We start from the raw sequence: 55,996 nt of genomic DNA on the forward strand, positions 1-55,996 counted from the left end.
GGACGGTACGGTACGGTACGGTACGTACGTACGACGCNCCCCAGGCCCCCACCCCCCGAAAAATTTTAAAGGGGGGTGACCAACACTTCAAAAGGCTCTGGAAAGCTCTTCCTCCACCCCTTTCGCCCCGCAGGGGCGACGGCGTGGTGGCGGCGGAATTTGCCGGGACGAGCCTGCCGCGCAAGCGGCGGCAGCGTCCCGGCAAATTCCGCCGCCATCTTCCACTCTCCGGCCTCCGGCCGGCCAGCCCACCTCCGCCCGCCAGAGCATACCGGACGGGGGGTCCGGGGGGCGCGCTCGCCTCCCGGCGGGTCCGGGCAGAGCCCGGTCCTCTCCCCTGCCGCCTTCCCTGCCGTCTCCCTTGCCGCGCGCTACCGCACGGCAGCCGGCCGGGCCGGCACCATGCCGTGCTCGAAATCGTCCAGTTCGCGGCGCAGTTCCGGGCAGCGCCGGACGCCATAGCCCGGCCCCAGGCGCAGCCGGCAGACGGCTTTGGGCAGGCTCAGCACGAGATGCACGGAGCACTGGCCGGGGTAGCGGCGCAGGATGTCGCCGAGAGGGTCCAGGGGCACGGGCTTTTCCTCGGGACAGGCCACAAAAATTTCCACGGGCTCGTCGCTGCCGCCGATGATCTTGGACAGGGGATCGATGCGCACGGCCTGCAACTTGATGAGCGGCTTGGCTTCGCCTTCGGTCTGTTCGGTCTGACCGATCTTGGCCGTGATGAAAAGCGGCGCGTCGGCGGCCAGGTTTTCGCGGCAAAGGGCGTAGCAATCGGAGAAGACGACGACCTCGGCCTCGCCGCCGAGATGATCCTCAAGCTTGCAGAAGGCCATTTTCTGGCCTTTCTTGGTGATGATTTCCTTGGTGGTCACGCAGATGCAGGGGACCTTGACCTCGACGCCGGGTTCGAGGCCGGCGCACTGGGACAGGGTGGTGACGCGCATGGAGCGCAGGTCGCGCTCGTAGGCCAGGAGCGGATGGCTGGTGAGGTAGAAGCCGAGGGCTTCCTTCTCGTAGGCCATCATCTCCTCGTGGAGCCATTCGGGCAGCTCGGCCTCGGGGCAGGAAAGGCCCAGGCCCACAGTGGGCTTGGGCTTGTCGGGCACGAGCTCCATGAGCGACAGCCGGCCTTCGCTCTTTTCGGCCGCCCGCCGCTGGCCCACGGCCGCCGCCTGGTCGAGGCCGGCGAAAAGCCCGGCCCGGGTGCAGCCGAAGCCGTCGCAGGCCCCGCATTTGATGAGGTACTCGATGACGCGCTTGGTGACCTTGCGCATGTTCACGCGGCTGGTGAGGTCGAGCAGCGAGCTGAAGGGGCCGTCCTTTTCGCGCTCGGCCGCGATTTCGAGCACCGCGTCGCGGCCGATGTTTTTGACGGCGGCCAGGCCGTAGAGGATCTTGTTGTCCTTGACGGAAAAGTGCGGCAGGCCGGCGTTGACGTCCGGGGGACACAGCTCGATGTCGCCCGCGCGGCAGGCGGCGATATATTGCAGGAGCTTGTCCTGATTTTCCATGTCCGAGGTCATCAGGGCCGCCATGAAGGCCACGGGGTAATGGGCCTTCAAGTAGGCGGTCTGGTAGGAAATCTGGGCGTAGGCGGCGCTGTGGGACTTGTTGAAGCCGTACTCCGCGAACTTCTCCATCAAGTCGAAGATTTCGTTGGCTTTCTTGGCGTCGATCTTGTTTTGGGCGCAGCCCTCCACGAAGATGCCGCGCTGCCGGGACATTTCCTCGGCGTTTTTCTTGCCCATGGCGCGCCGCAGCAGGTCGCCGCCGCCAAGCGAATAGTTGGCCAGCACCTGGGCGATCTTCATGACCTGTTCCTGGTAGACGATGACGCCGTAGGTGGACCTCAGCGTCTCCTCCAGGAGCGGATGCGGATACTCGACCGGGTCGAGGCCGTGCTTGCGGCGGATGAACAGCTCGACCATGCCGGACCCGAGCGGTCCCGGGCGGTACAGGGCGAGCATGGCGATCAGGTCTTCAAAGCAGTTGGGTTTGAGCATGCGCAGGTATTTGCGCATGCCCTGGCTTTCCACCTGGAAGATGCCGTCGGTGTCGCCCCGGGCGAAGAGTTCGTAGGTGGCCGGGTCGGTCATGGGCAGGGTTTCGAAGTCGGGCGGCTCCTCCCCCATCTCGCGGATGATTTTCAGCGCGTCGTCGATGACCGTGATGGTTTTGAGCCCCAGGAAGTCGAACTTGACCAGTCCGGACTTCTCCACGCGCTTCATGTCCCACTGGGTCACGGTTTCATTGTTTTTTCCCTTATAGAGCGGCACGTACTCGGTCATGGCCTTGTCGGACACGACCACGCCGGCGGCATGGGTGGAGGCGTGGCGGGCCAGGCCTTCCAGGCGGCGGGAAATATCGATGAGGTGGGCAATGCGCGGATCGGTGCGGACAAGGGTCTTGAGTTCCGGCTCGAGTTCCAGCGCCTTGTCGATGGTCATCTTGAGGTCTTCGGGAATGAGCTTGGCGATGCGGTCGGTCTCGCCGAAGGTCATGCCGAGGGCCCGGCCCACGTCGCGCACCACGCCCTTGGCCTTCATGGTGCCGAAGGTGGTGATCTGGGCCACGGCGTCCGCGCCGTAATGCTCGGTGACGTAGCGGATCACCTCGTGGCGGCGGCGTTCGCAGAAGTCCACGTCGATATCGGGCATGCTCACGCGCTCGATATTGAGGAAGCGCTCGAAGAAGAGGTCGTAGGGCATTGGATCGAGGTTGGTGATCCGCAGCGAATAGGCGACCAGGGACCCGGCCGCCGAGCCGCGCCCCGGCCCGACGGGGATGTCGTGGTCCTTGGCCCAGTTGATGAAGTCCTGGACGATGAGGAAGTAGCCCGGGAAGCCCATTTTCGTGATGACGCCGAGTTCAAGCTCCAGGCGCTCCCAGTACTGCTTCGGGTCCGCCTCCGGCATCTTGGCCAGGCGCTTTTTGAGGCCCTCCCGGGCCATGTCGCTCATGACGTCGTCAAGGGACTTGCCGGGCGGAGCCTTGTAGACCGGAAAATGGTAGCCGTCGAAATCGAGCTTCACGTCGATGCGGTCGGCGATCTCGCAGGTGTTGGCCAGGGCCTGGGGCACATCCTTGAAGGCCTCGGCCATCTCCTCGGGGGAACGATAGTAGAGGTCGTTGGAGGTGAACCGCATGCGCTTGACGTCGTCCACGCAGGCGGCGGTCTGGATGCACAGCAGGATGTCGTGGGCCTCGGCGTCGTCGGCGTGGAGGTAGTGGCAGTCGTTGGTGGCGACAAGCGGCAGCTTGAGGTCGTCGGAAAGCTCGATGAGGAAATTGTTGACCGTGGTCTGTTCGGGAATGCCGTTGTCCTGGATCTCCAGGTAGAATCGGTCCGGAAACAGGGCCGCGTACTCCCTGGCCGTGGCCACGGCCGCGTCCCGGCTCTCCCGCAAAAGCTTCTGGTTGATCTCGCCCTTGAGGCAGGCGGACAGGGCGATAAGCCCCTCGCCGTACTGGCCGAGCAGTTCCTTGTCCACGCGGGGCTTGTAGTGAAAGCCCTCGAGGTGGCCTTTTGAAACGAGCTTGAGCAGGTTGTGGTAGCCGGTCATGTCCTTGGCCAAAAGCACAAGGTGGTAACCGGCGTCGCGGGGGGAGCGGGCGTCCTTTTTGCGCCGGTCCTCCTTGGCCACGTAGACCTCGCAGCCGATGATGGGCTTGAGGTCCGCCTTCTTGGCGTAGTCGTAGAACATCAACGCGCCGTGAAGGTTGCCGTGGTCGGTGATGGCCGCGGCCGGGCAGCCGAAGCCCTTGGCGGTCTTAACGAGGTCGCCGATGCGGATGGCCCCGTCGAGGAGGCTGTATTCGGTATGGCAGTGCAGATGGACGAAATCGGACATGGTCGCTTTTGGGGGTAAGAATCTTCGGGCGCGGGACACCCCGCCCCAAGGCGGTATAGCGCACCCGCGCGCGTCTGGAAACGGCCTGGAAATGACTCCTGAAACCGGGCCGGCTAGCCCCAGCTTTGGATCTCGATCATGTTACCCTCGGGATCGCGCATGTAGCGGAAGGTGAGCTTGCCCACGCCCGGCACCTCGCGCGAAGCCAGTTCCCCGACGGCAGAACCGCCGGCGTCGAGCATCTCGCGGGCCTTGGCCGCCACATCGTCCACGAGGAAGGCGATATGGGCGAATCCCGGCGTATTGGCGTTCACCTCGAGGCGATCGCCCAGGGCGTCGTAGGAAAATATCTCGAGCGTGGGACCGGTGTCGCCATGCCCGGGCAGGCGCAGATGGAGACCGGTGATATGCGCCCCGGCGAGCGCGGTGGCGGCGTCGAGCCAGTCGCCGGACAGGTCGCGCTCGGGCGGCACCGGCCGACAGTCGAACAGGCGGATGTAGAAGGAAGCGAGTCCCCGCCAGTCGCGGGCAACGATGTTGGTGTGGACGTAACGGGTGGACATAACGGGTACTCCTTGTAAAACGGCCGCGCGGACAAGCCCCGCGCAGCCGGTCAGGGATAGCCCCCGGGGCGTTCCGAGGCAAGCCGTGTCGCCCGGTCGGACCGGAACACGGCGGCCGCGACCGCGAAAAGCCGTTCCCCTTTTCCCTTTTCCCTTTACACGTTGAAAAGTTGTCCGCTACGATATTAGAAATAGCCGGTTTCGTTGCAGCAGCACACACCGTCCGCCGTTCCGGGACCACGGACCGTCTCGACGCCGCAGGCTCGGCATGCAAAAAAAAACGTCCTGGATAAAAATACTAGCCGGCCCCTTGCTTCTCATCAGTATCGAGGCCGTACTGGCTTTTTTGGCGGCAAGCGGCTTCGTCGTGCCCACCCCGGTCCTTTTCCTGTCCCTGGCCATCGTCCTGTCCGCCTATCTCGGCGGCTTTGCCGCGGGCGCGCTCAGCGTGGGCATCACCTTTCTCTTTCTCCTTTATTACTGGTCGAAGCCCGGACAGTTTCTCGCCTACACGCCTCGCGACATCTCCCGAATCACCATTTTTCTCATGACCATGCCGGCCATGGTCTTCCTGGTCGGCATGCTGGAGAAAAAAAACAGGATAAAACTGTTCGAACTCAAAGAAAAAACCAAGGAATTGGAAGAGAGCAAAGAACGGCTGCAACGCGCCGAACTCGTGGCCGAGACGGGAAACTGGGAAGTCGCCCTCTCGGACGGCACCCTCTCCACCTCGGAAGGGGCGCGACGCATCTACGGCATGGACCCGAACCGCCACTATACGCTTCGGGAGGTGCAGCACATTCCGCTGCCCCAATACCGGCCCATGCTCGACGCGGCCCTGACGGACCTCGTGGGCCGACGCATCCCCTACAACGTCACGTTCAAGATCCGCCGTCCGCAAGACGGCGCCGTCATCGACATCAACTCGCGCGCCAGCTACGATTCCACAGACAACAAGATTTTCGGCACCATCCAGGACGTGACCGCGCAAAAGCAGATCGAAGCCGACCTGATCGAATCCCGGCAGCGGGCGGAGCTGGCCAACAGCGCCAAGACCGAGTTCCTGGCCAACATGAGCCACGAGATCCGCACCCCCCTAAACGGCATCCTGGGTATGCTCCAGGCGCTCGAGGATACCGCGCCCTCGGCCGAACAGCAGCGGTTTATCGGGGCCGCCATACGCGCCTCCCGGCGGCTGGCCCAGCTTTTAAACGATATCCTGGACCTCTCGCGCATCGAGGCGGGAAAGATCCGGATCACGCCGGGCCCCTTCAAGTTGAGCGAACTCGTCGCCTCCATCGAGGAGCTCTTCAGCTACTCGGCCCGGAAAAAAGGGCTGTCCCTGTCCTTTTCCGTAGCCTCCGGCATTCCCAACGACCTCCTGGGCGATGCGGTCCGCATCCGGCAGATTCTCTTCAACCTCATCGGCAACGCCATCAAATTCACCAACCAAGGCTCGGTCTCCCTGACCATCGAACCCATACGGGTCGAGGAACAACGCATCCGCCTGCTGTTCACCGTGGCCGACACCGGCATCGGCATCCCGGAAACGCTCATGGCCCATATCTGCGAACCCTTCACCCAGGCCCGTCCGGACACGCTCCCTCCCACCCAGGGCGTGGGACTGGGGCTTTCCATCGTAAAAAAGCTCACCCGCCTCATGAACGGCGAAGTCACGCTCGAAAGCCGGGAAGGCCATGGCACGACCGTTTCCCTGTCCCTGCCGCTGGAACTCCCGCAGCAGCCGGAAACGGCCGTGACCCGGGACGCGCCCCGCCCCGTCGAAATCCCCGCGCCCGGACTGCGGATCCTCCTGGCCGAGGACGACCAAATAAGCGCCATCGCCTGCCGGCATCTCCTGGAACACATGGGGCATGTGGTGGTGACTGCCGCGGACGGGCGGCAGGCCCTGGACCTGTTCGCCAAGGAGAACTTCGACCTCGTCTTCATGGACATCCAGATGCCGACCCTTGACGGCGTGGAGGCAACGCGGGAAATGCGTAACCGAGACGCATACGCCGACAAGGCGGACACGCCCATCATCGCCATGACGGCCTACGCCATGGACGGCGACGCGCAACGCTTCCTGGACGCCGGCATGAACGGCTACATCGCCAAGCCCGTGGAAAAGGCAACACTCAGGGAAACCATCGCCCGCGTGATGCGGGAAGCGGGTTCCGGCCACCGCCGGCCCTCCCCCGCCACCGAGGAGCCGCAGCCGTGAAAACCATTTTCACCACCCTCGCCCGCTACAACCGTTGGGCCAACGCCCGGCTTTACGCCGAGCTGGGGAAACTCACCCCCGAACAGCTCACCGCGCCAAGCGAGGTCAATTTCGGGTCCATTCTCGCCATAGCCAACCACCTCGTGCTGGCCGACCGGCTGTGGCTCAACCGCTTCACAGGCGGGGGCGCGCCCGTGCCGACCATCGACGCCGTGCCCTATCCGGACCTGGCCGATCTGGCCGCCGCAAGGAGCATCGAGGAAGAGCGCGCCGAGGCCTTCGCGCGCGGCCTCGACCCGGCCCGCCTGGAAAGCACGCTGCGCTACACCACCACCGAGGGCACGGCCATGGCCACGCCCCTGGCCCTGTGCCTGACCCACTTCTTCAACCACCAGACACACCACCGGGGACAAATCCACGGCCTGCTCGGCGCCTGCGGCATCAAGGCGGCGGACATCGACCTGATCGGCTATATGCGGGAGCTTACGGAGTGATGCCACACGGTTGGCAACGCCTTGTGACGGTCGCGCCTTGCTCCAGAGGGAGAAAGCAGGTATCTCCCTGACATGTTTAATTTCTTCCTCAAAGGAATGGCCATCGGGGCAATTATCGCCATGCCCTTCGGCCCGGTCGGCATGCTGTGCCTGGGCCGGGCCATCACCAACGGGCTGCGGGTGGGGCTGCTCTCGGGCATGGGCGCGGCGGCGGCGGACGCCTTTTACGGCGCGGTGGCCGCCTTCGGCCTGACCTTCGTGTCGGATTTCCTGGCCACGCATGCCCGGGTGCTCCAGGCCGGGGGCGGGCTGTTCCTCGTGGGCATGGGCCTGCGCCTGGCCCTGTCCAAGACCACGCCCCAGGCGGCGGAGACGCCCCCCAAAAAACGCTACGCCGGGGCGTTCGCCTCCATCTTCCTGCTGACGCTGACCAACCCCATGACCGTGGTCGGCTTTCTGGCCATTTTCGCCGGATTCGGCCTGGGCCAGGTGGACGCCCGCGCCAGCGAAGCCGGGGCCGTGGTGGCCGGCGTCTTCTGCGGCTCCATGATCTGGTGGGCGGCCATCGCCTTCGGCGGCAAACTGCTGCGGCTGCGGCTCCTGGCCCATATGCGCTCGATCAAACGCGTCTCGGGCTGGCTGATCGCCGTCTTCGGCCTCTGGGCGGTCTTTTTCGCGCATTAGGACGGGAGAGAGGGAGAGAAGATGTGCGAGAGGGGAACCCTTTTTTCAAAAAGGGTTCCCCTCTCGCGCTCTCCCCTCCCAAAAACTCTTACCGGTTACAACTGGACAGGCGGCGATGCCTTGTAACCGTCAAGCGTCTTTGGAAAGGGGGTCCGGGGGGAGAACCTTTCTGCAAGAAAGGTTTCCCCCCGGCTCTGCGCCCGCGCGGCGCAGGCCTTGGCGAAAACAGGCCAGGCGTTCGGAAATGACGGTCAGGCCGGTAAAAGGGAAAACCGCCATGGCCGCCTTGTAGGGCTCCGGCGCGCCCAGAAGCCGGGTGAGCTTCTCGCGCAGGGTCTCGGGCGAGAGGCTGTCCCAGGGCAGGTATTCGAGCAGTCCGCGGGCGCTTAGGGCCTCGGCCCGGATGCGCTGCTCCAGGCGCGGCACCTCCCGGGGCACGACCAGGGACGGCTTGCCCTGGCACAATATCTCGCAGGTGGTGTTGTAGCCGCCCATGGTCACGACCACTTCGGCCAGGCCGATCAGCGTCTCCATGCGGCGGTAGAAATGGTAGAACCGGGCTCCCAGCCGCCCGGCCCGCTTGGCCACGTTTTCGCGCTCCGGGCGCGGCATGAAGGGGCCGGTCACGAAGATCACCCGGTGGGCCGGGGCGTTGCCGGCTTCGAGCATCGCCAGATAGGCGTCCATGAGGGGGAAGCCGTCCCCGCCGCCGCCCGTCGTGACCACCACCAGCCGGTCGCGGCTGGAAAGCCGCTCCTCGCGCCGGGTGCGGGCCATGGCCTGGCTGGTCGGCACATGGCGCGGGATGTAGCCGGTAAAGACCATCTTGCGGCTGATGCTTTCCGGGATGGCGTACTCGGCGATGGGGTCGTAGAGTTCCTGGTCCCCGTAGACCCAGATTTCCGAATAATACTGGTCGAGCACCTCGTAGACGCCCTTCTCGCGCCACTCCCGGGTGGTGGAGACGGCGTCGTCCATGATGTCGCGAAGCCCGAGGATGGTGCGCGTGCGGGGCATGCAGCGCTTGAGCCACTTGAGCGTCGGCATCACCTCGCGCCGCAGCCCCATGGGGGCCTTGTCCACGATGAAAAGATGGGGCTGAAAGGCCTTGGCCGTGGCCACGATGATGTTGCGCCGGATGTTTAAGGCATGGCGGGCGTTGATCTTGATCGAAAGAGGCAGGTATTCCTCGTTGGTCTTTTTGATCATGCCCGGGATGCGCACGAAGTCCACGCCTTCGGGCGTCTCGTAGCGGCCGGCCAGGGGCGAACCGGTGAGGATCAGGATGTTGACCCCGCGCTGGCGCAGGTGCTCGGCGATGGCCATGGTTCGCCGCAGATGCCCCAGACCGTAGGTGTCGTGGGAATACATCAGGATGTTGTAGGTGGTGGGGGAAGCCATCGGGACGTCAGGGGACTTCGATGCCGAGCTTGCGGTATTCGTTCAACTTGTTGCGCAAAGTGCGCACGGAGATGCCGAGCAGTTGGGCGGCCTGGGTACGGTTGCCCTCGGTGCGGTCCAGGCTTTTGATGATCATGTGGCGTTCCATGACATCGAGGGGCATTACCTCGCCCGCGCCGGCGGCCGGGGTCTGTTCGAAAAGGCGGGCCGCTTCGACGAATCCGTCGGCCCCGGCGGCCGCTTCCTCGCCTTCCGGCGCGGCGGGGGCGCTTTCGGCGGCGCTTGCGGGCGCTTCCTCGAAGTCGTCGCCGGCCTCTTCCTGCCAGCCTTCGCCGTCGATCAGGAAATGGGACTTGCGGATGGGGCCCGCACCGGCCAACAGCACGGCCCGCTCCATGAGATTTTGCAGCTCGCGCACGTTGCCCGGCCAGTCATAGGCGAGCAGCCATTCCTTGGCGTCGGCGGAGAAGGCCAAGGGCGGCAGGTCGTAGGACTTGCGGAACTTGTCCACGAAATAGGCGGCCAGCCTGGGCACGTCCTGGCCGCGTTCGCGCAGGGGCGGAAGCTTCAGCGGAATGACGTTCAGGCGATAATAGAGGTCCTGGCGAAACTTCCCTTCGGCCACGGCGTCTTCCATGCGCCGGTTGGTGGTGGCCAGAACACGCACGTCCACATGCACCGTCTCGGTGCCGCCGACGCGGTCGAACTCGCTTTCCTGGAGCACGCGCAGGAGCTTGGCTTGCAGCCCCAGGTCCATTTCGGAAATTTCGTCGAGGAGCAGCGAGCCGCCCGAGGCCAGCTCGAATTTGCCGAGCTTGCGGGCGATGGCACCGGTAAAGGCGCCTTTTTCGTGGCCGAACAGCTCGGATTCGAGCAGATGCTCGGGCAGCGCGGCGCAGTTGATGGCGATGAAAGGCCCCTCGGCCCGGTCGGAGGAGGCGTGCAGGTAGCGGGCGAACATCTCCTTGCCGGTGCCGGATTCGCCGGAGATGAGCACCGTGGCCTTGGACCGGGCCACCTGCCGGGCCAGGGCCAGGACGCGGCGGATGGCCGGGTGTTCGCCGATGATGGCAAAGCCCTTGCCGGACGGCTGGGACGCGGAGGCATGGCGGGTCGCCGCCGGTTCGACGGGGGCGGGTTCCGGCGCGCTTCGGCCCGGCATGACGGCCTGGATTTTTTCCCAGGTCAGCGGCTCGAGCCAGTAATCCCTGGCCCCGAGCTCCAGGCAGCGCGCGGCTTCGGCGGCGGTCCCCCGGTCGGTGAAGACGATGACCGGCGGAAAGGCGTCCTCCTTCTGGCCCGCGGCAAGCAGGGCCTCGGCGGTGTAGACGCCTATCTTGGCTTGGGAAAAAATCAGGCCGGGCGGTTGCTTGCGAATGGAAGCCAGAGCGGCGGCCAGGGAATCGGCGATGCCTGCGGCAATGCCCGCTTCCTTGAAAAACGGGAAAAATTGGGTCACCGCCTGGGCCGGGGCGACAAAAAGTATCGTCTTTTCCGCCATCGGCGACCTATTAGCCCGAAGTCAAACGGTTTTCAATCAATTCGGGAACAATTCCCCCCAATCGTCGCAAAGCCGGGCTCAGGCCAGCCCGCATTCCTGCAAAAGCCCGGTGAGGACCTTGTCGCTGTCGAAATAGTCGCCGGCGATTTCCCGGGCCGCCCTGCCCGCCCGGACCGGGTCGGCCTCGACCGTCCGAAGCGCCTCGGCGGCGGCATCCGGCCCTTCGAACGGGAAAAGCCCCTCCCCGACCGGCAGATAGTCGCCAAAGCCCGTGTCCTCCACCACCGCCGGCCGCCCTGCCGCCAGATACGTGGCCGTGCGGTCGGAAAACCAGCCGCTTTTGAGCACCACGTTCTGGTCCTTGGCGATGGTGAATTCGCCTCGCGAGTTCCGGATGTAGTCGCGGTAGATATCGGGATCGCGCGAGACGTCCAGGGCGTCGCGCACGATCCAGCCGGCGTTGGCATAGCGCCAGGCGTCGTCGCACATACCGCCCATGGCCATGCCGAGCGGAATGTCGCGCAGCGTGGTCGGCAAATCGAGGATGGCCTCGTATTTCACGTTCTTGCGCCAGGAGAGCTTGCGCCCGGCGATCTCCACGTCCCGGTCCTTGGCCTCCCAGGTGCCGATGGTGGTGTAGCTGTCGCCAGCCCCCTCCCCCACCGGCCAGTCGTCGAGGATCACCGGCGGCAGGAGCGGCTTCCAGTCCACGCCCGAAAGCGGCACTTCCGTCCGGCCGGTGGGCAGGTTGTAGCCGTAGGTGAAGCAGACGTCGTGGGCGGCATAGTAGTCGCGGGTCCAAGGGTCACGCTCCACCTTGACCTGGGTGAAGACCGGGTCGGTGTCGATGACGGCCTTGACCGGGGCCTGGAAGTACTCTTCCTTGAAGGGTGCGATGCCCGAGATGTTGAGGAAAAAGTCGGCTTCGCGCAAATGCCGGTCCAGGGTGGCCCGGTCCATGCCGTAGAGCTTGTCCTCGATCTCGCTGACATAGGCCCAGCAGCCGGCCAGACCAGCCCGGCCGAACATCCGCTCCACGGTGGCCCGGCCGCGCACGGACTCGCACACCGGATAGCCGAGCACCGGATCGAAGGGGTAGGCCCAGTTGGACGTGTCTTCGAGGAAAACCACCTCGTGGCCGAGGCGGCGCAGACCGGAAAGGAAATGCAGCATCATCCACAACTGGCCGCCAAGGGGGAATCCGACGGCGAAACCGGCGACCAGAATGCGCAGGGGGCGTTTCAACGGCGCGTCCTTTTTTATATGCGGGGGGTACCCTTGCCCGCGAACCAAAGCTTGACGCCTTGATCGATGGTGACCACGGGCACGGCCTGTTTTTTGAGAAATTCCGCCAACTCGGCCAGCTTGGCCGCGTCCCAGGGCTCCCAGCCCAGATTCGAACCGATGCCGTGCATGCAGAAGACGACCCAGGCATCCTCGCGGATGGCGTGTTCCTTGACGATCCTGATGATGTCCTGGGCCGTGTCGTCGGAATGCACGGTATAGCGCTTGAGCCAGTAGCGGTCGGTCGAACCCTTGCGGTTGCAGTCGTCCCCACCCCCGGCCGTCTGGGAATAGAACTTCTTGGAGAGGGCGCTCATCTCCGGGGTCCAGTAATTGTGCGGCGTGATGTAGGTCGTAACGGCAAAGCCCATGCCGGCAAGCACGGCCTTGGACTGGTCCATCTCCCTTTCGTAGGAGATGGCCCGAATCCGCTGCTTCACAGCGTCTTCCGGCTCGAAGGGGTGGACGATGACCTCGCCGATGAGCTCGTCGAAGTAATAGCTGCCCGGCTCATAGCGCACGAGCGCATCGCTCGAGCGCTCCCGCAGCAGCCGCCCGTTTTCGATAAGGCCAGCCAGTTCCTCGTACCTGTACTTGGCCTCGTACACGGCGCGCTGGCCACGAACGGGCTTTAACAGCAGGCAGTTCTCCTGGGCGTAAAACTTGGGGATGTCGATGGGCCGCTTGTGGGTCAGGCTGTGGGAAGCCACTTCCCAGCCGGCCTTGGCCAGATCGCGAATCTGGGCCACGGTCATGAAATCGGGATCGCCCCGGTCCACCCGGCTGGCGATGATGCCGACGGTGGCCGGCAGGCCGAGCTTTTCGAGGATCGGAAAGGCGTACTGATAGACGCTTTCAAGACCGTCGTCGAAGACGATCGAAACCATGCCCGCCCGGGCCTGGGCAGGCGGTAGCGATAGCAACAAAGCTAGGAAGAACAGACAGATAACGCGTGGCAAGGCACTATGTTTCATGGCAGGTCCAAGCGGTGGGAAAGCCGCAAAACGGTGAAGTCGGGCATACCTAACCCAAAAAGCCCAAAAGTCAATGCGCCCGCCGGCCGCGCCCGCGCCCCCCAGCCTCCCGGCGCTTTGACGCCCGGGCAAAAACTGGTATGTGGCGCTTGCCGCCTGGAGCACGTCCGCCGGCGGTCCCTTTGTCAACGGAGTCCGCATGCGTACACAATTGTCATCTTCCTGCGCCCTATGTTGCCTGGCCATGCTCCTGGCCGCCGCGCCCCCGGTCCTCGGCGCGTCCAAACACTTTCGCGCCTCCTACGAGCACTTCAACGAATACGCCACCAAGGCCGCCGACCTCTACTTCAAGGCTTCCAAAGCCGGCGAGAAGAATATCCTGTCCCACCTGACCGCCGTTTCCGCCATCTACGCCGAAAAGGCCTACGTGATCCTGAATCTGGCCGACGTGCTCGAGCATATGGCGGCCAAGCGCGACCGGGCCTACGTCACGGCCCGCCTCGACGACGTGCGCAAGGTGATCCTGGCCGGCATTCCCCAGGACATCAAGCTCCTGGCCGATCTGGTGGAAAATCAGGAAAACGAGCAGGTGCGATCCCTCGGCACCCAGGTGGTCAACGAGATGCGGGTGTTCGAGCGCAATACCGAAAATCAGTGACGGCCGACAACGCCGACCGCCACGCCGAGACGCCTGGGATCGGCCGCGCCCGTGGCGGCCTGGGGCACAAAAGCCCGGGTGGTGAGAAGATAAAGCGGCACGGCGCGGCCGTCGCCCGTTTCCGGCACGGGCAAGGTCACCGTCACGGGCCCGCCGTCGAGGCCGACCCTGGCCCACAGTCCGGCCGGCGAAAAAAACGTCGCCTCGGTCGGTGACGCGGCGGCAAGCGACAGCGTGAGGCTGCCGGTCCCCGGCGGCACGAGCAGCGCCGCATCCCCGGCGCTCCAGCGAAACGTCCGCCCCTGGCCCTGCTCGGGCGGATAAAATCCCTCGAAAACGACCTTTTCTCCTGGCGGCATCCAGTCGTAAAGCCCCAGACGCGCCGCCGTGCCGCCAAGCCCGATATCGAGGCCGTAGGCCAGGATGCCGCACAGGGCCACGCCACCCGCCGCCGCCCGGACCCAGCCCGTTCCCCTCGCCCTTCCCTCGCGCGCCGCCCCGGCCTCAAGCGCCATGGCCCGGGCCAGGGGGATGAAAAGCAGGAACAGGACCGCGGGCACGTAAAACATCTCCTGGAAAAAAGCGTAGACGTGGAAGGCGGCCAGGGAAAGGAGCAACGCCGCGTCCGGCAGGCTGGCATAGTCGCGGGCCCGTCGCCAAAGCACCCAGCCCGCCCGGCCGACCATGGCCAGCCAGACGAGAAGTCCGGCCGCGCCGAGCCCGGCCGCAAGCTGCACGTACATGCTGTGCGGCGTCTCGAACACCTCGGCCCTGGGGTCGCCGTAGCGGTTGAGCCAGGCCCCGGGCGTGGCCAAAAGCACCGGATAATGCCGGGCGTAGCTCGTAAAGCCCATGCCGAAAACCGGCCGCTCGGCCGCGATCAAAAGCCCGGAGCGAAAGAGCGTCGGGCGCGGCGAATCGGTGAAATTGTCCACCCGCTTGGCCAACAGCGCGTTTATGGGCCGGCTTATGGCCGAAAGCTCCCTTCCCGCGCCCCAAAAGGCAATCCCCACCACCAGCGCCCCGGCCACGGCCAAGGTCGGCAGATGACCGTAGGGCCGGCGGAAACGGACAAAGCGGTTTTCGCGAAAATAGAGCCAGCCGGCCGCGAAAAAGGTCAGGCTGCCGGCGATCCAACCGGCCCGGGCGAGTGTCAGGACCATTGCCGCGCCGCAAAGGGCCAGCCCCAGGGCGGCGAGCGCGCGCCGCCGAAGGTTTGCGCCGGCAAGGAGGGTCAGCAGATAGGGCGCGGCCACGGCGGCGTACTCGGCAAACCAGCCCGGGTTGGCGAAAAGCGACGTAAACCGGTAGTGCAGCAGATAATGGTCGCCCTGGAAATGCTCGTAGAGGCCGAAGACGATGGCGGTAAGAAGCCCGCCCACCAGCCCCCGGATCAGGCAGCCGAAACGGTCCGGAAAATCGAGACGGGCCAGCCCGAAAGCCAGCACGGCGAAAATGGCCAGCCGCCAGGCCCCGGCCAGGGCGTAGCCCGGCGCGTCGGCCGGGGAAAAGGCCATGGCCGCGAAAAAGCCGCCCGGCCCGAAAAGGGATAGCTCCTGCCAAAACCTGGCCCAGGGCAACAGCAGCGTGGAGCCGAGGGCCAGGGCGGCCAAGGCGGCCAACAGCGCGCCCGTGGGGCCTGTACTCTCGCCGGAAGCGGCTTTCCCGCCGGCGTTTCGCCAGCAAAAGGCCAACGCGGCCACGTCCGCCAGCAGGCCGAAAGCCACGCCCGGATAGACGTAGGACTGGGCGCCGAAAAGAAACGGGGAAAAACCGAGCAAGGTCAGCCCCAAGGACAAGCCGCGCCGGGAGACGGCCATGGCCAGGCCCCACAGCCAGAAAAAGGCGACCAGCTCCGCCGCCGGCCAGCCGGCCCGGGCGAGCGCCATCGAGGTCAGCAGGGCGTGCGGGGCCACGAGCAGCAGGCCGGCGAAAAATCCGGCCCCGGTAACGGCCCGGGAAAAGGGGGATGCGCCCTGGGCGGCGGCAACGGGGGAAGAAGCGTCCATGCGCCGGCCCCCCTACTTCGGGCAGAAGGCGTTGGGGACGGCCGCCTCGATGTCGTCGCCATCGCCGGCAAACCCCTTTTGCCCGGCCGTGGCGAAGGTATCGGGCAGGCAGGGGAAATCCGGGCTTTCGCCTTCGTTTTCGTTGAGCAGATAGGGCGCGCCCCAGGGATCGCGCGCATACCGCGCCAGTTCCTTGTCCGAGGCCCCGGCGGCATGGCCGATGCGGGCAAGCGCCTCGCGCCACTGGCGCACGCACTTGTCGCCGTCCGGGACAATGCGCAGGTCGCGGCCCTGGCAGCCGCAGCGGGAACAGTTGCGTCCCGTGATCTCCCAAAGCGGCTTGCCCGCGGCGGCCTTGGCCCGGGCGGCCATATCCGCCAGTCCGGCCAGGGCGGCGGTCGCCTCGGCGCGCTGGCGCTCCAGGGTGACGGCGGCGACAAAGGCGCGGCGTTTTTTGGCCACGGCGTCGCCGAATACAATCGCCCCGGCCACGACGAGGACCAGGACGACCAGGGCCAGCCTGACCCGGCGCGCGGCCCGGGCGGTAAAACGGTCGGCGTCCGTGCGCCAGGGACCGGCGATGCGGTTGGCCAACGCCTTTTCCAGGGCCGCAAGCCGCGCCCGGGCCTTGGCGGCGAAGGCGGCCAGATCGGCGGCGGGCGGCAGCGGCCCGAGCATGGCCCGGACTTCGGCAAGGCGCATCACGGCGTCCTGGGCCAGGACATCCCCGGCCGCGTCCAGGTCCTCGGCCAAAAGCGCGGCCACGAGGGCGGCGTCGCGCCGGTCGTCGGTTTCAAGGAGCGCGGCGAGGCCGTCCAGGCGCGCCCGGGCCCGGGACAGGTACTCCCCGGCCAGGGACCTTGCGGCCAGAATTCCGGCATCGCGGGCGGCCGGGGCCGGACGGCGTTCGCCGGGCATGAAAAAGGCGAAGAAATCCCAGTCCATCTATTCGGCTCCGGCCTCAGGCCGGGGGGCGTCGGGACAGGGAGCGGGATGTTCCGGGAAAAGGACGGTCATGGCGTCGATGCGGTCGCCGCGCGCCTTGACGGCCGTGGCCCGGGCCGCCAGCACATGGCCGCCGTGCCGCCGGTCGGCGGTCAGGAAATGAAAATGCCAGCCCGTGGGCGAAAGCGCCCGCATGCCCGGCGGCGTGTAGACGCCGACAAGGGTGCCCTGGACGTTTTCCATGGGAAAGCTGGCCTGCGCCTTGATGGCCGTGGCCAGGGGCGGCCAGGGCTTGGCCTGGGCCGGCACGCTTCTGGTGGTGACCGCTTCGAAAAGCCCGTCCGCCCGGACGACGTACAGGCGGGCCGGGTCGGGCAGCCGCTTGGTCAGGGCGGCGGTTATCGCCTTGAGATCCAGGCCGTCCAGCCGGCCGCAATCGAGCGCGCCCCGGAAAAAGGCCACCTGGGCAAAGGGCGTCTTGCGGCCGGGGGCGACGGGCCGGACCGCGCCGTCGCTTCGCACCTGGTAAAACCCGCCGTCCACGGCCACCATCTCGCCGTCGAGGTTCTCGAAGGTGCCGAGTCCGAAGTCGCCGTGGCGGGCCAGGCCGGCAAAGGTTTCCCGGCCCTCGTAGTCCCCGGCGGCCAGGGAGGCGATGGCGCCGACCTGATAAAGGGTGGCGGCCAGGGCCGGGATCGAAAGGACAAGCCAGAGGGCGGCGGCAAAAAACGCCACGCGCCGACAGTGCGCACGGTTTCGCATAAAGCCCCCGTCAGTCGGCCTGGGCGATCCGCTCCGCCGCGACCGGTTCCGGCTCGCCGGCCAGAAACCGCCGCACCACCGGGTCCTCGCAGGCGGTGATGGCCTGGGGAGCCCCTTCCCAGACGATGCGGCCCTCGTCGAGCATGGCCACGTGGCCGGACACGTCGAACACGTCGGGAATGTCGTGGCTGACCAGGATGGCCGTAAAGCCGAACTGCCGCCGGGACTGGTCGATGAGCGCCAGGACCGAGGCCTTGCGGATGGGATCGAGGCCGGTGGTCGGTTCGTCGAAGAGGATCAGCCGGGGCTCGGTAACCAGCGCCCGGGCCAGGGCGACGCGTTTTTGCATGCCGCCGGAAATCTGGGACGGATACTTGCCGAGGATGCCGCCGAGTTCCAACCGCTCGGCCATGGCCCGCACCCGGTTTCCGGTTTCCGTTTCGGACAGCCGGGCGGTTTCCCGTAGCGGCAGGGCGATGTTGTCATAGACGGTCATGGAATCGAACAGCGCCATGTTCTGGAACATGTAGCTGCACTTGCGGCGAAATTCCCGCTGCTCGGCATGGCTGGCCGCGGCCAGGGGCGCGCCGTCAAAAAGGATGTCGCCGCTGTCCGGAGCAAGCAGGCCGATAATGTGCTTGAGAAGCACGCTCTTGCCTTCGCCCGACTTGCCGATGACGGCCGTGACCTCCCCTTCGGGCACGGTCATGTCCACGCCGCGCAGCACGGGTTGTCCGGAGAAGGCCTTTTTGAGACCGCGTATTTCGATGAAAGGTTTCGTCATGACGTTTTGGGCGTCCGTTTCGTGAAATCGAAGCATCTTGAACGCAAACGCGGCCAAAGGCAAGGACCTCCGGCGCGGCACGGGGATTGCAAAATTCATTGCCGGCCGGCAATTTCCGCCGTTTCACAGCCCCGGCTTGTGCTGGCCCCGTTTCGAGGCTAGCATGACAAAGCGCGGCGCGTTCGCCGCCGCTTGGGAGACAAACGCTTCATGCCCACCGCCGCTCCACTCATCCGCCTCCGTTCCGGCCACCTGATCGGCTCGGGCTGTCCCGCCTTCCTGGTGGCCGAAATCGGCAACAACCACCAGGGCAGCCTGGAAACGGCCCGGGAGATGGTCCGCGCCGCGGCCGTAAGCGGCGCCAGCGCCGTCAAATTCCAGAAACGCGACATGGCGGCCCTTTTCACCAAGACCGGCCTGGACGCGCCCTATGGCGGCAAGAACAGCTTCGGCCCGACCTACGGCCGCCACCGGGCCGCGCTGGAGCTTTCCGGCGAGGCGCTCGCCGAACTCAAGGCCCTGGCCGAATCGCTGGGACTCACCTTTTTCGCCTCGGCCTGGGATGCCCCGAGCCTGGCCCTCTTGCTGGATCTCGGCGTGGAACTGCTGAAGATCCCCTCGGCCGACCTCGTCAACCTGCCGCTTTTGCGCCAGGCCGGGGAAACGGGCCTGCCCGTGATCCTCTCCACCGGCATGAGCGGCCTGCCCGAGGTGGACGCGGCCGTGGCCGAACTGCGCCGCTACCATGACCGCATCGTGATCCTGCACTGCAACAGCTCCTACCCCTGCCCCGACGAGCAGGTGGGGCTGCCGCTGATCGACGCCCTGCGCCGCCGCTACGGCCTGCCGGTGGGCTATTCCGGCCACGAGCGCGGCCTCGGCCCGACGGTCGCGGCAACGGCCTTCGCCCCGGCCGTCATCGAACGCCACTTCACCCTGGACAAGACGCTCCCCGGCACCGACCACCAGGCGTCGCTGTCGCCCACGGAATTCGCGACCATGGCCGCCATGGTGCGCGAGGCCGAGGCGGCCCTTCGCGTCACGCGAAAGCGCGTCTTTCCCGGCGAGGTCAGCGCGGCGGCCAAGCTGCGCAAGTCCGTGGTCTTTTCCCGCGACCTGCCGGCCGGGCACGTGGTCTCCCCCGAGGACCTGACCGTCAAATGCCCGGGCACCGGGCTGTCGCCGCTTTTGCTCGACGCCATCGCCGGCTGCCTGCTTACCTGTCCGGTACGCCAGGACGACATGGTGTCCTGGGACATGCTGGCCGCCCGGGAATCCGCCGGGGAGTCCCTCTCCTTCAAGGCCGCCCAGCCCGGATTCTAAGCGCCCTCCGGGTCGCAGGCCCCGTGCCCCACGCGATGGGGACAGGCGCGGCCCAGGGACACCCGCTTTTTCGCGCCGGCCTGACCGGCATTTCTTGTTGGAATCCCCTTGCCGCGCGGCCGCACGCCCCGCGCCCCCGAAGCGATCGCCCGGGGGCACGCGGTCCTCTGGCGACGCGGGCCAGGCGGATACGAACTCAAATCGCGTCGAGCGGGCCCGGACAAGCGGCCCGGTCGGCTTCCTGTCCGGGCGCATCGGGCAGGCCAAGCGGGGCGCGGCGGTCGCGCACGAAGGAATTGCCGGGCTGGGCCTTGGCGTATTTTTTCACCGCCGCCGCCCGCAGCCCCAGCTCGTCCATGGTCACGGGCACGGCAAAGGCGCAGTCGATGACGCCCATGGAGATGGTGAGCAGGTCGAACCGGCCCACCCGGCCGTCGCGGCCCTGGCCCTCGATGTAGCCGCGTTCGCGGTCCTCGGCGGTGTAGAGGGCCGAGGAGGCGGCGGCGAAGGATTGGGCCACGGCCCGGCAGATCGGCTCCGCCGCGGGGCCGTCGCACAGGATGACGAAATCGTCCCCGCCGACATGGCCCAGGAAATCGTCCTGGCCGCCATGGGCGCAAAGGGCCTCGCCCAGGATGCGGGCCGTCAGCAGGATGGCCTTGTCCCCGTCCTTGAAGCCGTAGACGTCGTTGAAGACCTTGAAGTTGTCGAGGTCGGCGTAGATGAAGCAGGTCGCCCGGCCGGCGGCGGCGCGCCGGGCGATCTCGCGCTCGATGGCCACGTTGCCGGGAAGGCCGGTCAGCGGGTTGGCCCCCTTGGCCATCTCCACCTGGACGCTGGCCAGGGCGTCGAGGATTTTCTGCACCGACACCAGCCCGGAAAGCCGGCCCCGGCAGGTGACCAGGATCGGATCGTAGAGCTTGTCCCGGTCCCGGGCCATGGCCGCCTGGGCCGCCACCTCCACCGGCGTGTCCCACTCCACGGCCAGGGGCGAGGGGTCCATGATGCGGCCCACGTCGCGGCGCAGGAACAGGGACAGGCCGTACTGGGAGCTGAGCAACTTGTCCAGGTGCTGGCTCATGATGAGCCCTTCTGGCCGGCCGGCCTGGGTCACCACCACGGTGTGCACGGATTCGTTTTCGTCGAAGAACTGTTTGACCTCGCCGATGGTGGCGCTTCGCCCCACTTGTTGGGGGCGCTCGGCCAGATCGTTTATGGGCGAGGAGCACTTGAGCCCGTCGGCGGCCATGTTCGCGCCGCGCACGATGGCCAGACGCGGCCCCTCGTCCAAAAGCGCGGGCGTTTCCGCCGGCCGGCCCAGGAAAAAGCCCTGGCCGAAATGCGCGCCGAGGCGGATCAGGCAGGCCAGCTCCGCCTCGGTCTCGATGCCCTCGGCCACGATGCGGCAGCCGACCTTTTCCGAAAAAGTGAGCAGCGTCTCCATAAGCGCCCGCTTGACCGGATTGGCGTCGATGCCGCGCACGAGCGACATGTCGATCTTCATGAAATCCGGCTGGATCTCGGCGATGGAGACGAGCCCGGAATAGCCCGTGCCCACGTCGTCCACGGCCACGCCGTAGCCGGCGTCGCGGTAATGGGCCAGGGTCCGGTGGAACAGGTTGAAGTCCTTGACACTGTGGCGCTCGGTGATCTCCAGCACCACGTCGTGGGGCTCCATGCCGTACTTGTCCAAAAGCCGGCGCGTCTCGCCGGGGGTGAACTGGGGATCGAGCAGCGTACGGGGATGGACGTTGCAAAAAAGCTTGGCCCCGGGCTCGCGCTTGGCGAATCCCCGGATGGCCGCTTCCCGGCAGATTTTTTCCAGGGCGAAGATGGCCCCGGCCTCCTCGGCCACGTCAAAGAGCATGGCCGGGGATTCCAGCGTGCTGTCCCGGGGGCCACGGGCCAGCGCCTCCCAGGCGAAGACCGAACCAGCCCGCAAATTGACGATGGGCTGGAACACGGCCCGCACCCGGCGCAGTTCGAGAATCTCGCGGAATTCGCGCAGCGCCGGGGCCAGCGCCCCGCCCTCGCCCCCGCCGGCCCGCCGGGACGCCTCGGCCACGGCCGAGGCCAAGGCCATGTCGAGTCCGGCCGCCCCACGGCTTATGACCCTGGCCGCGCCGCACCGCAGTTCCACGCCCTGGCCGGTCAGGCGCACCGACTCCTGGCGCAGCCGACCGCGCACATCCAGCCGCAGCATCGCGGCCAGGCGATCGAGGGCCTCGGCGTCGTCATCCTTGTGGCCGACGATCACCAGCACGCGGGACGGCTCGAGCACCTCGATCAAAGCCAGGGGATACTCCCGGGTGCGCTGCCCGGCCACGCGCCGCACCTCCCGGGCCATGGTCCCGGCCAGGGTTTCGGCCACCTCGGGACGAAACAGCCGGCGGAGCAAGGAAAAATCCTGGATTTCCAGCAGGACGAGACCGAGAAAACCGCCTTTGGCGATATGCCCGGCCACGCGCTCCCGGTGCTCCCGCTCCAAAAAGCCCAGGAGCTGACAGCCATCGAGGGGGCCACCCTCCGGGATACGAACGCTCTCAACACACGACGAGAACTGCATAAACTTCCTTCGCATGCGCCACAGTCAAGGCGCATGGCGCAGTCATGAGCGAAATCATCTTTCGCTACCGTGGAGCCCGTCGCGCTTGGCCGCGTCTCTTCGACATTGCCATGACGTTTTCATGACGCCAGGCCACAGCCGCCGCGCCCGCCCCGGCAAGGCGGCCGTCACGGGACCGTGACCGGCCCGTCGCCCATGCGGCACGCCCATCCCGGCGATCTTCCTCCCTTTCCGGCCATGGCGGCTTGCAAAAAAAAGCGTTGCGGGTATTATCGCCTGCAATCGGCCCTGTAAGCTTCATTCGGGAGCACGACCCGGGCCGCGCGAGGATCCATGCAGTCGCAGACACCGTTCACTCCCCTGGCCACGCCGTTTTCCCCCTGGGAACCGGGCGCCCTGGCCTTTCTGGTCTATTTCGTCCTGGTGCTGGCGATCCTAGGGCTCATCCTTTTCCTCTCGGGCTTTCTGGTGCGCCGCCGGCCCACCCCGGACAAGCAGCGCCCCTACGAATGCGGCATCCTGCCCACGGGCGACGCCCGGTTCCGCTATCCGGTGCCGTTTTTCCTCATGGCCGTCTTTTTCCTCATCTTCGACGTGGAAACCGCCTATATCGTGTCCTGGGCCGTGGCCTGGCCGGAACTCGGCCTTCCCGGCTACCTGCGCATGGCCGTGTTCATCGTGATCCTGGGCCTTGGCCTGGCCTACGCCTGGGTAAAGGGCGGCCTCGACTGGAACGAGGAGGAAGGCTTGTGACCGGCCCCCTCGACGCCGTTTTCTCGCCCACGGATCACATCATCAACTGGGCGCGCAAGAACAGCCTCTGGCCCTTTTTCTTCGGGCTGTCCTGCTGCTTCGTGGAGGAGGCCACGGCCTGGGGGCCGCGCTACGACATCGCCCGCTACGGTTCGGAGGTCTTCCGGGGTTCGCCCCGGCAGGCCGACGTGCTCATCGTCTCGGGCACGATGTTCAAAAAGATCGCCCCGGTGGCCCTTCGGCTCTACGAACAGATGAGCGACCCCAAGTGGGTCATCTCCATGGGCTCGTGCAGCAACTCCGGCGGCATGTACGACGTCTATTCCGTGGTCCAGGGCTCGGACCAGATCCTGCCCGTGGACGTCTATATCCCGGGCTGTCCGCCCCGGCCCGAGGCGCTTTTCGACGGGCTGTTGCTGCTCCAGAAAAAAATCGCCGCCGGCGAAAAGCCTACCCGCCCCGTGCTGCACCTGCCGGGCGGCAGCGAAGGCGGCCGGCGCGACCACCTCCTCGACGGGGTGAGCAAATGCCGCGATACGCGCGGCCCCGGCTACGCCGGCATCCCCATCCGGGGCACGGCCGCGACCGAACCGCGCTTTTACGGCTCCCGGGCGGACGGCATGTGGACGCCGCCCGCGCCGCGCCTGACGCTGCGCGACGACCAGCAAGCCGTGGCCGCGGACCTTGCCGCCGCCTTCGGCGAGGCGGTGACGCCTACGCCGGACGCCATCGACATGCCGACCTATGCCGTGGCCCCGGAGCGCATCACCGAGGTGCTGGCCCATCTTAAAAGGAATGCGCCCACCCGCTTCGAGCGTCTGGAGGACCTGACCGCCGTCGACGAGACCATGCGCCGCACGCCGCAAGGCCACGAGGCCAGCGTGGTCTACACGCTTACCTCGCTGTCCAGCCCGGGCATGGTGCGCCTGACCTGCGCGCTCCCCACACGCGACAGCGCCATCGCCACGGCGACGGGCGTGTGGCCGAGCGCCTCCTGGTACGAACGCGAGGCGGCCGAGATGTTCGGCCTGCGTTTTACCGGGCACCCCGACCCCAGACGGCTGCTCACCCACCGCGACTGGGTCGGCCATCCCCTGCGCAAGGACTACGAGGGCCGGGCCACCAACATGCCGCCCTTCACCGAGGACGACTGCCGCCGCCTGGAACCGGTGGACGCCAGGGAAATCCTCGGCCCGCGCGCCGACGCCGGGGACTACCTGCTCAATTTCGGGCCGCACCACTACGCCACCCACGGCATCTTCCGCTACGTGCTGGCCATGCGCGGCGAGCGGATCAAGGCCCTCGGCATGGACATCGGCTACCACCACCGGGGCGTGGAGAAAATCGGCGAGCGCCAGACCTGGCACCAGTTCATCCCTTACACCGACCGGGTGGACTACCTTTCGGGCGTGGCCAACAACCTGTCCTACGTCACGGCCGTGGAGACGCTTACCGGCATCGAGGTGCCGCCGCGCGCCGCCTATGCCCGGGTCATGCTGTCGGAGCTTTTCCGCATCTCCAACCACCTCATGTACTTCGGCACGTTTCTCCAGGATCTCGGCATGATGAGCCCGATATTCTACGCCCTGCGGGAACGCGAGCTGGTCCTCGACATCATCGAGACCATCACCGGCGGCCGGCTCCATCCGTCGTGGCTGCGCATCGGGGGCATGGCGGCCGATCTGCCCGAGGGCTGGAAGGAGCAGGTCGACGCCTTCATCAAAATCTTCCCGGGCCGGGTGAAGGAATACCACGCCGGTGTGACCAAAAACCCCATCGTCAAGGCCCGCTGCCGGGGCGTGGGGACCATCAGCGCCGCCGAGGCCATCGATTGGGGCGTCACCGGCCCCAACCTGCGGGCCACGGGGGTCGCCTGGGACCGACGCAAAAAGATGCCCTACGGGGCCTACGCCGATTTCGATTTCGACGTGCCGACCCGCGACGCCGGCGACTGTTTTTCGCGCTACCTCGTGCGCATGGACGAGATGCTCGAAAGCCTGCGCATCATCAAGCAGGCGGCGGATAACATGCCGGGCGGCCGCTGGCTGGCCGCGGACGCCCGCTACAGCCTGCCCCAGAAACGCGAAGCCCTCACCGACATCGAAAGCCTGATCCACCATTTCGTCAACGTCACGCGCGGCCCAAGGCTCCCGGTCGGCCAGGCCTATGCCGCGACCGAAGCCCCGCGCGGCGAGCAGGGCTATTACGTCGTCTCCGACGGCGACTGCCACGCTTACCGCATGCGGGTGCGCACCCCGGGCTTCGCCAACATCCAGGCCATGCCGCTGCTGGCCGAGGGACTGCGGGTGGCTGATTTCGTGGCCGTGCTCGCTTCCTACGATTACATTCTGCCGGATATCGATCGATGAGATATAGTGCTATGGAAATATTGCGGAAATATGGGCTGGTTGGCCGGCGAGGGACTGTGACGGCCGCGCGCGGCGCATATTTGAAGAATACGCCTTCGCGTCCGCCACAGCCCCTCGCCGGCCCTGGCCACATGCAGCATATCCGGAAGCCATTCCCGCCTCAGAGCACCAGGGAATCCGCCGCAACATTATTTTTGCAACATCCTCACATTTCATCCATATTTCTCCATTCGGGGGGTCCGGGGGGCCCGTGGCCTCCCGGCGGGGTAGTCCAGAAGGGGCAGCGCCCCTTCTGGCGGAGAGGTCCAGGAGAGGCGGAGCCTCTCCTGGCCGCCGGAGGCGCACAGCATGGCATTGCCTGACGCACTGGTCGCGGACCTCAAACGCATGATCGCCCAGGCGGAGCATCCCCGCGAGGCGGCGGTGGATGTGATGTACGCCTTGCAGCACCACTACGGGTATCTGTGCGACGAGGCCGTGCACTACGCCTCGAAGCTGCTCGGCATGACCACGCTGGAGCTGGAGTCCCTGGCCACCTTTTACGACTACCTCTACCGACGGCCGGTGGGGCACTACGTCATCCACGTGTGCGACTCTGTGGTGTGCTGGATGTTCCACCAGGATTCCATCTTCGATTATCTGTGCCGCACGCTCGGCGTGCCGCCCGGCGGCACGACCGAGGACGGCATGTTCACGGTGCTGCCTTCGGCCTGCATCGGCAACTGTCATAATGCGCCGACGATGCTCATAAACGGCCGCTTCTACAACAAGCTCACCCCCGAGCGCATTGATGCGGTTCTTAGGGAACTGCGCGAGACCACCGAGGAGCCGGTTCGATGCAAGTAGACGCGCCGCAGGTGCTTTTCAAAAACCGCCACCTCGGCCGGCCGGCCACCTTCGACGAATACCGGGCCGGCGGGGGCTACGAAGCGCTTTACGCCACCATCGGCAAGCGCACGCCGCAGGAAGTGCTGGACATCGTCCTGGCCTCGGATTTGCGCGGCCGGGGCGGGGCGGGATTTCCGGCCGGGCGCAAATGGCAGGGCATCCCGGCCGGCTACGTCGGCCCGCGCTACGTGGTGGTCAACACCGACGAGATGGAGCCCGGCACCTTCAAGGACCGCGTGCTGGTCAACGTGGACCCGCATCTGGTCATCGAGGGCATCCTCCTGTGCGCCTACGCCGTTTCGGCGACGCTCGGCGTCTGCTTCATCCGGCCCTCCTACGAAGCCGACGCGGTGCTGCTCGAGCGCGAAACCCAGGTCGCCCGCGACAAGGGGCTTCTCGGCAAAAACATCCTGGGCACAGACTTTTCCTTCGACATCCACGTGCACCGAAGCGCCGGCCGCTACATCTGCGGCGAGGCCTCGGCCCAGATCAAGGCCATTTCGGGCCTGCGCCCCAATCCGAGAAAAGGCGGCCCCCGCACCAGCGTCAAGGGACTCTGGGACTGCCCGACCATCGTCAACAACCTGGAAACCCTGGCCAACCTGCCGGGAATCGTCAAAAACGGCCCGGACTGGTTCAAGTCCCTGGCCCGCACGCCGACCGGCGCCGGCACCAAGCTTTTCAGCGTGTCCGGTCGCATCGCCAAGCCGGATTGCTACGAGCTGCCCATGGGCATTCCGCTGCGGGAAATCCTCTTCGAGCACGCCGGCGGCATGCCGCCAGGGCGCGCCATCAAGGCCGTCATTCCGGGCGGGGCCTCGACCCCCTTCATGCCCGAAAGGCTGCTCGACCTGCCCATGGACTTCGACGCCATGAAAAAGGCCGGCCAGCGGCTGGGCACGGCCTCCATCATGGTCTTCGACCAGAACACCTGCCTGGTCGGGGCTACGCTCAACCTGATCGAATTTTTCACCCGCGAGTCCTGCGGTTGGTGCACGCCGTGCCGCGAAGGCCTGCCCTACGTGCGCCATCTGCTGCGGCTCATCGAGTCCGGCGAGGGTAAGGAAGAGCACATCGGCATGATCCGCGACATGGCCAAGGTCATGCAGTCGGCCTACTGCGCCTTCGCGCCCGGGGCCGCCGAACCGATCCTGAGCCTTTTGACCCATTTCGAGGCGGAAGTGCGCGAGCACCTGCACCAGCGCAAATGCCCCTTCGGCAACCCGCCGCCAGCCATGCACGGCAAGGCCTGCGGCACGCGCCCCGTGGCCTTCGGCCCGACCCCCTGCCCGGAGGACCAATGCCCGATCTGATTATCGACGGACGTCCCGTAACGGTCGCCAAGGGGACAACGGTCATCGAGGCGGCCGAGGCGCTCGGCATCGTCATCCCGCGCTTTTGCTGGCATCCGGCCCTGGGCGCGGCCGGGGCCTGCCGCATGTGCGCGGTGATGTTCACGGACGGCCCGGTCAAGGGGCTGGAGATGAGCTGCATGACCCCGGCCGCCGACGGCATGGTGGTGGAGACGTCCCACCCCGAGGCCGTGGCCTTTCGCCGGCATGTCATCGAACTGCTGATGGCCAACCATCCCCACGACTGCCCGGTGTGCGACGAGGGCGGCCATTGCCTGCTCCAGGACGAGACGATCTCGGGCGGCCACAGCCTGCGCCGCTGGCCGGGGACCAAGCGCACCTACCTGGACCAGGACCTGGGGCCGTTCATCCAGCACGAGATGAACCGCTGCATCCACTGCTACCGTTGCGTGCGGCTCTACCAGGAGTATTGCGGCTATCGCGATTTCGGGCCCATGCAAAACGCCAACCGGGTCTATTTCGGCCGGTTCGAAAACGGGCCGCTCGAAAGCCCCTTTGCCGGCAATCTGGCCGACATCTGCCCGACCGGCACGCTCACCGACAAGACCGCGCGCTTCACGTCGCGGCGTTGGGACTGCGAACGCGCCCCGTCGGTGTGCCCGCATTGTTCGCTTGGCTGCAACACCGTGGCCCTGTCGCGCTACCGGGCCGTGGCCCGGATCGAGGCCCGGGAAAACGCGGCGGTGAACGGCTTTTTCATCTGCGACCGGGGACGGTTTTCCCACGGCTTCGAGTCGAGCCCCGAGCGGCCGCGCGAGGCCAAAATCGACGGCACGGCCGCGTCCGTGGACGACGCCCTTGCCGCCGTGGCCGCGCGGCTTGCGGAAACGGCCAAGACCCACGGCCCGGAAAGCGTGGCCGTGGTTGGCTCGGCCCGCTCCACCCTCGAGACGCAGGCCGCGCTGAAGGCCCTGGCCAAGGCCGCCGGCTGGACCGGACCGGCTTTTTTCGAAAGCCGCTCCTGGCAGGAGGCGATAACCGCGTCGCTGGCCGCCCTGACGCCGACGCGCGCCCTGTCCCTGGCCGATATCGGCCGCTGCGACGCGGTGCTTACGCTCGGCGTTTCGCCACTTTTCGACGCGCCCATGCTGGCGCTCGCCCTGCGTCAGGCCACACGAAACGGCGGGGCGGTCATCGTGGCCGACCCCAGGCCCGTGTCCCTGCCCCTGCCTTTCACGCACCTGCCGGTCGCGCCGCGACAGCTTGCCGCCGTGGCCGCCGTCGTCACCGCCGCCCCGGGCGAGGTCGCCGCGCAGGCCCAAAAACGCCTGCCGCTCGCGCCTCAGCTGTGGCCGGCCCTGGAACAGGCGGCCAAGGCCCTGGCCTCGGCCAAGCGCCCGGCCGTGGTCTTCGTCCCGTCCCTGGCCGGAGCCTTGCCGACCGACGACCGTTTTGGCCTTTTCCCGGTTCTTGCCGGCCCGGGCACCGCCGGCGCGGCCCTGTGCGCCGCCCCGGACGCGCCGGGACTTGCCGATCTGGCCGAGGCCGTCACCGCCGGGCGCGTGAAAAGCCTTGTCGTTGTCGAGGCCGACCTTGCCGCGCTTTCGTCCCGGCTCTTCGCCGCCCGCGCCGGGTTGGACACCCTTGCCGTGTGCGACTGTCTGCCCACGCCGAGCGTGGCCAAGGCCACAATTTTTCTGCCCACGACCACGCTGTTCGAGTCCGGCGGGCTTTTCCTCAACAATGAAGGCCGGCTCCAGCGCGCCGCCCCGGTGCAGCCCGCCGGCGATCCCGTTTCCCGCGACGGCGGCGGCAACCATCCGCCCCGGGCCTTCGACCGCAGGCTTCCCGGCACGGACCCGCGCCCGGCGGACCGGCTTTGCCGCGACCTCGCCGCCGCGCTGGCCCTGGACCTGCCCGAAAGGCCCTGGCAAAACCTCGCCGGCCTCGGCCCGGAAGGCGAACGCGCGGATTTCGCCGCCCTGGCCGGCAGGGCAAAAGAAACCGCCCAGCCCTTCCCCGCATCCGAAGGGCTGACAGTGGTCTTTGCCGAGGCCCTGTTCGGCACCGAGGAGCTTGGCCGCTACGCCCCGCTCACGGCAAAGCTGGCCGCGACCGAGCCGACGCTGACGCTCCATCCCGAGGACGCCGCCTCCCTGGGCTTTGCCGACGGCGAGGCCGTTGCCGTGGCCGTGCTCGACCGCTTCGTCCACGCCGTGGCCCGCGTCACCCCGGACGTGGCCCGGGGCGTGGCCGTCCTGCCCCGGCTGCCGCAATTCGCCGGTCTGACCGCAACCCTGGGTCCCTGCGACCTGCGCCGGAGATAGGCCATGGTTCATATCCTCGTCGGCGTCCTGGTCATGCTGGTCAAAATGGGCATCGTTTTGGCCGTGGTCTTTGGACTCGCCGCCTACATGATCCTGCTCGAACGCAAGCTGCTCGGCCGCATGCAGGTGCGCTACGGCCCCAACCGGGTCGGCCTCTTCGGCCTGCTCCAGCCCATCGCCGACGGCCTCAAGATGCTCCTTAAGGAAGACATCATCCCCGACGGCGTGGACAGGCGCATTTTTCTCGTCGCCCCGGCCATCGTCGCCGGCACCGCCCTTTTCGCCTTTGCCGTGGTGCCGTTCGGCCCGGATTTCACTGTCTTCGGCGTGACCATCCGGCAGGTGATCGCCGACGCCAATGTGGGGGTGCTCGTCGTCTTCGGCCTGTCGTCCCTGGCCGTTTACGGCGTGGCCCTTGGCGGCTGGACCTCGGACAACAAGTACAGCCTGCTCGGCGGCCTTCGCGGCGCGGCCCAGATGATCAGCTACGAGCTGGCCCTGGCCCTTTCCCTGGTCCCGGTGGTCATGCTCTCCCGGTCCTTGAGCCTCTCCGACATCGTGGCCGCCCAGGCGACGCTCCCCTTCGCCCTCGTCCAGCCCGTGGCCTTTGCCATCTTCGTGGTCGCCGCCCTGGCCGAGACCAACCGCATCCCCTTCGACCTGCCCGAGGCCGAAAACGAATTGCAAGCCGGCTACCACACCGAATATTCCGGCATGCGCTTCGCGCTTTTCTTTGTCGGCGAATACGTCAACATGATCCTTTTAGGGTCCGTCACCGCCGTTTTTTTCCTCGGCGGCTGGCACGGACCCTTTTTGCCGCCGATCGTCTGGTTCCTCATCAAGGTTCTGGCCGTGCCGGTCTTTCTCATCTGGACCCGGGCCTCGCTGCCGCGCCTGCGCTACGACCAGCTCATGGCCGTGGGCTGGAAGTTCCTGGTGCCGCTCGGGCTGGTCAACATCCTCGTCACCGGCGCGATTCTCGCCGCCGGGATGTAAGGAGCCGTGTCGATGGAAGATAAAAACGACAAATCGGGCCTTTTGCGCGAGGTCGTCGACGGCGCGACCGGGATCATCGGGTCCTACGCCGCGACGCTGACCCATCTCTTTCGCAAGCCCGTCACCGAACAGTACCCGGAATACAAACGGCCCATGCCGGCCCGCACGCGCGGCCGCATCATCCTCACCCGCTCCCCGGACGGCAAGGAACGCTGCGTGGCCTGCTACCTCTGCTCCGGCGCCTGCCCGGTCAACTGCATCTCCATGCAGTCCGAGGAAGGCCCGGACGGCCGGCGGCGCGCGGCCTGGTTCCGCATCAACTTCGCCCGCTGCATCTACTGCGGCCTGTGCGAGGAGGCCTGCCCGACCCTGGCCATCCAGCTCACGCCCGAATTCGCCTTTTCCAAGGATTCCATCGAGGCCTTTGTCTACGAAAAAGAGGACCTGCTCGTGAACCACGGCGGCAAGGACCCGGATTACGATTTCTACGCCCATGCCGGCGTGGCCGCCGGCAGGCCCAAGGGCGAACACATCGGCGAGGACGAACCCGTGGATGTCAAAAGCATTCTGCCGTAGGATGAAATCATGACCGCTCTTGGCGCGCTTTTCTACCTTCTCTCCGCCGTGCTGCTCATCGCGGCGGGACTTGCCGCCACGCGGCGCAATCCCGTCCATGCCGTGTGCTGCGCCGTGGTGACGTTTATCGCCACGGCCGGCCTGTTCGTGGTCCTCGGCGCGCCGCTGCCCGGCGTGCTGGAGGTGGTGGTCTACGCCGGGGCCATCATGGTGCTGTTCCTTTTCATCATCATGCTGCTCGGGCTGCCGGTCGGCGTTGGCGCGGTGCCGGCGGCGCGGCTGGTCGTTCCGGGCGTCATCGCCGCCGCCACCCTTGTGGCGCTTTTCGCCCTGATCGGCGTCGATCCCGTGGGCCGGGTCATGCTGCCGGCGGCCTTGGCCACGCCGGCGGCCGTGGGCACGGTGCTTTTCGGCACCTACTGGCTGGCGGTGGAGGCCGTTTCCATCATCCTTTTCGCCGCGCTGGCCGCCGTGCTCCTTTTGGGCCGGGCCAAACGCGAGGCGCGTCAACAGGGAGGCGGCGCCGCATGAACGTGCCCCTGTCCCACGTCCTGGCCGTGGCCAGCCTGCTTTTCGCCATCGGCGCGCTGTGCGCCGTGGCCCGGCGTTCGATCCTCATGATCCTCGTCGGCGTGGAATTCATGCTCACCGCCGCGTCCGTCGCCTTTGTCGGCGCGTCGCTGGCCTGGGGAAACCTGGACGGCCAGGCGGCGGTGCTGATCGTCATGGGGCTGGCCGCGGCCGAGGCCGGCCTCGGGCTGGCCCTGCTCGTCCACGGCCGGCGCTCGGGCGGGACCGCCTCCATTGACGACTACAACCGCCTTGCGGGGGAATGATGGCCGAACTTCTTGCGCTCATGCTCCTCTTTCCCCTGGCCGGGGCGCTGTTCCAGGCCGGCTGGGGCGCGAAATGCGGCCGGCGGGCAAGCAACGTGGCCGCCGCCGTGGCCATCGCCGGAGCCCTGGCCATGGCCGTCGTCGCCATCTGGGGCCTCGGCGTCGCGCCGCACCGCATACGCTACGGCTCGTGGTTCGCCTTCGACGGCTTTTCCTCGGACTTTTCGCTCCTCTACGACCGCGTGGCCGGGGTCATGACCGTCACCGTCACCTTCGTGGCCCTGCTCATCCACCTCTACTCCGCCACCTACATGCGCGAGGACAAATCCTTTGCGCGCTATTTCTGCTACTTGAACCTCTTCGTCTTCTTCATGCTGGTCATCGCCCTGGCCGACGACCTGATTTTCCTCTTCATGGGCTGGGAAGGCGTGGGATTCTGCTCGTTCGCGCTCATCGGCTTCTGGCACGAGGAGCTGCCCAACGTGGACGCCGGGCGCAAGGCCTTCATCATGACCCGCATCGGCGACCTGGGCTACGTGGCGGCGCTTGGCATCGTCATCGCGCTTTTCGGCCACGCCTCGCTCTCCGATCTCGCCGCCAGGGCCGAAACCCTTTCGCCGGGCATGGCCGAGGTCATCGGCTTTTGTTTCCTCTTTGCGGCGCTCGGAAAATCGGCCCAGCTGCCGCTTTCGGCCTGGCTGCCCGACGCCATGGCCGGCCCGACCCCGGTTTCGGCACTGATCCACGCCGCGACAATGGTCACGGCCGGCGTGTACCTGCTCATGCGCCTGGACCCGATGCTCGCCTTCGCCCCGGACGTCGGCGCGGCGGCGGCCTTCATCGGCGCGGCCACGGCCCTTTACGGCGCGATCTGCGCCCTCGGCCAGCGCGACGTCAAACGCATCCTGGCCTATTCGACCATAAGCCAGGTCGGATACATGTTCCTGGCCGCCGGCTGCGGCGACGTGACAGGCGCGCTTTTCCACCTGCAAAGCCACGCCTTTTTCAAATCCCTGCTTTTCATGTGCTCCGGCGTCATGATCCAGGCCTTTCACGAGGAACACGACATCTTCCGCATGGGCGCGCGGCTGCGCAAGAAAATGCCCGGACTGTTCCTCCTGTTCACCTGTGGCGCGGCCGCCCTGGCCGCCTTGCCGCTCACCTCCGGCTACTTCAGCAAGGGCCGGACCCTGGCCGACGCCCTGGCCCACCCAAACGACATCTTTCTGCTGTCCTTCGTGCTCGGGACCGTGGCCGCCCTTCTCACCGCCATTTACGTCTTCCGCATGTACTTCGTGGCCTTTTTCGCCGATCCGGCCGATCCGGCGCCCATGAGCGACGATCCGGCCCTTTTCCGCATGGAACGCCCGCTTTGGCCCCTGGGCGTCCTGGCCCTGGTGTACGGGTTCATCAACCTGCCGGAATTTTTCCACCTAAAACCGCTTCTCGACAGCTACCTGGCCGGGACCGTCGCCCCCAATCCGCCCGAAGTGGAAAACGCCGAGGTGGTGGTCATGATCCTGGACGCGGTCATCGCCATCGGCGGCCTGCTCATCGCCTGGGCCATCTACCGGCCCGCGCGCCGTCACAAGGCCGCGCCGGACGGACGCCTCACGGCCGGACTCGGCCTGGACGGCTTTTACCGGAAATGGCTGGCCGCGCCGTATGCGCGGGCGGCGGCCTTCCTGTGGCGCGGGGTGGATGAGGATATGTTAAACGGCACGGTCCTGGCCGCGACATCCGGCATCTCCGGCCTGTCCGACGGCATCCGCCGGCTGGGAGGCGGGCGCATCGCCGTCTCGCTGGTCACCGTTTTCGCCCTGGCCGCCATCATCTTGACCTGGCTCGCGGTGGGCTGGACACAAGGATAAGGAAACGCAGCCATGATGCCCATGACGCCCATGCTGTCCACGCTGCGGGACCTCCCCTGGCTGACCCTGCTCATTTTCTGGCCCCTGGCCGCGGCCGTGGCCATGCCGCTTTTCCGGCGCTCCCGGGAGGCCTGCCGGTCCTTCGCCCTGACCGCCGCCCTGATCGAAGGAGCGATGGCCCTGCTGGTGATCCTTCTTTTCGCCGTGGGCCGCTCCTCCCTGCCGGTCAGCGAAGACGTCGCCTGGATACCCCAGCTCGGCATCCGCTATACCCTGACCTGCGATGGCCTCAGCCTCGTCTTCGTGGCGCTCACCGCCTTTATCGGCGTGTGCTGCATGCTGGCCTCGCGCCATGACGACGCGAAACGTCCGGCCCTCTATCACGCCCTGATCCTCGCTTCGCTCGCCACCGTCCAGGGCGTGTTTCTGGCCACGGACGTCTTTCTTTTCGCGCTCTTCTGGGAAGCCCAGCTCATCCCGGTCTTTTTCCTCATCGGCATCTTCGGCCACGGCGACCGCATGCGGGTGGCCATCAAATTCTTCCTGTTCTCGGCCGTGGGTGGCCTGCTCATGTTCCTGGCCGTCATCGCCCTCGGCATATACGCCGCCGACGGCCCCACCGGCCCCACCTTTGCCCTGTACGACCTGACACGGCTCCATCTGCCGCTTGCCACGGCGCGCTGGCTTTTCGCCGCCTTCGTGCTGTCCTTCGCCATCAAGATCCCGCTGGTGCCGGTGCACATGTGGCTGCCCGACGCCCATACCGAAGCCCCCACGGCCGGCAGCCTCATCCTGGCCGGATTGCTCCTCAAGACCGGCGGCTACGCGCTGATCCGCTTCGCCCTGCCCCTTTTCCCGGAAGCGGCCGTGGCCTATGCCCCGGTCCTGACCGTGCTCGGCCTGATCGGACTCTTCTACGCCTCCTGGGTGGCCCTGGCCCAGGAAGACGTCAAACGCCTCGTCGCCTATTCGAGCATCGGGCATATGGGCCTGGCCGTGGCCGCCATCGTCTCCGGCAGCCGGCTGGCCCTCGGCGGCGCGGTGGTCATGATGGTCAGCCATGGCCTGACCTCGGGCGGACTTTTCGCCCAGGCCGGCATGATCGGCGAGCGCATGGGCTCCCGCCGCTTCGCGGTGCTGGGCGGCCTCTGGAACAAGGCCCCCCGGTTCGGCGCGGCCTTTCTGGTGTGCGTGCTGGCCTCGGCCGCTTTGCCCGGGCTCTCCGGGTTCGTGGGCGAGGCCATGATCGTCTTCGGGCTGTTCCGGGTCGATGTCGTCACGGGCGCTTTCGCCGTGCTCGGCATGGCCGCGACGCTTGTCTACCTGCTGCGTCTGGCCCGGGACACGCTCTTCGGCCCGCCCCGCTCGGACGCCCCCTTTGCCGACCTTTCGCCCCGGGAAACCGCGCTCATGGCGTCCCTGATCCTGGCCATGCTGTGGATCGGACTTTTTCCCGGCCCCGTCCTGTCGGTCATAAGCGCCCCCCTCGACATCATCGCCGGACAGGTCTGGCCAGCGGTGGCGACAGTGACAACCGGGCTTGGCCTGTAAGACAGAAAAGGACTCCCCATGCCCGCCCAAATCACCGGACTTTTTCCCGAGCTCATCCCCCACTTGGCCCTGGCCGCCGGGGGACTGGCCGCCCTTGGCGCGGCAATTTTCCGCCGGGGCGCGCCAAGGGGACTGCTCCCCACCCTCACCGCGCTCTTCGCCCTGGTGCCGGGCATCTGGGCCTTCCTGCCCGGCCCGGAGGCCAGCGGCATGACCCGTTTCTATGCCGGACTTTTAAGCGCCATCACCCTGGGCACGGTGGGGCTGCTGGCCCGCTACGCCGATAAGCGCGAATTTTCCGGCGACGCCCTTTACGGCCTGACCTTGTGGTCGGCCCTCGGCATGCTGCTGCTGGCCGAAGCGACCGACTGGCTGATGCTCCTTTTGGGGCTCGAGCTGGCTTCCCTTTGCCTCTACGCCCTGGTGGCCGCGCGCTTAAACGACAGGCTCGGGGCCGAGGCCGCGCTCAAGTATTTCCTGCCCGGGGCCGTGGCCCTGGCCACCCTCACTTTCGGCATCAGCCTGATCTACGCCGGCAGCGGAACCCTCGACATCGCCGACTCCCTGGCCGCCGGCGGCCCCATCGTCACCGCCGGGCTGGCCCTGGCCCTGGTCGGCATCGGCTTCAAGCTTTCCCTCGCCCCGGTCCATCTCTGGACGCCGGACACCTATCAAGGCGCGCCGGCTCCCGTTGCCGCCTTTCTCTCCACCGGCTCCAAGGCCGCCACGGCCGCCGCCCTGCTCCACCTGTGCGCCGACGCCTCCCCGGACGCCATGGCGCTCCTCTCGCCGGCCCTGGTCGCCGTCTCGGGACTTTCCATGGCTGTGGGCAACATCGGCGCGTTGCGGCAAAAAAGCGTCAAACGCCTGCTGGCCTACTCCTCCATCGCCCAGATGGGCTACATCGCCATGGCCGCGCTGGCCGTCGGGGCCGGCGGCGGCGAGGCCGCGCTTTTCTACCTGGCCGCCTATGCGCTCATGGACCTCGGCGCCTTCGGCGCGGTGGGAGCGCTTTCCGGCGACGCCGCCGACCGCGACGCCATTGCATCCTACCGGGGCCTCGGCTACGACCATCCCTGGCTGGCCGGTTCACTTGCCTTTTGTCTGCTGTCCCTGGCCGGGCTGCCGCCCACGGCCGGGTTCATCGGCAAATTTCTGGTCTTCGGCGCGGCCCTGCGCGCCGGCTACACGGGACTGGCCGTCTTCGGCATCCTCATGGCCGTCATCGGCATCTTTTACGCCCTGCGCCTGGTGGCCACGCTCTACATGCGCGAGAGCGTCGAAGCCTACCCGGCCGTTCCCGCCCCGGCCGGCCCGGCCGGAGGCCTCACCCTGTGGGCCGTGGCCGCCGGCCTGCTCTGGCTCGGCGTCTGGCCCGGGCCGCTCATGGCCGCCATCGCAAAACTGGTCGGGGGGTAGCGGAGAAGCGCGCCCGGGGCGGCAGGACGCCACCCCGGTCCCCCTTAACGGGAAAAGGAAGCATACATGCACGCCCGCCTGCTCGATCTGCTCGTCTGTCCGGTCTGCCTGCCCGAGGAACATCCGCTGCAACTCCAAGACCACCGTCACTCCGGCGATGATATCACCTCCGGGACCCTCGTCTGCCCCGACTGCGGCGCGGCCTATGCCATCACCGACGGGCTGGCCGACCTGGTTCCGCCCGAAAAGGCCGTGCCCACCGCCCAGGCGCGTTACGACACGGGCAGGCTGTCCGCCTCCTACCTGTGGAGCCACTACGCCGACCTGTGGGAGGACCGCGAAGCCACGGACGCCTACACGCGCTGGCTGGAAATGGCCGGAGACTGGGAGGGGCCGGGCCTGGACGCCGGCTGCGCCGTGGGACGCTTCACCTTCGAGATGGCCGCGAAAAGCGGCTTCGCCGTGGGCGTCGACCTGTCGCGGCCCTTCGTTACCCTGGCCCGGCGGATCGCCCGGAAAAAGGAAATGGCCTTCACCGCCCCGAGACAGGGGCATCTGACCACGCGGTTCGAGTTCTCCCTGCCCGCGCGGCTGCAACAGGGCATTGCGGAATTCGTGCGGGCCGACGTCGCGCGCCTGCCGTTTCGCGCCGAGAGTTTCGGTTTTGTCGCGTCGCTCAATGTCGTGGACAAGCTGCCGCGCCCGATGCTCCACCTTGTCGAGGCCAGACGCGTGTGCGCGCGAAAGGCTACCGTGCTCCTGGCCGACCCCTTCTCCTGGTCCGAAAACGTGGCTAGGCCGGAGGATTGGCTCGGCGGCACGGCGGAATCCGGCGACAGCGCGGCCGTCGTCGCCACCATGCTCGGCGCCGGCCCGGGCTGGGAGGCAGACATCGCGGGTTCGGCCTGGTGGACCATCCGCGACCACGTCAACCGCTACGAACGCATCCGCAGCGAAGTCATCGTCGCCCACCGCAGTGCGGAGTAGGGAAAATTTTCCGAAACGAGCCGGGGGGAAACTTTTCTGAAGAAAAGTTTCCCCCCCGGACCCCCTTTCAAAAGACTTTTAACGGTTACAACGTGTTGTCGTCACCAAAGTTCTAACTGTTAAAAGTTTTGGGGAGGGGAGAGCGCGAGAGGGGAACCCTTTTTTCAAAAAGGGTTCCCCTCTCGCACTTTCTTCATCTTCACGCCTCCTCCCCAAGCGCTTCGTCGATGCAGGGGGGGATGGGCATGCCGGCCCGGTGGAGGTTATCCCGGGCCTGTCGCACCTTTTCGAGCGGGATTTCGCGTTGGCGCCAGTAGGCGGCGGGATCGTCCAGGAAGGCGGCGATGACGTCATAGCCCTGTTCGTAGCTCGTCACCTCGTGGCAACAGTTGACGATCCAGCGCGGCCCGAGCGGCCCGAGATCGTGGCCGCCGCCGGAGAGATCGCTCGAAAGGGTGCGGAACTGGTTGAGGGTCTGCCGCCAGAACGGCTCGCCCCCGGGCCCGAGTCCCACCGGGTCGACGAAGATGTACGGCGCGGGCAGGCACTGCCCGATCTTCATGAAGGTGAGCGCCATGTTGACCTCGTAGCTTGTGCCGTAGCCGCCGAGGTTGAAGACCTTGAACACCGAACGCCGGTCCAGGATATCCTGGCGCGTATTCATGGCCAGGTTGGTGAACTGGGCCACGGCTTCGGGCTCGAAATTGGTTTTCTGCCCGATCTCCTCGGCGTTGATCCCGACGCCCATGCGGTAGATGCCGAGGGCGGCGGCGGCGTTGTCCACGGTCTGCATGACCCCGGGCCCGGAGCCGTGGGCCACGGCGAACCCTTCGCCCAGGCGCGGATGGTCCCGCAGCTTGCGCAGGAATTCCGTGATCGGCGCTTCGAGCACCGGCCCCAGCACGTCGCACGACGAGCCGAACATGGCCATGGTGGTGTGCACGCGCGGCAGGCGTTCCTTGCCTTGGCGCGTCACCCACAGTCCCCGGAAAAATTCCCGCACCTGGGCGTGGCCGTTGTACTCGAGCAGCAGGTAAAAGCGCATGCCCTCGTTTTCCAGACGCACCAGCTCCTCGTAGAGCGTCTGGTCCATGCGGAAATGCGGCAGCCGGCAATGCTCGCCGACCGCGCAGCCCATGCCCCGGGCCGCCACCACGCCGATGCCGTTTCGCTTGAGCACCCGCAACGTGTCCACCGGCGGCAGGGCCTCGGCCACGAACACCTTGGACAGGTCCTGCTCGCCGCCGACGTAGCGCAGCCCCTCCAAAAACGGCCGCAGCCGCTTGGGGATCTCCTCGCCCACGAGCACCCCTTCCGGAATGTTGCCCCGGGCGTACTCGTAGACCAGCCGCCACTGGAATTCCTGGAGCCAGACGCCCTCCTCCTGTTCCCAGGGAATGGCGAGCATCCTGCCGGGCATGAATATCCGGCCGTAGCTGCCGCCTTCGTCCGGCCCGGCCGTGATCTCGTCCAAAAGTCCCCGGGCCACTGCCGGGTCGAAAACGCCGGTCAGGTCCGCGAAATCCACCCCGGCCGCCAGCACGTTTCTGGCCCGGCCGGGCGGCAGCACGCGCTCGACCAGCCCGGCCAGCCGCACGTCCGCCGGATAGAGCCGCAGTCGCACGGCCAGCCCTTCGGTGGGAACGGCCTCCTCGCCGCCGTTGTAGAGTTCCACCTGGCGCGGCGTGGTGATCCCCGTGGTGCGCACGCCGTCGAGCAGCCGCGAGGCCAGATGGAACACGTCCGGCGACGACGTCTGGCGCTCGATCAGGGCCACGAAGGGGCCGAGGGCTATGTGCATGGCCCCGACCAGAAACTCCTTGGCGGCCAGGGTCGGCGGCAGCCCGGCTGGGGACAGGCTTTGGAAGATGGTCAGGCCGTGCTTGCCCTTGACCAGCATCTCGGCGAAATTGCGCCCCACGCCGAGCAGGCGCGAGGACAGCACGTAGCGCATGTTGAGCAGCGGGATTTCCATCACGCCGTCCGCGTCGATACGGTGGCGCTCGGGCAGCAGCAACCAGCCTCGATCGAGCGCCTCTTCGATCTCGTCCCGCCCGAGCGCCGGCCCGCGCGGGATGAACAGGCGGCCGAAATCCACGCCCCCGGCGTCGCACAGGCAGCGCAGGTCGGCCAGGGATTCGGCCAGAACGGCGTTGAGCGCCGTCAGCGCCACCCGCGCGTCCACGGTCCGTTGGCTGTCCGAAACTTCCGGCGGTTCGCCGGTCAGGCGCACATCGAGGCCGATACGTGAATGGCCGCTACGGCCGCTTATTTCCATGAACCGCTGCAACGGCAGGGAATCGCGGGCGGCCCGATCGCGCAAATCGCGCACCAGCCCGCGCAAGGCGTCGCTGGTATGGGAAAAGCGCATGACGCCAAGCGCCTGGGGCGCGGCCAGTTCCTCGTTGAAATGAACCTCGCCGACGTTGACGAGTTGACCGTCTCCGGTAACGAGCGGGGATGCGAGCATGATGCCTCCGAAATATGGCGTGGTTGCGGCGGAGGGAATACGGACCACCCTTATAGGCCAAGCGCCTTCGTGGGGGAACCCCCGGGCCTCCGCTTGCCCATCCGGCGCGACGTTGGTAATGAAAGACAAAGAACATCGGCCGGTTCGGCCACAAACGTTCACGACCCAGGCCGGCGACGCGCCCGGCCAGGTGACGGCCCATGCCAGTATTTTCCCTTGCCGATCTGCAGCCGGGCATGGTCCTGGCGGCGGACGCCGAAAGCCCCAACGGAAATCATCGCCTTGCCGGCGGCACCTCGCTGACGGAAACGCATCTCCGCCTGCTGCGCGGCTGGCATCTGCGTGAAATCGAGGTGGAGGACTCGCAACAGGCCATGGACGCCGGGACGGATGCCGTCGCGGACACCGCGCAAACCGTCCTGGCCCGATTCGCCCATCTGCCCGGAGACAATCCGTTCGTGGCCGAGTTGCGCCGCCAGGCCATGGCCCGGGCGGACACCTTCGTTTCGCCCAAGGCCTGCCTACCGACGCGCCGCAAACTCGACGCACCGGCCGGCGTGCCCGCACCGGAAAAAATCCTCACCGGCGATCCGGTCCTCGTCTCCCTGCCCGAAGTCTTCATGCGCATCCGGGAGGTCTTAAGCGACCCCGCCTCAACCATCGAAGAGGCGGCGGCGGTCATCGGCAAGGACCCGAGCCTGACGGCCAAACTCTTAAAGCTCGTCAACAGCGCTTTTTACGCCCGCACCCTGCGCGTCTCCGGCTCCCTGCCGCCGGCCTCCGTGGACACGCTGACCAGGGCGGTCATGCTGCTCGGGCTCAACCAGCTCTCCACCCTGGCCATGGGCGTTTCCGTGCTGCCCCTTTTTCGAGACATCCCGCCGGACTGCGTGGACCTGCGCCAGTTCTGGCAACACAGCGTCGGCGTGGGGCTCCTGGCCAAGATCCTGTCCGCCCGCCTGGGCGACCCGAGCCCGGAACGCTATTTCGTGGCCGGGCTGCTCCACGACATCGGCCGGCTGGTGCTCTACAAGCGCATTCCCGACGTCTCGGGCGAGGCCTTGGCCCGGGCCGCCGAATCGGGCCGGCATCTGGTCGCGGTGGAACGCGAAACCTTCGGCTTCGACCACGCGGAACTCGGCGGCATGCTGTTGCGCAAATGGCGCTTCCCCGAAAGCCTGGAGCAGACGGTCTGGCGGCACCATGACCCCATGGTCGCGGACCTGCCCCTGGAGCCGGCCATCATCAACGTGGCCGACATGGTCGCCGTGGCCACCCTGCCCGGCGGCAGCGGCGAACGCCTCGTTCCCGAGTTCATTCCCGAGGCCTGGCGGCTGGCCGCCCTCACGCCGTCCGACCTGCCAGAGATCGTGGCCACGGCCGAAAGCCACCTCGAGGTCGTATGCGCCATGTTCGCCTGAGCGCCGCCTGCCGCCGAAAACGACGAGAAAGTCCTGGACATGTGCCAAGTTCCGACATATTTGCAAAGCATCTTTCCGTCCCACCGTATTCCTCCCTGCCTCTCCACCATAGCACCAGCGAGAACCGTATGAACAATCACGCGCAGAATCTCCTCGTGCATTTCCGGCATGCCGAAGAAATCAAGGCGGAATCCCTCTCCTACAAATCCGTTAACCTCTCCCCGCGCCAACTGTTCGATCTGGAGCTTCTGCTCTCGCGAGCCTACTACCCGCTGACGGGATACCTCGGCCGGGACGATTTCGAGGCCGTGCTAGGCTCCATGCGCCTCGCCGACGGAACGCCCTGGCCCATGCCGGTGAGCCTCGACGTGCCCGCCCCCCTCGGTGAAAGCCTCACTCCCGGGGACAAGCTGGCCCTGCGCGACCAGGAAGGCTTCATGCTGGCCGCCATGACCGTCGCCGAAGTCTGGCCGGCCGATCCCGTGCGCGAGGCCCGGGCCATCTTCGATGTCCAGGACATCGCCTCCCATCCGGGCGCCCGCGCCCATGTCCGACAGACAGCCCCCTTCCGCGTGAGCGGCGCGGTCGTCGGCCTGTCGCTGCCGCCCCATGTCGATTTTCCCGAGATGCGCCGCGGCCCGGCCGAAGTCCAGGCCGTTCTGCAGCAACGCGGCTGGCGCAAGGTGCTCGGCTGCCAGAGCGACGCGCTGCTCCACTGTCGGCACAAGGCAATGCTGCGCCAGGCCGCCACGGACGCCGGAGCAAGCGTCCTGCTGCTGCGAGCGGTGGGCGACGCCATGGCCGAGGGCGCGGGCCACTTCGCCGGCATCCGCTGCGCCCGCATCTTCGCCGACGCCTTTCCCAAAAATCTGCTGCTGTTAAACCTCCTGCCCCTGCCCCTGCGCACGGCCGGCCCCCGGCAGGCCCTGTTCGAGGCGCTGGTCCAGAAAAACCACGGCTGCACCCACTCCCTCGTCGGAGGCCGGCACGCCGACCCCATGCCGCCCGACGCCCCGCCGCTCTATCCCGTCGGACAGGCCCAACGCTTGGTGGCCGACTTCGCCGACGAAACCGGCATCGCCATGGTCCCCGAAACGCCCATGGACTACGTCGAGGAGAAAGCCCAATACATGCCGCGCGCCCAGGTCGGGCCGGGCATGACCGTCAAACACATCGACGCCGCGGAATTCCGCCGCCGCCTGGAATTCGACCTGGATATCCCGGACTGGTTCACCCTGCCCGAGGTGGTCGCCGAACTGCGCGCCGTCTTTCCCCCACGGTCCAGACAAGGCTTCACGCTCTTCATGACCGGCCTCTCCGGAGCCGGCAAATCCACCCTGGCCAAAATCCTCTACGTCAAGTTCATGGAACTGCGCACCCGGCCCGTCACCCTCCTTGACGGCGACATCGTGCGCCGCCACCTCTCCAGCGAACTGACCTTCACCAAGGAACACCGCAACCTCAACATCGCCCGCATCGGCTTCGTGGCCAGCGAAATCACCAAAAACGGCGGCATCGCCATCTGCGCCCCCATCGCCCCCTACGCAAGCTCGCGCAACGAAGCCCGCAGCCTCGTCGCGCCCCACGGCGGATTTGTCGAAATCCACATGGCCACCCCGCTTGCCACCTGCGAACAGCGCGACCGCAAAGGCCTCTACGCCAAGGCCCGGGCCGGCATCGTCAAAGGCGTCACCGGCATCGACGACCCCTACGAAATCCCCGAACACCCGGAAATCACCCTCGACACCACAAACCTCGCCCCCGGCGAAGCCGCCCAGGAAGTGCTGCTCTACCTCGAACGCGAAGGCTACCTCGCGTAAGAGGGCTGGGGCTCTGCCCCAGACCCCGCCGGGAGGCCATGGGCCCCCCGGGCCCCCCTTCCGGTGGGCTTTGGTTGGGCGGGGGAGGCGTTGGCTGGCGGAAGGACGGAGAGTAAGGAGAAGATGGCGGCGGAATTTGCCGGGACGCTGCCGCCGCTTCGCGGCAGGCTCGTCCCGGGCAAATTCCGTCGCCACCGCGCCGGTCGCCCCTTTGGGGCGACATTCGGAAAAAAGCTCTTTTTCTTGAAATGCGGCGCTTCGCCGCTGGCGTGGTTGTTGCCGCTATCGCGTCCGGCGTCGAGGCGCGAAAGCGCCGCGTGCCGCCGGGCCGATTGCGGCAACAAATACCCGTTCGTCCGCCAACCCGCGAAGTCCCGCGCAATCAAAGCGTAAAGGGGGGTCCGGGGGGCATCAAGCCCCCCGGCGGAGGGGTGCAGGGGAGGCAGAGCCTCCCCTGCCAGCCGGCAGCTAGTTCAACTTATTCGTACGCCCGTGCGCGCGCTGGTATTCCGCGGCCTTGCGGCGTCCTTCCTGGCGTCGTTTTTCCTCGGCCTGGGTCAAACGGCGGCAGACTTCGGCGGCCAGGTCGCTACCGTCCTTGCCGGGCGGCAGGTCGCAGGCGGCCAGATCTTCGGCCATTTGTTTCTCCATGCGTTCGGATTCGAGAAACATCACGTAGGCCAGGGCCAGGGCGGCCTCGTTTTCCTCGCTGCCGTCGCAAAGGATTTCGAGCTGGGGCAGGGGCACGGTTTCGAAAAGCCGGTCCACGAACATGCCGATCCATTTCTCCGTCAATTCGGGCAGCAGGCGCGGCGTTTTTTCGGCCAGGACCCGGGCCGCCTCGGCTCCGAGATCGGGCCGGGCCAGATTGACGAAGGCGGACAGGGCTTCGGCGCGGCCGGCGTCATCGGTCCTGGCCACGCGGCGAAGGAGCGCCACGCGGGCTTTTTCCCGCAGGCCTGCGGCGGCATTGTCGGATGTTGTCATGGGGCCTCCTTGTCCGCGTCGGATTCCCCGGGCGGCAGCACGTCGATGACGCGGCCGGGCAGAGCCTTTTGGTCGCACACGGTCCGGCCGTCGGCGGTGATATGTTTCTGGCCGTCGACGATGACGATGCCCGTGCGTTCGAGGACCTCGCGGCGGAAGGCGTATTCCTCCTGCATGCGCCGGGTCTTGTAAAGAAACCACATGCGCACGAGGTAGCTTAAGCACCAGGCCGCCACGAGTCCGAGCATGACCCACGGCGCGATGACCTCCACGTGGTCGCCGATGCGCAGGAGCATCTGAATGACCGCGTCGAGGTAATAGAGCGCCACGCCGAGGAGCATCAGGCCGCCGAGGAGGATGACGGTGGGCAGGCCGCGCGACAGGCTGATGATTTTTCGCAGCCGTTCGGGCATATAGCGCAGGTGTTCCTCGTCCATGGCCGGATCGCCCTTGAAGAAGCGGTTGAAGCCCTGACCGATGATATTGACCACGAGCATGATGGCGGCCGGGGCGAGGATCAGGGCCACACCGTAGGGAATCCAGGGGAAGCGGAACTGGGTCGTGCCGTCCGGGAGTTTGTGGGAGTTGATGATGCCGTAGCACACGGCCGCGATGGTGACGGCGAATTCCACCAGGATGACCCCGATGGAAAGGAAGGTCAGCAGGTTCTTTTTTTCCCTGTCGGACAGGGTCATGCCGAAACCGCCCGGGCTGGCTGCGCCGCCCTTGGCTTCGGTCGCGTCGTTGTCTTGCGGGTTATCCATAGAAGGTCTCTTCCACCTTGCCGAGTGAGCGGTCCGCCGGCCCAAAACCGGACCATCCCATTGCGCAGCGATTGCGGGGACGGCGGCACGGCGGGGACGGGGTTACGGGAAAAACCGGGGTGGGAACGGTTCCGGGCCGGCCGCGTCATCGAAGCCGCACGGCTTGCGCCGTTTCGCGCCCGACGCCGCAACGCGTAAGCGCCCCGGAACATCACGCCGGCCAGGACACCAAGCGGGGCATCTCCAGGCGAGGTTCCCCCACCACGCGGTGTTCGTAGTATACAGCATCCCAGCCACGCCATCAGGTAAGGGTTAACCGTCGAGAAGGCAAGTCCCCCGGGGGCCGCCGGGACTTCTCCCAGCCTGCTTCGAGCCGGACGACAGGGAGGAAAACGGCTCATCGCGGAGGGGCATGGGCGGGGTGTTGGGCATTGTCAGCCACCGGGCTTTTTTATTATGAAATTCTCTTCACGTTGACCGGCGGTTCTTTCCCGACGTCCCTCCGCGTTCGAAACCGTTTCCATGCCGGCTCGGCCCCGATGGTTCCACCGTCGCCGCCTTCGGGATTGCCCGCACGCCAGCCTTGGGCTAACGTGCGACCATGTCCCGACCATCCGCTCCGGCTGGCGAGCACACCCCCGGTCCCTGGCGTTTTATCCCCCTGGCCGACTACGCCCGTCCCCACGGACCGACCACGGCCACGGTACGGCGGGAGCTCCGGTCCATCTTTCGCGGATTTTTCGGCCGCCCCGAACAGCCCGAGCCCTTTTCCGGGCCGGAAAAACTCTATCCCCCGCCGGCCCGCCTCACCGAAGCGGTCTCGCCGGCATTGCGGCCGGATCTGGCCGCCGAAGACCTGCTTCCCACCTGCGCCGTGGTCATGGAGCACCCTTCCGACAACGTGCTGGTGGCGGATCCGCCGGGTGGCGCGGGCATCGCCGCCCTGGCTCTGGCCGCCAGGCGTTGCCGCATGCCCATCATCGCCCCGCCCACGCCCGAGGCCGTCCTGACCGGCGGCGGGGAATGGCTGTCGCGTCTGGCCCGGTACCGGGAAGGGCCGGTGTGCATCCCCCGGCTGGAGCGGCTCTTTTTGCGCCATGCCGACGGATTGACGCTGCTGCGCCGGCTCGGCGAACTCCTTGCCGCGGGCGATCGCACGTTTTTTTGCGGCTGCGGTACGTTCGCCTGGGCTTATCTGCGCCGCGTTTTGGATATGGGAGCGCTTTTTCCCGGGCCGCTGACACTCGCCCCCTTCGATGGCCAAGCCCTTGGCCGCTGGTTCGCCAGCGCCCCGCCCCTGACCGGCCATGTGACGGTGCGCCAGGCCGACACCGGCGCGCCGGTGCTGCCGGACGACGACGCCCCCGACGCGCCGGCCTCGGATTTCCTCAAAAACCTGGCTTTTTACGTCTGGGGCCAACCGGGCGCGGCGCTGGCCTTCTGGCGGCGCAACATCCTTTTCGGCGCCGATCCCCTGGCCCTGCGCCATCCCCATTCCGACCCGGACCCCACGGAGCGCCCGCTGTGGGTGCGACCTTTTGCCGAAACCACCGCGCCCGAAATGCCCGAGCCGAACCGGCGCGACACAGTCTTCGTCGTATCGGCCCTGCTCGTCCATGGCGGGCTGCCCCAGGACCGGCTCGGCCGGGTGCTGCCCCTTATGGCCGACGCCATCCCGGGCGTTTTGAGCCGGTTGCGACGGGCGGGCGTCATTGCCGCCACGGCCGGTCGCTGGCGCGTCCTGCCCGTGGCCCTGCCATCCTGCCGCCGGCTGCTCGCCGAACAGGGCTACCTGGCCGACGACGTGTAAGGAACGGCCATGGACCAGATACGCGAACACGCCCTGTCCATCCTGCGCGACCTGGACACCATCAACTACCTGGCCATCGCGACCGTTCTCTGTTGCGCCTGGATCCTCAAGAAGCTGGTCGACATCGCCATCCCCTGGGTGACCGCCCGACTGGCCCCGGGGTGGCGGCTGCGGCTTTTGCCCCTGATCCCGTTCCTGCGGCTGGTCATCATCCTGGGCAGCGCCCTGCTCATCCTCCCCATGGTCGTGCGCCCCACGGCCGCCAACCTGATCGCCCTGGCCTCGATCTTCGGCATCGTGCTCGGCTTCGCCTTCAAGGAATACGCCACCAACCTGCTGGCCGGGGTGGTGGTCGTTTTCGAAAAACCGTACCGCCCGGGCGATTTCGTGCGCATCGGCGACGCCTACGGCGAGGTGCTGGCCGTCAACCACCGCAGCCTGCGCCTCGTCACCCCCGACGACACCGTGGTGACCATCCCCCACGGCGTCATCTGGAAGGACCCGGTCTATAACGCCAACGACGGCAAACGCACGCTCATGTGCGTGGCCACCTGGCGCCTCGTGCCGGAGCACGACAGCGTCCGGGCCAGGGAGATCCTGCGCGATATGGCTCTTTCCAGCCCCTTTCTCGACTGTGACCGCCCGGTGTCCGTGATCGTGACGGAAACCCCGCTCGGCACCCGCTATGCGCTCAAGGCCTATCCCGTGGACTCCCGCGACCAGTTCGACTTCCTTACCGACCTCAGCGTGCGGGGCAAGGCCGCCCTGCTCGCCGCCGGCTTCACTTGCGCCACGGCTGACGCCGCCATCGCCCCGGCCGGGAACGCCGGTTTCTCCCCTGGTTGAATCCATTCGGCTTTATGCTATCGTTTGACTCCGCAACAGAGCAGCCGGCCGGCCGCACGGTCGGCAAAGGATTTCAGGAAACACCTATGCGCGCAGACGGGCCGGATCAGGCCAAGTCTTCCCTGTCCGTGCTGGTAGTGGACGACAACGACATCAACCAACTTTACATGCAGCATCTTTTGCGCAAGCTGGGGCACGAAGCGGTCGCGGCCTACGACGGACGGCAGGCGCTTGACGCCCTGGCCTCCCAACGCTTCGACATCATCCTCATGGATGTCCAGTTGCCGGACAACAACGGCCTGGACCTGACCCGGATCATTCGCGACGGCAAAGCCGGGACCGCCAATGCACCGGACATCCCCATCCTGGCCACCACCGCTTTCGCCCTGTCGGACGATCGCGCCCGGTGCCTGGAGGCGGGCATGAACGACCATCTGCCCAAGCCCCTGCGCGCCGAGACACTGCGCCAGGCCCTGGAAGACTGGTCCCGCGCGCCCGCTGGCAACGGCTCCGGCCGGCAAGCGCCCTTCGACCTGGCCGCCTTCACCCGCGAAAGCCGGCGGGAATTCGCCACGGAAATGCTCGCGCTCTTTCTGGAACTGGCCGAGCCCCGGGGGCGCGCCCTGCGCCAGGCCCTGGAAGACGGCAACCTGGAAGCCGCCGTGGCCGCGGCCCACGATCTGGCCGGCATGGCCGGCCCCATCCGGGCCAACCGGCTCCACGAAAGCATGAAGGCCGTCCAGGAAGCCTGTCTCACGGGCGATCTCGACCTCTGCCGCGCCATCTACGCCCGGGCCGACAGCGAACTGGACGCCGTGCTCGGGGCCGTGCGCGCCCATCCCTACCTCCTCGCCAAGGGCGCCTAACGGACTTTTTCGGCTCGGCTTCGCGGAGAACATGCCGGAGGGGGCGCCTGTGAAACGGGCCCTCCCCTTTTTTTCTCCCCTTTCCATGCCGCATACGGCGCCTGCCCGCTCCCGGGACCGTCGGCATACCTTCCCAGAACCGTTTCCTGTCTTACATCAAAAAAGGAACCCGCCGCGTAGGAATTTACGCCCAGGCGGGATGCCGACAAAAGGAGGTCGCCATGTCCCTCCGAAAATCCATTTCGCCCACATGGTCCCGGATCGCCATGGTCCTGGGCCTGTTCGCGCTGCTTGTTTCCGCCGTCCCCGCTTTCGGGGCCGGCCAAACCGCAATCAGGACGGAGACCGCCATGACCAGCCACACCGACGCCGACCGGCAGGTGGCCACCCTTGCGGGGGGCTGCTTCTGGTGCGTGGAATCGGATCTGGAAAAGCTCCCCGGCGTCCTGGACGTCGTTTCGGGCTATACCGGCGGGGAGGAGCCCCACCCCGACTACGAACAGGTTTCCTCCGGCCGCACCGGCCACTACGAGGCCGTCCAGGTCTTTTACGATCCCGCGCGCGTAAGCTACCGCCGGATTCTGGACGCGTTTTTGCGCCATATCGACCCGACCGACCCGGGCGGCCAGTTCGCCGACCGGGGCCGGCAATACCGCACCGCCATCTTCTACCACACCGAAGCGCAGAAAAAGGAAGCCGAGGCCGCCCTGGCCGAGTTGGCCGCCACGGGCCGTTTCGACAAGCCGCTCGTCACGGCCGTCTTGCCCTTCACCTTTTTCACCGACGCCGAGGCCTATCACCAGAACTATTACAAGACCCACAAGCTCCAGTACCAGACCTACCGGCGCTTTTCCGGCCGCGACCAGTTTCTGGCCCAAATCTGGGACAACAAGCCCGCCGCGCCGGAGCCGAAGGCGAACGGCGATTGGCGGCATTTCCAAAAGCCCGGCGTCGACGTCCTGTCCAAGCGCCTGACGCCCCTGCAATTCACGGTCACCCAAAACGAAGGCACGGAGCGCCCCTTCGACAATGCCTATTGGGACAACAAGGCCCCCGGCATCTACGTGGACGTGGTGTCCGGCGAACCGCTCTTCAGCTCCCGCGACAAGTACGATTCGGGCACGGGCTGGCCGAGCTTCACCCGGCCGCTGGCGCCGGACAACATCGTCACGCGCGAGGACAAGCGTCTTTTCACCACACGCACCGAAGTGCGCAGCCGCCACGGCGACTCGCACCTGGGGCACGTTTTCAAGGACGGCCCCGCGCCGACTGGCCTTCGCTACTGCATGAATTCCGCCGCCCTGCGCTTCATTCCCGCCAAGGACATGGAGGCCGCCGGCTACGGCGAATTCGCCAAGGGCCTGCACTAGGCCCTGTCGCGCAGGCGCCTGCCGGACGAAAGCGGCTTCACGGCGGTGTCGGATAGCTGCAACTATACTATCTGTTGCAAAATAAAAGGAAACGACTAAGAAAAGAAACGCGCGAGAGTGGGGCCACCCCTTTTTAAAGGGTTCCCCCTCTCGCGGGCTCTTTTCGTGCTTCCCCGCCGTCGCATGTGAAACAGGGCACAATCCGCTGGATAACCCGGGCCGTATGGGCTAGGCTTATCAAGCGCCCCGACTGCGACTTTGCGCGGCCGGGACCGGCGACAACCGCCATCGGCCCCAGGCGGGCAGGGAGACGGTCGTGACAACACCCGGGGCGAAATTCGCGGCCATAAGCGTCAAGCGAAAGCTGCTCGCGCTTTTTGGCTGCATTCTGGCCGGATTCCTGCTGGTCTTCGCAATCGACCATCTGGAAACCCGTCTCATCGAACGCACCCTGGAATTGGAACGTCTGGCCGTTTCCACCAAGATCGCGGTGCTCGGCATGCGGCGCCAGGAAAAGAACTACTTCCTGCGCCACGACCAGGAATCCCTGACCGCCGTACGTCGCAACCAGCAAACGGCCATCCGGGACGTGGAAACCATCCGCGAACTCGACCCGTCCCATGCCGCCCCCTGCGACGCCGCCCTGCTCCTTTTACGCGAGTACCTCACCAGCTTCGAAGCCATGACCGACCGGCCCGCCCCCGGGGGCATCGACGCTCCGGCCGCACGGTTTCTGGAGCGATCGCGGGATCTGGAACATCTGGAACGCGTCGATCCGGCCCTGGCAAGCGGCCTCGTCCGGCTGCGCCTGCTGGAAAAGCGCTGGCTCGTCTCCGGCGCGGGAGAACCCTTGCAGGGGCTGGAGGCGGAAGCGGACGGCCTGATCGCCCAGGCCCGGAGCGACGGCCCGGCCGGCGACGCGGCGGCCGCCGCGCTCTCGCGCTACCGCGACGCCCTGGCCGTCTATGCCGGCCGGCTGGAGCAGGTCGGCTCCACCACCACCGCCTTCGTGGCCGCCGCCCGGGCCCTGGAACCCATGACCGAGGCCCTCGAAAAGCGCTACGAAACCCGTCGCCGGGACATCGCGCGGCAATCCACCCTGATCGGCTGGGGCATCCAGGGGGCTGTCCTTGTCCTGGTGGCCTTGGCCGGCTGGGCCGTGTTCCGATCGGTGGCCATGCCCCTTGCCGCCATCGGCGGCCATGCCCGACGCGTGGCCCGGGGCGAGGCGTCCGATTTGAACCCGGCTGATTTTTCGGGGGAATTCCACGCCCTGGCCAAAGACATAGGCCGCATGGAAACCCATCTGCTGGCCACCATCCTCGATCTGGCCCGCAAGGAACGCGAGGCCGCCAACGAGGCCCGGCGCGCCCGGGAAGCCTGCCGGCGCGCCGAGGACCTGGGCCGGGTCAAGGCCAATTTCCTAAGCCTCGTCTCCCACGAGCTCAAAACGCCGCTCACGTCCATGGTCGGTTTCGCCCAGGTCATGCGCAAGCGCCTGGAGCGCGGCCCCCTTCCCCAGGCCGTGGCCGGCCGGCCGGAACTTGACGCCGAAATGGTCCGCTTCCGGGACAACCTGGACATCATGCTCGGCGAGGGACGCCGGCTGGCCCAAATGATCGACAACGTGCTGGAGCTGTCCTCCCTGGAGGCCGGGGAAACGCCGCTGGCCATGGGCATGGTCTCCGCGGCCGAAATCGTGGACCGGGCCGTCTCGCCCTTCACCGAAGTCATGACCGAAAAGGGGTTGCGCTACGCCTGCGCGATTCCTTCCGACCTGCCGCCGCTGCGCTGCGACCGCGAACGCCTCGTCTACGTGCTGCGCCATCTGTTTTCCAACGCCGTCAAATTCACCGAGTCCGGGCACATCGCCTGCCGGGTGACGCGCGAAGGGAAGATGGCCGTCATCAGCGTGGAGGACAGCGGCCCCGGCATTCCGCCGGAAAAACGCGAGGCGGTTTTCGAAAAATTTCTCCAACTCGGCGACAACCTCACCGGCAAGATGCCGGGGCTCGGCATCGGCCTGGCCGCGGCGCGGGCCGTGGTCGAGTACCACGGCGGCTCCATCCGCATCACCGGCGAACCCGGAAAAGGCAGCACGGTGTCCGTCACCGTACCGCTGGCCGAAGCGGCCTAACCGGCACCGCTTTCCATCGCGGCGGGCCTGGGCTATTCTTCTCCAGGCGGCATAACCAGCGAGGCGTCCGTATGCTACAGGATCAACTCAGCAAATTGCGCCTGAAACTCATCGCCATCACCTTGGCGTTCTCCTTTATTCCCCTTTTGAGTCTCGGCATCGCTCTCTACGACCGCTTCTATGTGACCTACACCGCCAAGGTGTACGACAACCTGAGCAATCTGGTCGAGAACAAGAAGCTCACCATCGACCTGTTTCTGGCCGAACGCGTGGCCCAGCTCTCCAACCTGGCCCAGACCGAATCCTACCGCGACCTCTCCCAGAAAGAATACCTGGAACACATTTTCAGCGTGCTCCTGCTGCACAGCAAATCCTTCATCGATTTGCAGGTCATCGACCAGAACGGCATCTGCGTCTCCTACGTCGGGCCCTACAAGCTGCGCGGCGTCGATTACGGCCACGAGGCATGGTTCAAAAAGGTCATGGCCAAGGGCATTCACGTCAGCGACGTGTTCCTGGGCTTTCGCAACTACCCGCACTTCAACATCGCCGTCAGCCGCCGTGAGGGCGACCGGACCTGGGTGCTGCGGGCGGCCATCGACTCGGACATTTTCGATTCGCTGGTGCGCAGCATCCATCTGGGCAAATCCGGCGACGCCTTCCTGCTCTCCGCCGACCACGTGCTCCAGACCAAGCCGCGCTTCGACCACGCCATGTTCGACACCCTCGATTTCCCGGACATTCCCCGCTTCGCCGGCACCCGCGTGGAAAGCCTGACCGTGGACGGCCAGACCTCGCTTTTCGCCATGACCTGGCTCAACCACAAGGACTGGCTGCTGGTGGTCAAGGACGATCCCCGGGAGGAGCTCCTGCCCGTGACCAGGGCCCGCTGGCTGCTCGTCGTGCTCTTGGCCGGCGGCATGCTGCTCATTATCGGCGGGGCGGTGATGGTTGCCGGCGGCACGGTCAAGGCGCTGATCGAGGCCGAGCGGGAAAAAGCGGCGCTCGACGCATCGCTGACCCAGTCGAGCAAGATGGCGGCCCTGGGCAAACTGGCCGCCGGCGTGGCCCACGAGGTCAACAACCCCCTGGCCATCATCATGGAAAAGGCCGGCTGGATGCGCGACCTGCTAAGCGAGGAGGACATCAAGGCCAGCCCCAACTTCCAGGAATTCGCCGACGCCGTGAGCAAAATCGAGTTCCACGTGCGCCGGGCCAAGGACGTCACCCACCGCCTGCTCGGCTTCGCCCGCCGCATGGAGCCCACCCAGGAGGATCTCGACATCAACCTGCTGCTCAACCAGACCCGCTCGTTTCTGGAAAACGAGGCCAGCTTCCGGGGCATCACCTTCGTCAGCGACTACCAAAGCGACCTGCCCCGCATCGAATCCGACACCTCCCAGCTCCAGCAGGTCTTCCTCAACATCATGGACAACGCCATAGACGCCATCGACAAGAACGGGACCATCACCGTGACCACCCGGTCCCTGCCCGAGACCGGCGAGGTGGACATCGCCATCGCCGACACCGGCAAGGGCATGGGCAAAGAGGCCATGGAAAAGATCTTCGATCCCTTCTTCACCACCAAGAAAGTCGGCGAAGGGACCGGACTCGGGCTCACCATCAGCTACAGCATCATCGAGAAGCTGGGCGGGCACATCCGCGTGACCAGCGAGGAAGGCAAGGGCACCACCTTCCACATCACGCTGCCGCTGCACGCCTGAGCCTTGCTTTTGCAAGGGAAACGGCTTTTTTGAGACAAGATGGCTTCATGACGTGTTCCCTGCAATCGCCGCGCGCGACACATCCCGGGCAAGAACATCAAGGCGCGGCAGGGGAGGAACGGATGGGACTTCGCGTACTGGCCGTGGACGACGAGGCCGATTTCATCGAGACCCTGGTCAAGCGCTTCACCTATCGCCAGATCCCGGTCACCGCCGCCGCAAGCGGCGCGCAGGCCCTGGAACTGATGGAAAACCAGGACTTCGATGTGGTCATCCTCGACATGCGCATGCCGGGCATGGACGGGATGACGGTGCTTCGGGAAATAAAAAAGCGCCACCCCCTGGTCGAGGTCATCATCCTCACCGGCCATGCCTCGGTGGAAGCCGGCATGGAGGGGATGTCGCTCGGGGCCTACGATTACGTGCTCAAGCCCGTGGACTTCGGAGAGCTGCTGGAAAAAGCCCGCAAAGCCCATGAACGCAAAAAGCTCAACGAAGCCCGTTCCAATCAGGGCTGACCCGGGGGCGTTTCCGCCCCTTTGGCCCCATACCGTACTGGCTCCGGGGTTGGCCGGCGCGGCGGTGCTGGCCACCTTGGCCACGCCCCCGGCCGTGGACGTCGCCCTGGCCCTTTTCGCCGGCGCCGTGTGCATAAGTTCGGCCCTGGCCCTGGCCAGGCGCACCCGCCATCGCGAACACGAACTGCGCGAAATGAACCTGAGCCTGCTCCAGTCCCAAAAGCTCGCCTCCATCGGTGAACTTTCCTCGGGCATCGCCCACGAGATCAACAATCCGCTGGCCATCATCACCCAGGAGCTCGACCTGGCCCGGGAGCTTCTGGCCGGCGGGCCGTGCCTGGCCGAAACGGACCTGGACGACGCGCGCGACAGCCTGCGCGAAATCGCCAGCCAGGTGGACCGCTGCCGCCAGATCACCCACAAGCTGCTCAACTTCGCCCGCAAGATGGACCCCGTGCTCCAGGAGGAAGCCCTGGACCGGGTCATCGAGGACATGGCGATTTTGGTCGAGCGCGAAGCCCGGGGCCGGGACGTGGCCATCGTGCGCGACTACGCGTCCGATCTGCCCCCGGTGCGCACCGACGTGCCGCTTTTGCGCCAGGTGATCCTGAACCTCCTGACCAACGCCCTGCACGCCACGCCGAAAGGCGGCGCCATCACCCTTTCCACCCGGCGCAAAGGCAAATGGGCCGTCATCGCCGTGCGCGACACCGGCAGCGGCATTTCCCCGGCAAACATGGAAAAAATCTTCGACCCCTTCTTTACCACCAAACAGCCCGGCCAGGGCACGGGACTCGGCCTGTCGCTTTCCCACGGCATCGTGGCGCGCCTCGGCGGAACGCTCGCCGCCGTGAGCCCGCCCGGGGAAGGCGCGACCTTCACCGTGACCCTGCCCCTGTGACGCCACGCCCATAACCAAACGGAGCCCCCATGGCCGACCCCATCCGTGTGCTTATTGTGGACGACGAGGAACGCTTCCGCGAGACCCTCTCCAAGCTGCTCTCCCGCCACGGCTTCGCCGTGCGCGACGCCGGCGGCGGCGAAGCGGCGCTTAACCTCCTGGCCGAAGCCCCCTGCGACGTCATCGTGCTGGACGTGAAAATGCCCGGACTCTCGGGCGAAGAGGCCCTGCCGCTCTTGCGCCAGGCCTGCCCCGAAGCCGAAGTGCTGGTGCTCACCGGCCACGCCTCGGTCGACATCGCCGCGGCCATGATCGCCGGCGGCGCGGCCGATTACCTGCTAAAACCCTGCCCCACCGAGGAACTCGAAGGCGCCATCCGGGCCGTGTTCGACCGCCGCCAGGCGACAAAGCCACGATAGGAGGGAAGAGAAAGGATGCCTCCGGCGGCCG

General features: G+C 66.7%; 44 protein-coding genes. 30 read left to right on the top strand and 14 right to left on the bottom strand.

Annotated elements, in window-relative coordinates:
- Positions 1–371: 371 nt before the first annotated feature.
- Together dnaE and DESFRDRAFT_RS15355 are read right to left on the bottom strand one after the other, a co-directional pair.
- Positions 372–3,854, bottom strand: a complete 3,483-nt coding sequence (gene dnaE, locus DESFRDRAFT_RS15350) for a DNA polymerase III subunit alpha (protein WP_005995429.1) — start codon at positions 3,852–3,854, stop codon at positions 372–374.
- A 113-nt stretch (positions 3,855–3,967) separates the two neighbouring features.
- Positions 3,968–4,417, bottom strand: a complete 450-nt coding sequence (locus tag DESFRDRAFT_RS15355) for a VOC family protein (protein ID WP_005995430.1) — start codon at positions 4,415–4,417, stop codon at positions 3,968–3,970.
- 268 nt (positions 4,418–4,685) lie between these two features.
- On the opposite strand from DESFRDRAFT_RS15355, the gene DESFRDRAFT_RS20840 reads away from it, so the two are divergent.
- The 3 genes from DESFRDRAFT_RS20840 to DESFRDRAFT_RS15370 all read left to right on the top strand — a co-directional run bounded on the left by DESFRDRAFT_RS20840 (position 4,686) and on the right by DESFRDRAFT_RS15370 (position 7,819).
- Positions 4,686–6,641: a hybrid sensor histidine kinase/response regulator gene (locus DESFRDRAFT_RS20840; protein WP_005995431.1), complete on the top strand. Its 1,956-nt coding sequence runs from the start codon at positions 4,686–4,688 to the stop codon at positions 6,639–6,641.
- The gene (locus DESFRDRAFT_RS15365) at positions 6,638–7,135 is read left to right on the top strand and encodes a DinB family protein (protein ID WP_005995432.1); all 498 of its coding nucleotides are present in this window, start codon (positions 6,638–6,640) and stop codon (positions 7,133–7,135) included. Before DESFRDRAFT_RS20840 ends, DESFRDRAFT_RS15365 begins: the two co-directional genes overlap by 4 nt.
- 72 nt (positions 7,136–7,207) lie before the next feature.
- Positions 7,208–7,819: a LysE family translocator gene (locus DESFRDRAFT_RS15370; protein ID WP_005995433.1), complete on the top strand. Its 612-nt coding sequence runs from the start codon at positions 7,208–7,210 to the stop codon at positions 7,817–7,819.
- Between the two features lie 129 nt (positions 7,820–7,948).
- Here the strand turns inward: DESFRDRAFT_RS15370 and DESFRDRAFT_RS15375 are convergent, their stop codons facing one another.
- The 4 genes from DESFRDRAFT_RS15375 to DESFRDRAFT_RS15390 form a co-directional block, all read right to left on the bottom strand.
- Positions 7,949–9,220, bottom strand: a complete 1,272-nt coding sequence (locus DESFRDRAFT_RS15375; RefSeq protein WP_005995435.1) for a glycosyltransferase family protein — start codon at positions 9,218–9,220, stop codon at positions 7,949–7,951.
- A 7-nt stretch (positions 9,221–9,227) separates the two neighbouring features.
- Positions 9,228–10,721 carry a sigma-54-dependent Fis family transcriptional regulator gene (locus DESFRDRAFT_RS15380; RefSeq protein ID WP_005995438.1) on the bottom strand — a complete coding sequence of 498 codons (1,494 nt, stop codon included), beginning with the start codon at positions 10,719–10,721 and terminating at the stop codon, positions 9,228–9,230.
- 78 nt (positions 10,722–10,799) lie between these two features.
- Positions 10,800–11,966 (bottom strand): glycosyltransferase, encoded by a 1,167-nt coding sequence (locus DESFRDRAFT_RS15385; RefSeq protein ID WP_005995440.1) that lies wholly within the window; start codon positions 11,964–11,966, stop codon positions 10,800–10,802.
- Positions 11,967–11,980: 14 nt separating this feature from the next.
- Complete coding sequence (locus DESFRDRAFT_RS15390; RefSeq protein ID WP_233489626.1) at positions 11,981–12,892, bottom strand: polysaccharide deacetylase family protein; 912 nt, start codon at positions 12,890–12,892, stop codon at positions 11,981–11,983.
- Positions 12,893–13,178: 286 nt separating this feature from the next.
- Between DESFRDRAFT_RS15390 and DESFRDRAFT_RS15395 the strand changes: the two genes are divergently transcribed.
- Positions 13,179–13,637 (top strand): hypothetical protein, encoded by a 459-nt coding sequence (locus DESFRDRAFT_RS15395; protein ID WP_005995444.1) that lies wholly within the window; start codon positions 13,179–13,181, stop codon positions 13,635–13,637.
- On the opposite strand, the gene DESFRDRAFT_RS15400 is transcribed toward DESFRDRAFT_RS15395, so the two are convergent.
- From DESFRDRAFT_RS15400 to DESFRDRAFT_RS15415, 4 genes are read right to left on the bottom strand one after another with little or no spacing between them, the layout of a single operon-like run.
- Positions 13,631–15,646 carry an O-antigen ligase family protein gene (locus DESFRDRAFT_RS15400; protein ID WP_005995446.1) on the bottom strand — a complete coding sequence of 672 codons (2,016 nt, stop codon included), beginning with the start codon at positions 15,644–15,646 and terminating at the stop codon, positions 13,631–13,633. The genes DESFRDRAFT_RS15395 and DESFRDRAFT_RS15400 overlap by 7 nt on opposite strands.
- Positions 15,647–15,658: 12 nt before the next feature.
- On the bottom strand, positions 15,659–16,591 hold the full coding sequence (locus tag DESFRDRAFT_RS15405) for a hypothetical protein (protein WP_005995447.1): 933 nt from the start codon (positions 16,589–16,591) through the stop codon (positions 15,659–15,661).
- Positions 16,592–17,353 (bottom strand): acetolactate decarboxylase, encoded by a 762-nt coding sequence (gene budA, locus DESFRDRAFT_RS15410; RefSeq protein WP_005995448.1) that lies wholly within the window; start codon positions 17,351–17,353, stop codon positions 16,592–16,594.
- A 10-nt stretch (positions 17,354–17,363) separates the two neighbouring features.
- Complete coding sequence (locus tag DESFRDRAFT_RS15415; protein ID WP_043794999.1) at positions 17,364–18,137, bottom strand: ABC transporter ATP-binding protein; 774 nt, start codon at positions 18,135–18,137, stop codon at positions 17,364–17,366.
- A 210-nt stretch (positions 18,138–18,347) separates the two neighbouring features.
- On the opposite strand from DESFRDRAFT_RS15415, the gene DESFRDRAFT_RS15420 reads away from it, so the two are divergent.
- Positions 18,348–19,460, top strand: coding sequence for an N-acetylneuraminate synthase family protein (locus DESFRDRAFT_RS15420; RefSeq protein ID WP_005995450.1), 1,113 nt, complete (start codon positions 18,348–18,350; stop codon positions 19,458–19,460).
- Between the two features lie 196 nt (positions 19,461–19,656).
- On the opposite strand, the gene DESFRDRAFT_RS15425 is transcribed toward DESFRDRAFT_RS15420, so the two are convergent.
- Positions 19,657–22,026 carry a GGDEF domain-containing protein gene (locus DESFRDRAFT_RS15425; RefSeq protein WP_005995451.1) on the bottom strand — a complete coding sequence of 790 codons (2,370 nt, stop codon included), beginning with the start codon at positions 22,024–22,026 and terminating at the stop codon, positions 19,657–19,659.
- A gap of 333 nt (positions 22,027–22,359) precedes the next feature.
- On the opposite strand from DESFRDRAFT_RS15425, the gene DESFRDRAFT_RS15430 reads away from it, so the two are divergent.
- The 13 genes from DESFRDRAFT_RS15430 (at position 22,360) to DESFRDRAFT_RS15490 (ending at position 37,912) form a co-directional block, all read left to right on the top strand.
- Entirely contained in the window at positions 22,360–22,779 is a 420-nt protein-coding gene (locus DESFRDRAFT_RS15430; RefSeq protein WP_005995452.1) for an NADH-quinone oxidoreductase subunit A, read from the top strand.
- Positions 22,776–25,148, top strand: coding sequence for an NADH-quinone oxidoreductase subunit B/C/D (locus DESFRDRAFT_RS15435; protein WP_005995453.1), 2,373 nt, complete (start codon positions 22,776–22,778; stop codon positions 25,146–25,148). The genes DESFRDRAFT_RS15430 and DESFRDRAFT_RS15435 overlap by 4 nt, the downstream gene beginning before the upstream one ends.
- 348 nt (positions 25,149–25,496) lie before the next feature.
- Positions 25,497–25,994, top strand: a complete 498-nt coding sequence (nuoE, locus tag DESFRDRAFT_RS15440) for an NADH-quinone oxidoreductase subunit NuoE (RefSeq protein ID WP_005995454.1) — start codon at positions 25,497–25,499, stop codon at positions 25,992–25,994.
- Complete coding sequence (locus DESFRDRAFT_RS15445) at positions 25,985–27,349, top strand: complex I 51 kDa subunit family protein (protein ID WP_005995456.1); 1,365 nt, start codon at positions 25,985–25,987, stop codon at positions 27,347–27,349. Before nuoE ends, DESFRDRAFT_RS15445 begins: the two co-directional genes overlap by 10 nt.
- The gene (gene nuoG / locus DESFRDRAFT_RS15450; protein WP_005995458.1) at positions 27,337–29,676 is read left to right on the top strand and encodes an NADH-quinone oxidoreductase subunit NuoG; all 2,340 of its coding nucleotides are present in this window, start codon (positions 27,337–27,339) and stop codon (positions 29,674–29,676) included. The genes DESFRDRAFT_RS15445 and nuoG overlap by 13 nt, the downstream gene beginning before the upstream one ends.
- A gap of 3 nt (positions 29,677–29,679) precedes the next feature.
- Positions 29,680–30,672 (top strand): NADH-quinone oxidoreductase subunit NuoH, encoded by a 993-nt coding sequence (gene nuoH / locus DESFRDRAFT_RS15455; protein WP_005995459.1) that lies wholly within the window; start codon positions 29,680–29,682, stop codon positions 30,670–30,672.
- 12 nt (positions 30,673–30,684) lie between these two features.
- Positions 30,685–31,248 carry an NADH-quinone oxidoreductase subunit NuoI gene (nuoI, locus tag DESFRDRAFT_RS15460; RefSeq protein WP_005995461.1) on the top strand — a complete coding sequence of 188 codons (564 nt, stop codon included), beginning with the start codon at positions 30,685–30,687 and terminating at the stop codon, positions 31,246–31,248.
- Between the two features lie 9 nt (positions 31,249–31,257).
- A complete protein-coding gene (locus DESFRDRAFT_RS15465; protein WP_005995462.1) occupies positions 31,258–31,779 on the top strand; it encodes an NADH-quinone oxidoreductase subunit J family protein in 522 nt (173 codons plus the stop codon).
- Complete coding sequence (gene nuoK / locus DESFRDRAFT_RS15470; RefSeq protein ID WP_005995463.1) at positions 31,776–32,084, top strand: NADH-quinone oxidoreductase subunit NuoK; 309 nt, start codon at positions 31,776–31,778, stop codon at positions 32,082–32,084. Before DESFRDRAFT_RS15465 ends, nuoK begins: the two co-directional genes overlap by 4 nt.
- The gene (locus DESFRDRAFT_RS15475) at positions 32,084–33,955 is read left to right on the top strand and encodes an NADH-quinone oxidoreductase subunit L (protein WP_005995464.1); all 1,872 of its coding nucleotides are present in this window, start codon (positions 32,084–32,086) and stop codon (positions 33,953–33,955) included. Before nuoK ends, DESFRDRAFT_RS15475 begins: the two co-directional genes overlap by 1 nt.
- Positions 33,956–33,967: 12 nt before the next feature.
- A complete protein-coding gene (locus tag DESFRDRAFT_RS15480) occupies positions 33,968–35,506 on the top strand; it encodes a complex I subunit 4 family protein (RefSeq protein ID WP_005995465.1) in 1,539 nt (512 codons plus the stop codon).
- 18 nt (positions 35,507–35,524) lie between these two features.
- Complete coding sequence (locus DESFRDRAFT_RS15485; RefSeq protein WP_005995466.1) at positions 35,525–36,925, top strand: NADH-quinone oxidoreductase subunit N; 1,401 nt, start codon at positions 35,525–35,527, stop codon at positions 36,923–36,925.
- A gap of 66 nt (positions 36,926–36,991) precedes the next feature.
- The gene (locus DESFRDRAFT_RS15490; RefSeq protein ID WP_005995467.1) at positions 36,992–37,912 is read left to right on the top strand and encodes a class I SAM-dependent methyltransferase; all 921 of its coding nucleotides are present in this window, start codon (positions 36,992–36,994) and stop codon (positions 37,910–37,912) included.
- A 199-nt stretch (positions 37,913–38,111) separates the two neighbouring features.
- Here the strand turns inward: DESFRDRAFT_RS15490 and DESFRDRAFT_RS15495 are convergent, their stop codons facing one another.
- Positions 38,112–40,382 (bottom strand): hypothetical protein, encoded by a 2,271-nt coding sequence (locus tag DESFRDRAFT_RS15495; protein WP_005995468.1) that lies wholly within the window; start codon positions 40,380–40,382, stop codon positions 38,112–38,114.
- A 200-nt stretch (positions 40,383–40,582) separates the two neighbouring features.
- Between DESFRDRAFT_RS15495 and DESFRDRAFT_RS15500 the strand changes: the two genes are divergently transcribed.
- From DESFRDRAFT_RS15500 to DESFRDRAFT_RS15510, 3 genes are all read left to right on the top strand, one after another.
- Complete coding sequence (locus DESFRDRAFT_RS15500) at positions 40,583–41,803, top strand: HDOD domain-containing protein (protein ID WP_005995469.1); 1,221 nt, start codon at positions 40,583–40,585, stop codon at positions 41,801–41,803.
- A gap of 128 nt (positions 41,804–41,931) precedes the next feature.
- Complete coding sequence (locus tag DESFRDRAFT_RS15505; protein ID WP_005995471.1) at positions 41,932–43,623, top strand: bifunctional sulfate adenylyltransferase/adenylylsulfate kinase; 1,692 nt, start codon at positions 41,932–41,934, stop codon at positions 43,621–43,623.
- A gap of 123 nt (positions 43,624–43,746) precedes the next feature.
- On the top strand, positions 43,747–44,016 hold the full coding sequence (locus tag DESFRDRAFT_RS15510) for a hypothetical protein (RefSeq protein WP_043794991.1): 270 nt from the start codon (positions 43,747–43,749) through the stop codon (positions 44,014–44,016).
- Between the two features lie 75 nt (positions 44,017–44,091).
- On the opposite strand, the gene DESFRDRAFT_RS15515 is transcribed toward DESFRDRAFT_RS15510, so the two are convergent.
- Both DESFRDRAFT_RS15515 and DESFRDRAFT_RS15520 read right to left on the bottom strand, forming a co-directional pair.
- Positions 44,092–44,610, bottom strand: a complete 519-nt coding sequence (locus tag DESFRDRAFT_RS15515) for a hypothetical protein (protein ID WP_005995472.1) — start codon at positions 44,608–44,610, stop codon at positions 44,092–44,094.
- Entirely contained in the window at positions 44,607–45,374 is a 768-nt protein-coding gene (locus DESFRDRAFT_RS15520) for a hypothetical protein (protein ID WP_005995474.1), read from the bottom strand. The genes DESFRDRAFT_RS15515 and DESFRDRAFT_RS15520 overlap by 4 nt, the downstream gene beginning before the upstream one ends.
- A gap of 601 nt (positions 45,375–45,975) precedes the next feature.
- On the opposite strand from DESFRDRAFT_RS15520, the gene DESFRDRAFT_RS15525 reads away from it, so the two are divergent.
- The 9 genes from DESFRDRAFT_RS15525 to DESFRDRAFT_RS15565 all read left to right on the top strand — a co-directional run bounded on the left by DESFRDRAFT_RS15525 (position 45,976) and on the right by DESFRDRAFT_RS15565 (position 55,965).
- Entirely contained in the window at positions 45,976–47,184 is a 1,209-nt protein-coding gene (locus DESFRDRAFT_RS15525) for a hypothetical protein (protein ID WP_005995475.1), read from the top strand.
- A 9-nt stretch (positions 47,185–47,193) separates the two neighbouring features.
- Positions 47,194–48,030, top strand: coding sequence for a mechanosensitive ion channel family protein (locus DESFRDRAFT_RS15530; RefSeq protein WP_005995477.1), 837 nt, complete (start codon positions 47,194–47,196; stop codon positions 48,028–48,030).
- Between the two features lie 86 nt (positions 48,031–48,116).
- Complete coding sequence (locus tag DESFRDRAFT_RS15535; protein WP_005995479.1) at positions 48,117–48,896, top strand: response regulator; 780 nt, start codon at positions 48,117–48,119, stop codon at positions 48,894–48,896.
- Positions 48,897–49,117: 221 nt separating this feature from the next.
- On the top strand, positions 49,118–50,266 hold the full coding sequence (msrB, locus tag DESFRDRAFT_RS15540) for a peptide-methionine (R)-S-oxide reductase MsrB (RefSeq protein WP_005995481.1): 1,149 nt from the start codon (positions 49,118–49,120) through the stop codon (positions 50,264–50,266).
- Between the two features lie 316 nt (positions 50,267–50,582).
- A complete protein-coding gene (locus DESFRDRAFT_RS15545) occupies positions 50,583–52,403 on the top strand; it encodes a sensor histidine kinase (RefSeq protein ID WP_005995483.1) in 1,821 nt (606 codons plus the stop codon).
- Between the two features lie 71 nt (positions 52,404–52,474).
- The gene (locus DESFRDRAFT_RS15550) at positions 52,475–54,127 is read left to right on the top strand and encodes a sensor histidine kinase (protein ID WP_005995485.1); all 1,653 of its coding nucleotides are present in this window, start codon (positions 52,475–52,477) and stop codon (positions 54,125–54,127) included.
- Positions 54,128–54,249: 122 nt separating this feature from the next.
- A complete protein-coding gene (locus DESFRDRAFT_RS15555) occupies positions 54,250–54,645 on the top strand; it encodes a response regulator (protein ID WP_005995487.1) in 396 nt (131 codons plus the stop codon).
- 64 nt (positions 54,646–54,709) lie between these two features.
- Positions 54,710–55,546 (top strand): sensor histidine kinase, encoded by an 837-nt coding sequence (locus DESFRDRAFT_RS15560; protein ID WP_233489627.1) that lies wholly within the window; start codon positions 54,710–54,712, stop codon positions 55,544–55,546.
- 29 nt (positions 55,547–55,575) lie between these two features.
- The gene (locus tag DESFRDRAFT_RS15565; RefSeq protein ID WP_005995491.1) at positions 55,576–55,965 is read left to right on the top strand and encodes a response regulator; all 390 of its coding nucleotides are present in this window, start codon (positions 55,576–55,578) and stop codon (positions 55,963–55,965) included.
- Positions 55,966–55,996: the final 31 nt, after the last annotated feature.

Origin of the sequence: Solidesulfovibrio fructosivorans JJ], from assembly GCF_000179555.1 — a bacterium.
Lineage (GTDB): Bacteria > Desulfobacterota > Desulfovibrionia > Desulfovibrionales > Desulfovibrionaceae > Solidesulfovibrio > Solidesulfovibrio fructosivorans.

Bases quoted from the DNA above. Each gene is read 5' to 3' on its own strand.
- dnaE (WP_005995429.1), bottom strand. From the start codon at position 3,854: ATGTCCGATTTCGTCCATCTGCACTGCCATACCGAATACAGCCTCCTC.
- DESFRDRAFT_RS15355 (WP_005995430.1), bottom strand. From the start codon at position 4,417: ATGTCCACCCGTTACGTCCACACCAACATCGTTGCCCGCGACTGGCGG.
- DESFRDRAFT_RS20840 (WP_005995431.1), top strand. From the start codon at position 4,686: ATGCAAAAAAAAACGTCCTGGATAAAAATACTAGCCGGCCCCTTGCTT.
- DESFRDRAFT_RS15370 (WP_005995433.1), top strand. From the start codon at position 7,208: ATGTTTAATTTCTTCCTCAAAGGAATGGCCATCGGGGCAATTATCGCC.
- DESFRDRAFT_RS15375 (WP_005995435.1), bottom strand. From the start codon at position 9,220: ATGGCTTCCCCCACCACCTACAACATCCTGATGTATTCCCACGACACC.
- DESFRDRAFT_RS15380 (WP_005995438.1), bottom strand. From the start codon at position 10,721: ATGGCGGAAAAGACGATACTTTTTGTCGCCCCGGCCCAGGCGGTGACC.
- DESFRDRAFT_RS15390 (WP_233489626.1), bottom strand. From the start codon at position 12,892: ATGGTTTCGATCGTCTTCGACGACGGTCTTGAAAGCGTCTATCAGTAC.
- DESFRDRAFT_RS15395 (WP_005995444.1), top strand. From the start codon at position 13,179: ATGCGTACACAATTGTCATCTTCCTGCGCCCTATGTTGCCTGGCCATG.
- DESFRDRAFT_RS15400 (WP_005995446.1), bottom strand. From the start codon at position 15,646: ATGGACGCTTCTTCCCCCGTTGCCGCCGCCCAGGGCGCATCCCCCTTT.
- DESFRDRAFT_RS15405 (WP_005995447.1), bottom strand. From the start codon at position 16,591: ATGGACTGGGATTTCTTCGCCTTTTTCATGCCCGGCGAACGCCGTCCG.
- budA (WP_005995448.1), bottom strand. From the start codon at position 17,353: ATGCGAAACCGTGCGCACTGTCGGCGCGTGGCGTTTTTTGCCGCCGCC.
- DESFRDRAFT_RS15415 (WP_043794999.1), bottom strand. From the start codon at position 18,137: ATGACGAAACCTTTCATCGAAATACGCGGTCTCAAAAAGGCCTTCTCC.
- DESFRDRAFT_RS15420 (WP_005995450.1), top strand. From the start codon at position 18,348: ATGCCCACCGCCGCTCCACTCATCCGCCTCCGTTCCGGCCACCTGATC.
- DESFRDRAFT_RS15425 (WP_005995451.1), bottom strand. From the start codon at position 22,026: ATGCAGTTCTCGTCGTGTGTTGAGAGCGTTCGTATCCCGGAGGGTGGC.
- DESFRDRAFT_RS15430 (WP_005995452.1), top strand. From the start codon at position 22,360: ATGCAGTCGCAGACACCGTTCACTCCCCTGGCCACGCCGTTTTCCCCC.
- nuoE (WP_005995454.1), top strand. From the start codon at position 25,497: ATGGCATTGCCTGACGCACTGGTCGCGGACCTCAAACGCATGATCGCC.
- DESFRDRAFT_RS15445 (WP_005995456.1), top strand. From the start codon at position 25,985: ATGCAAGTAGACGCGCCGCAGGTGCTTTTCAAAAACCGCCACCTCGGC.
- nuoG (WP_005995458.1), top strand. From the start codon at position 27,337: ATGCCCGATCTGATTATCGACGGACGTCCCGTAACGGTCGCCAAGGGG.
- nuoH (WP_005995459.1), top strand. From the start codon at position 29,680: ATGGTTCATATCCTCGTCGGCGTCCTGGTCATGCTGGTCAAAATGGGC.
- nuoI (WP_005995461.1), top strand. From the start codon at position 30,685: ATGGAAGATAAAAACGACAAATCGGGCCTTTTGCGCGAGGTCGTCGAC.
- DESFRDRAFT_RS15465 (WP_005995462.1), top strand. From the start codon at position 31,258: ATGACCGCTCTTGGCGCGCTTTTCTACCTTCTCTCCGCCGTGCTGCTC.
- nuoK (WP_005995463.1), top strand. From the start codon at position 31,776: ATGAACGTGCCCCTGTCCCACGTCCTGGCCGTGGCCAGCCTGCTTTTC.
- DESFRDRAFT_RS15475 (WP_005995464.1), top strand. From the start codon at position 32,084: ATGGCCGAACTTCTTGCGCTCATGCTCCTCTTTCCCCTGGCCGGGGCG.
- DESFRDRAFT_RS15480 (WP_005995465.1), top strand. From the start codon at position 33,968: ATGATGCCCATGACGCCCATGCTGTCCACGCTGCGGGACCTCCCCTGG.
- DESFRDRAFT_RS15485 (WP_005995466.1), top strand. From the start codon at position 35,525: ATGCCCGCCCAAATCACCGGACTTTTTCCCGAGCTCATCCCCCACTTG.
- DESFRDRAFT_RS15490 (WP_005995467.1), top strand. From the start codon at position 36,992: ATGCACGCCCGCCTGCTCGATCTGCTCGTCTGTCCGGTCTGCCTGCCC.
- DESFRDRAFT_RS15495 (WP_005995468.1), bottom strand. From the start codon at position 40,382: ATGCTCGCATCCCCGCTCGTTACCGGAGACGGTCAACTCGTCAACGTC.
- DESFRDRAFT_RS15500 (WP_005995469.1), top strand. From the start codon at position 40,583: ATGCCAGTATTTTCCCTTGCCGATCTGCAGCCGGGCATGGTCCTGGCG.
- DESFRDRAFT_RS15505 (WP_005995471.1), top strand. From the start codon at position 41,932: ATGAACAATCACGCGCAGAATCTCCTCGTGCATTTCCGGCATGCCGAA.
- DESFRDRAFT_RS15510 (WP_043794991.1), top strand. From the start codon at position 43,747: ATGGCGGCGGAATTTGCCGGGACGCTGCCGCCGCTTCGCGGCAGGCTC.
- DESFRDRAFT_RS15515 (WP_005995472.1), bottom strand. From the start codon at position 44,610: ATGACAACATCCGACAATGCCGCCGCAGGCCTGCGGGAAAAAGCCCGC.
- DESFRDRAFT_RS15520 (WP_005995474.1), bottom strand. From the start codon at position 45,374: ATGGATAACCCGCAAGACAACGACGCGACCGAAGCCAAGGGCGGCGCA.
- DESFRDRAFT_RS15525 (WP_005995475.1), top strand. From the start codon at position 45,976: ATGTCCCGACCATCCGCTCCGGCTGGCGAGCACACCCCCGGTCCCTGG.
- DESFRDRAFT_RS15530 (WP_005995477.1), top strand. From the start codon at position 47,194: ATGGACCAGATACGCGAACACGCCCTGTCCATCCTGCGCGACCTGGAC.
- DESFRDRAFT_RS15535 (WP_005995479.1), top strand. From the start codon at position 48,117: ATGCGCGCAGACGGGCCGGATCAGGCCAAGTCTTCCCTGTCCGTGCTG.
- msrB (WP_005995481.1), top strand. From the start codon at position 49,118: ATGTCCCTCCGAAAATCCATTTCGCCCACATGGTCCCGGATCGCCATG.
- DESFRDRAFT_RS15550 (WP_005995485.1), top strand. From the start codon at position 52,475: ATGCTACAGGATCAACTCAGCAAATTGCGCCTGAAACTCATCGCCATC.
- DESFRDRAFT_RS15555 (WP_005995487.1), top strand. From the start codon at position 54,250: ATGGGACTTCGCGTACTGGCCGTGGACGACGAGGCCGATTTCATCGAG.
- DESFRDRAFT_RS15565 (WP_005995491.1), top strand. From the start codon at position 55,576: ATGGCCGACCCCATCCGTGTGCTTATTGTGGACGACGAGGAACGCTTC.